Annotated in this window: 53 protein-coding genes and 1 pseudogene (2 of these 54 cut by a window edge); 11 read left to right on the forward strand and 43 right to left on the reverse strand. The window is 74.9% G+C overall.

Features of this window, described 5'->3' with window-relative positions; genetic code table 11:
• The 27 genes and pseudogenes from dnaE to LN037_RS23405 all read right to left on the reverse strand — a co-directional run.
• On the reverse strand, positions 1-3,435 hold the 5' portion of the coding sequence (gene dnaE / locus LN037_RS23275; protein WP_230757665.1) for a DNA polymerase III subunit alpha. It extends 111 nt beyond the left edge of the window; only the first 3,435 of its 3,546 coding nucleotides appear in the window; its start codon is at positions 3,433-3,435; the stop codon falls past the left edge of the window.
• A gap of 72 nt (positions 3,436-3,507) precedes the next feature.
• Positions 3,508-3,744 (reverse strand): hypothetical protein, encoded by a 237-nt coding sequence (locus LN037_RS23280; RefSeq protein WP_230757669.1) that lies wholly within the window; start codon positions 3,742-3,744, stop codon positions 3,508-3,510.
• A gap of 551 nt (positions 3,745-4,295) precedes the next feature.
• Complete coding sequence (dapA, locus tag LN037_RS23285) at positions 4,296-5,138, reverse strand: 4-hydroxy-tetrahydrodipicolinate synthase (RefSeq protein WP_230757672.1); 843 nt, start codon at positions 5,136-5,138, stop codon at positions 4,296-4,298.
• Positions 5,139-5,190: 52 nt separating this feature from the next.
• Positions 5,191-6,168 carry a malate dehydrogenase gene (locus LN037_RS23290; protein ID WP_230757673.1) on the reverse strand — a complete coding sequence of 326 codons (978 nt, stop codon included), beginning with the start codon at positions 6,166-6,168 and terminating at the stop codon, positions 5,191-5,193.
• Positions 6,169-6,271: 103 nt separating this feature from the next.
• Positions 6,272-7,546, reverse strand: a complete 1,275-nt coding sequence (locus LN037_RS23295) for an NAD(P)/FAD-dependent oxidoreductase (RefSeq protein ID WP_230757674.1) — start codon at positions 7,544-7,546, stop codon at positions 6,272-6,274.
• Positions 7,547-7,715: 169 nt separating this feature from the next.
• Entirely contained in the window at positions 7,716-8,405 is a 690-nt protein-coding gene (locus tag LN037_RS23300; RefSeq protein ID WP_230757676.1) for a hypothetical protein, read from the reverse strand.
• Positions 8,406-8,479: 74 nt separating this feature from the next.
• A complete protein-coding gene (locus LN037_RS23305) occupies positions 8,480-9,415 on the reverse strand; it encodes an RluA family pseudouridine synthase (protein WP_230757682.1) in 936 nt (311 codons plus the stop codon).
• Positions 9,412-10,029, reverse strand: coding sequence for a signal peptidase II (gene lspA / locus LN037_RS23310; protein ID WP_230757692.1), 618 nt, complete (start codon positions 10,027-10,029; stop codon positions 9,412-9,414). The genes LN037_RS23305 and lspA overlap by 4 nt, the downstream gene beginning before the upstream one ends.
• A 56-nt stretch (positions 10,030-10,085) precedes the next feature.
• Positions 10,086-11,573: a potassium/proton antiporter gene (locus LN037_RS23315; protein WP_230757694.1), complete on the reverse strand. Its 1,488-nt coding sequence runs from the start codon at positions 11,571-11,573 to the stop codon at positions 10,086-10,088.
• An 89-nt stretch (positions 11,574-11,662) separates the two neighbouring features.
• The gene (locus LN037_RS23320) at positions 11,663-12,472 is read right to left on the reverse strand and encodes a class I SAM-dependent methyltransferase (RefSeq protein ID WP_230757697.1); all 810 of its coding nucleotides are present in this window, start codon (positions 12,470-12,472) and stop codon (positions 11,663-11,665) included.
• Between the two features lie 40 nt (positions 12,473-12,512).
• A complete protein-coding gene (locus tag LN037_RS23325) occupies positions 12,513-14,513 on the reverse strand; it encodes a hypothetical protein (protein WP_230757700.1) in 2,001 nt (666 codons plus the stop codon).
• A gap of 71 nt (positions 14,514-14,584) precedes the next feature.
• Positions 14,585-15,520, reverse strand: coding sequence for a DivIVA-like cell division protein Wag31 (gene wag31 / locus LN037_RS23330; RefSeq protein ID WP_230757702.1), 936 nt, complete (start codon positions 15,518-15,520; stop codon positions 14,585-14,587).
• 385 nt (positions 15,521-15,905) lie between these two features.
• Positions 15,906-16,259, reverse strand: a pseudogene (locus LN037_RS23335) (cell division protein SepF); the annotation flags it as partial.
• Between the two features lie 703 nt (positions 16,260-16,962).
• The gene (locus LN037_RS23340) at positions 16,963-17,703 is read right to left on the reverse strand and encodes a YggS family pyridoxal phosphate-dependent enzyme (protein WP_230757704.1); all 741 of its coding nucleotides are present in this window, start codon (positions 17,701-17,703) and stop codon (positions 16,963-16,965) included.
• Positions 17,700-18,410 carry a peptidoglycan editing factor PgeF gene (pgeF, locus tag LN037_RS23345; protein WP_230757713.1) on the reverse strand — a complete coding sequence of 237 codons (711 nt, stop codon included), beginning with the start codon at positions 18,408-18,410 and terminating at the stop codon, positions 17,700-17,702. Before pgeF ends, LN037_RS23340 begins: the two co-directional genes overlap by 4 nt.
• Before the next feature lie 28 nt (positions 18,411-18,438).
• Entirely contained in the window at positions 18,439-19,698 is a 1,260-nt protein-coding gene (gene ftsZ, locus LN037_RS23350) for a cell division protein FtsZ (protein WP_230757721.1), read from the reverse strand.
• A 255-nt stretch (positions 19,699-19,953) separates the two neighbouring features.
• Complete coding sequence (locus tag LN037_RS33825) at positions 19,954-21,459, reverse strand: polysaccharide lyase family 20 protein (protein WP_230757726.1); 1,506 nt, start codon at positions 21,457-21,459, stop codon at positions 19,954-19,956.
• Positions 21,443-22,801, reverse strand: a complete 1,359-nt coding sequence (locus LN037_RS23360) for a DUF8814 domain-containing protein (RefSeq protein WP_230757729.1) — start codon at positions 22,799-22,801, stop codon at positions 21,443-21,445. The genes LN037_RS33825 and LN037_RS23360 overlap by 17 nt, the downstream gene beginning before the upstream one ends.
• Positions 22,802-23,114: 313 nt before the next feature.
• Entirely contained in the window at positions 23,115-23,759 is a 645-nt protein-coding gene (locus tag LN037_RS23365) for a cell division protein FtsQ/DivIB (RefSeq protein WP_230757732.1), read from the reverse strand.
• A 233-nt stretch (positions 23,760-23,992) separates the two neighbouring features.
• Positions 23,993-25,459 (reverse strand): UDP-N-acetylmuramate--L-alanine ligase, encoded by a 1,467-nt coding sequence (gene murC / locus LN037_RS23370; protein ID WP_230757924.1) that lies wholly within the window; start codon positions 25,457-25,459, stop codon positions 23,993-23,995.
• Between the two features lie 11 nt (positions 25,460-25,470).
• Positions 25,471-26,589, reverse strand: coding sequence for an undecaprenyldiphospho-muramoylpentapeptide beta-N-acetylglucosaminyltransferase (murG, locus tag LN037_RS23375; RefSeq protein WP_230757734.1), 1,119 nt, complete (start codon positions 26,587-26,589; stop codon positions 25,471-25,473).
• A 13-nt stretch (positions 26,590-26,602) separates the two neighbouring features.
• A complete protein-coding gene (gene ftsW, locus LN037_RS23380; protein ID WP_230757746.1) occupies positions 26,603-27,883 on the reverse strand; it encodes a putative lipid II flippase FtsW in 1,281 nt (426 codons plus the stop codon).
• Positions 27,880-29,406 carry a UDP-N-acetylmuramoyl-L-alanine--D-glutamate ligase gene (gene murD, locus LN037_RS23385; protein WP_230757761.1) on the reverse strand — a complete coding sequence of 509 codons (1,527 nt, stop codon included), beginning with the start codon at positions 29,404-29,406 and terminating at the stop codon, positions 27,880-27,882. The genes ftsW and murD overlap by 4 nt, the downstream gene beginning before the upstream one ends.
• Positions 29,399-30,466 (reverse strand): phospho-N-acetylmuramoyl-pentapeptide-transferase, encoded by a 1,068-nt coding sequence (mraY, locus tag LN037_RS23390; protein ID WP_230757764.1) that lies wholly within the window; start codon positions 30,464-30,466, stop codon positions 29,399-29,401. The genes murD and mraY overlap by 8 nt, the downstream gene beginning before the upstream one ends.
• On the reverse strand, positions 30,463-31,896 hold the full coding sequence (locus tag LN037_RS23395; RefSeq protein WP_230757765.1) for a UDP-N-acetylmuramoyl-tripeptide--D-alanyl-D-alanine ligase: 1,434 nt from the start codon (positions 31,894-31,896) through the stop codon (positions 30,463-30,465). The genes mraY and LN037_RS23395 overlap by 4 nt, the downstream gene beginning before the upstream one ends.
• Complete coding sequence (locus LN037_RS23400; RefSeq protein WP_230757772.1) at positions 31,893-33,536, reverse strand: UDP-N-acetylmuramoyl-L-alanyl-D-glutamate--2,6-diaminopimelate ligase; 1,644 nt, start codon at positions 33,534-33,536, stop codon at positions 31,893-31,895. The genes LN037_RS23395 and LN037_RS23400 overlap by 4 nt, the downstream gene beginning before the upstream one ends.
• A gap of 84 nt (positions 33,537-33,620) precedes the next feature.
• Positions 33,621-34,262: a TetR family transcriptional regulator gene (locus LN037_RS23405; RefSeq protein ID WP_230757774.1), complete on the reverse strand. Its 642-nt coding sequence runs from the start codon at positions 34,260-34,262 to the stop codon at positions 33,621-33,623.
• A gap of 46 nt (positions 34,263-34,308) precedes the next feature.
• Between LN037_RS23405 and LN037_RS23410 the strand changes: the two genes are divergently transcribed.
• Positions 34,309-34,788 (forward strand): GNAT family N-acetyltransferase, encoded by a 480-nt coding sequence (locus LN037_RS23410; protein ID WP_308286179.1) that lies wholly within the window; start codon positions 34,309-34,311, stop codon positions 34,786-34,788.
• Here the strand turns inward: LN037_RS23410 and LN037_RS23415 are convergent.
• From LN037_RS23415 to LN037_RS23440, 6 genes are all read right to left on the reverse strand, one after another.
• Positions 34,778-36,685, reverse strand: a complete 1,908-nt coding sequence (locus LN037_RS23415) for a peptidoglycan D,D-transpeptidase FtsI family protein (protein WP_230757778.1) — start codon at positions 36,683-36,685, stop codon at positions 34,778-34,780. The genes LN037_RS23410 and LN037_RS23415 overlap by 11 nt on opposite strands.
• Positions 36,685-37,491 (reverse strand): cell division protein FtsL, encoded by an 807-nt coding sequence (ftsL, locus tag LN037_RS23420; RefSeq protein WP_230757781.1) that lies wholly within the window; start codon positions 37,489-37,491, stop codon positions 36,685-36,687. The genes LN037_RS23415 and ftsL overlap by 1 nt, the downstream gene beginning before the upstream one ends.
• On the reverse strand, positions 37,488-38,447 hold the full coding sequence (gene rsmH, locus LN037_RS23425; protein ID WP_230757927.1) for a 16S rRNA (cytosine(1402)-N(4))-methyltransferase RsmH: 960 nt from the start codon (positions 38,445-38,447) through the stop codon (positions 37,488-37,490). The genes ftsL and rsmH overlap by 4 nt, the downstream gene beginning before the upstream one ends.
• 262 nt (positions 38,448-38,709) lie before the next feature.
• Complete coding sequence (gene mraZ, locus LN037_RS23430) at positions 38,710-39,141, reverse strand: division/cell wall cluster transcriptional repressor MraZ (protein WP_230757785.1); 432 nt, start codon at positions 39,139-39,141, stop codon at positions 38,710-38,712.
• Positions 39,142-39,752: 611 nt separating this feature from the next.
• Positions 39,753-40,121: an SCO2097 family morphological protein gene (locus LN037_RS23435; RefSeq protein ID WP_230757788.1), complete on the reverse strand. Its 369-nt coding sequence runs from the start codon at positions 40,119-40,121 to the stop codon at positions 39,753-39,755.
• Between the two features lie 245 nt (positions 40,122-40,366).
• Entirely contained in the window at positions 40,367-41,146 is a 780-nt protein-coding gene (locus LN037_RS23440; protein ID WP_230757791.1) for a methyltransferase domain-containing protein, read from the reverse strand.
• Positions 41,147-41,204: 58 nt separating this feature from the next.
• On the opposite strand from LN037_RS23440, the gene LN037_RS23445 reads away from it, so the two are divergent.
• Complete coding sequence (locus LN037_RS23445; RefSeq protein ID WP_230757794.1) at positions 41,205-42,071, forward strand: ParA family protein; 867 nt, start codon at positions 41,205-41,207, stop codon at positions 42,069-42,071.
• Between the two features lie 10 nt (positions 42,072-42,081).
• Here LN037_RS23445 and LN037_RS23450 read toward each other — a convergent pair whose 3' ends face one another.
• Positions 42,082-42,630, reverse strand: a complete 549-nt coding sequence (locus LN037_RS23450) for an SAV_6107 family HEPN domain-containing protein (protein WP_230757796.1) — start codon at positions 42,628-42,630, stop codon at positions 42,082-42,084.
• Positions 42,631-42,688: 58 nt separating this feature from the next.
• Positions 42,689-42,979: a hypothetical protein gene (locus LN037_RS23455; protein ID WP_230757798.1), complete on the reverse strand. Its 291-nt coding sequence runs from the start codon at positions 42,977-42,979 to the stop codon at positions 42,689-42,691.
• 291 nt (positions 42,980-43,270) lie between these two features.
• Here LN037_RS23455 and LN037_RS23460 point away from each other — a divergent pair, with 291 nt between their 5' ends.
• Both LN037_RS23460 and LN037_RS23465 read left to right on the forward strand, forming a co-directional pair.
• A complete protein-coding gene (locus LN037_RS23460) occupies positions 43,271-43,960 on the forward strand; it encodes a GNAT family N-acetyltransferase (protein ID WP_230757805.1) in 690 nt (229 codons plus the stop codon).
• Between the two features lie 65 nt (positions 43,961-44,025).
• Positions 44,026-44,700, forward strand: coding sequence for an LppM family (lipo)protein (locus LN037_RS23465; protein ID WP_230757809.1), 675 nt, complete (start codon positions 44,026-44,028; stop codon positions 44,698-44,700).
• 39 nt (positions 44,701-44,739) lie between these two features.
• Here LN037_RS23465 and metF read toward each other — a convergent pair whose 3' ends face one another.
• Complete coding sequence (gene metF, locus LN037_RS23470; RefSeq protein ID WP_230757822.1) at positions 44,740-45,627, reverse strand: methylenetetrahydrofolate reductase [NAD(P)H]; 888 nt, start codon at positions 45,625-45,627, stop codon at positions 44,740-44,742.
• A gap of 132 nt (positions 45,628-45,759) precedes the next feature.
• Here metF and LN037_RS23475 point away from each other — a divergent pair, with 132 nt between their 5' ends.
• The 4 genes from LN037_RS23475 to LN037_RS23490 are packed head-to-tail and all read left to right on the forward strand — an operon-like array spanning position 45,760 to position 49,707.
• Positions 45,760-46,887, forward strand: a complete 1,128-nt coding sequence (locus LN037_RS23475; protein WP_230757824.1) for a polyprenyl synthetase family protein — start codon at positions 45,760-45,762, stop codon at positions 46,885-46,887.
• Complete coding sequence (crtI, locus tag LN037_RS23480; protein ID WP_230757828.1) at positions 46,887-48,368, forward strand: phytoene desaturase family protein; 1,482 nt, start codon at positions 46,887-46,889, stop codon at positions 48,366-48,368. Before LN037_RS23475 ends, crtI begins: the two co-directional genes overlap by 1 nt.
• Positions 48,365-49,363: a phytoene/squalene synthase family protein gene (locus tag LN037_RS23485; RefSeq protein WP_230757830.1), complete on the forward strand. Its 999-nt coding sequence runs from the start codon at positions 48,365-48,367 to the stop codon at positions 49,361-49,363. Before crtI ends, LN037_RS23485 begins: the two co-directional genes overlap by 4 nt.
• Positions 49,364-49,368: 5 nt before the next feature.
• Positions 49,369-49,707 (forward strand): hypothetical protein, encoded by a 339-nt coding sequence (locus LN037_RS23490; RefSeq protein WP_230757832.1) that lies wholly within the window; start codon positions 49,369-49,371, stop codon positions 49,705-49,707.
• Here LN037_RS23490 and LN037_RS23495 read toward each other — a convergent pair.
• Positions 49,676-50,035 (reverse strand): Rv2175c family DNA-binding protein, encoded by a 360-nt coding sequence (locus LN037_RS23495; RefSeq protein ID WP_230757834.1) that lies wholly within the window; start codon positions 50,033-50,035, stop codon positions 49,676-49,678. The two genes, LN037_RS23490 and LN037_RS23495, sit on opposite strands and share 32 nt — an antisense overlap.
• 109 nt (positions 50,036-50,144) lie before the next feature.
• On the opposite strand from LN037_RS23495, the gene LN037_RS23500 reads away from it, so the two are divergent.
• Positions 50,145-51,353 carry a protein kinase domain-containing protein gene (locus tag LN037_RS23500; RefSeq protein ID WP_308286181.1) on the forward strand — a complete coding sequence of 403 codons (1,209 nt, stop codon included), beginning with the start codon at positions 50,145-50,147 and terminating at the stop codon, positions 51,351-51,353.
• Between the two features lie 4 nt (positions 51,354-51,357).
• On the opposite strand, the gene LN037_RS23505 is transcribed toward LN037_RS23500, so the two are convergent.
• From LN037_RS23505 to LN037_RS23525, 5 genes are all read right to left on the reverse strand, one after another.
• On the reverse strand, positions 51,358-52,686 hold the full coding sequence (locus tag LN037_RS23505; protein WP_255694810.1) for a class II 3-deoxy-7-phosphoheptulonate synthase: 1,329 nt from the start codon (positions 52,684-52,686) through the stop codon (positions 51,358-51,360).
• Positions 52,687-52,763: 77 nt separating this feature from the next.
• Positions 52,764-53,717: an NAD(P)-dependent oxidoreductase gene (locus LN037_RS23510; protein ID WP_230757839.1), complete on the reverse strand. Its 954-nt coding sequence runs from the start codon at positions 53,715-53,717 to the stop codon at positions 52,764-52,766.
• Between the two features lie 67 nt (positions 53,718-53,784).
• Positions 53,785-54,213, reverse strand: a complete 429-nt coding sequence (locus LN037_RS23515) for a nitroreductase family deazaflavin-dependent oxidoreductase (protein ID WP_230757841.1) — start codon at positions 54,211-54,213, stop codon at positions 53,785-53,787.
• 28 nt (positions 54,214-54,241) lie between these two features.
• Positions 54,242-54,763: a polyadenylate-specific 3'-exoribonuclease AS gene (locus LN037_RS23520; protein ID WP_230757846.1), complete on the reverse strand. Its 522-nt coding sequence runs from the start codon at positions 54,761-54,763 to the stop codon at positions 54,242-54,244.
• A gap of 14 nt (positions 54,764-54,777) precedes the next feature.
• The gene (locus LN037_RS23525; protein WP_230757849.1) at positions 54,778-55,470 is read right to left on the reverse strand and encodes a lysophospholipid acyltransferase family protein; all 693 of its coding nucleotides are present in this window, start codon (positions 55,468-55,470) and stop codon (positions 54,778-54,780) included.
• Between the two features lie 206 nt (positions 55,471-55,676).
• Between LN037_RS23525 and LN037_RS23530 the strand changes: the two genes are divergently transcribed.
• On the forward strand, positions 55,677-56,456 hold the full coding sequence (locus LN037_RS23530) for an alpha/beta hydrolase (protein ID WP_230757933.1): 780 nt from the start codon (positions 55,677-55,679) through the stop codon (positions 56,454-56,456).
• The gene (locus LN037_RS23535; RefSeq protein WP_230757853.1) at positions 56,453-57,031 is read left to right on the forward strand and encodes a hypothetical protein; all 579 of its coding nucleotides are present in this window, start codon (positions 56,453-56,455) and stop codon (positions 57,029-57,031) included. Before LN037_RS23530 ends, LN037_RS23535 begins: the two co-directional genes overlap by 4 nt.
• Here the strand turns inward: LN037_RS23535 and LN037_RS23540 are convergent.
• Positions 57,028-57,671, reverse strand: partial view of an ROK family protein gene (locus tag LN037_RS23540; protein ID WP_230757857.1) — the 3' portion only. It continues 310 nt past the right edge of the window; 644 of the gene's 954 nt are visible here — the last part of the coding sequence; its start codon lies off the right edge, out of view; the stop codon is at positions 57,028-57,030. The two genes, LN037_RS23535 and LN037_RS23540, sit on opposite strands and share 4 nt — an antisense overlap.

The following is a 57,671-nucleotide window of genomic DNA, read 5'->3' on the forward strand; positions in this document are numbered from 1 at the left end:
GGCGAGCAGCGTCAGGTGGACCTCGCTCGGCCCGGGGTGGGCGACGAGGACCTCCTTGAACTTGCCGACCCGCTCCGGCGTGCACCGGGCGCTCTCGATCGTGACGCGCACGGGCGGAGCGGCCTGCGCGCCGGTGGACAGGTCGGGCACCGCGAGGTCCTCCACGAACAGGCTCACGCGGTCGTCCCGCTTGTTGACCTTCGCCTTGAGCAGCACGATCGCGTCCTCGGAGACGTCGATCGACACGGCCGCGTAGGTCCGCGGGAAGAACAGCACCTCGATGCCGCCGGCGAGGTCCTCGATCTGGGCCGACGCCCAGGGCTCGCCCTTCTTGTTCACCCGTCGGGTGACGCTGGCGAGGATGCCGCCCACCGTGACCTGCGCACCCTCCGCGACGTCACCCTCGAGGATCTTGGTGATCGGGGTGTCGGCGCGGCTGGCGAGCACGTGCTCGATCCCGTTGAGCGGGTGCCCGGACACGTAGAGGCCGAGCATCTCCCGCTCCAGGGCGAGCCGGTGCTTGGGCTCCCACTCGCCGTCGGGGACCTTCACGTCGAACATGCCCGTCGTGTCCACGGCCTCGGCGCCGTCGTCGGGTTCGTCGAAGCTCCCGAAGAGGTCGAACTGACCGTCGGCCTCGGCCCGCTTGGTGGTCATCACCGCGTCGATGGCCTCGGCGTGCACCAGCGCGAGTCCCTTGCGCGGGTGTCCGAGCGAGTCGAACGCACCGGCCTTGATGAGCGACTCGACCGTCTTCTTGTTGCAGACCTGCTGCTCGACCTTGCGCAGGAAGTCCGAGAAGTCGGTGAAGTTGCCCTTCTCGCGGCGGCTGCCGACGATCGACTCGACGACGTTCGCGCCCACGTTGCGGATCGCGCCGAGACCGAAGCGGATGTCGGACCCGACCGGGGCGAAGTCGCGCACCGAGTCGTTCACGTCCGGCGGCAGCACCGTGATGCCCATGCGGCGGCACTCGGCGAGGTAGATCGCCGCCTTGTCCTTGTCGTCCCGGACGCTGGTGAGCACCGCGGCCATGTACTCGGCGGGGTAGTTCGCCTTGAGGTACGCGGTCCAGTACGACACCACGCCGTAGGCCGCCGAGTGCGCGCGGTTGAACGCGTAGTCGGAGAACGGCAGGAGGATGTCCCACAGCGTCTTGATCGCGGCCGCGGAGTAGCCGTTGTCCTTCATGCCCTGGGCGAAACCCTCGTACTCCTTGTCGAGGATTTCCTTCTTCTTCTTGCCCATGGCGCGGCGGAGCAGGTCGGCCTTGCCCAGCGAGTAGCCCGCGAGCTTCTGGGCGATCGCCATGACCTGTTCCTGGTAGACGATCAGGCCGTAGGTCTCGCCGAGGACGTCCTTGAGGGGCTCCGCCAGCTCCGGGTGGATCGGCGTGACCTCTTGGCGCTTGTTCTTGCGGTCCGCGTAGTCGTTGTGCGCGTTTGCGCCCATCGGGCCCGGCCGGTACAGCGCGCCGACGGCGGAGATGTCGTCGAACTCGGTCGGCGCCATCCGGCGGAGCAGGTCGCGCATCGGCCCGCCGTCGAGCTGGAAGACCCCGAGGGTGTCGCCGCGCGAGAGCAGCTCGTAGGTGGCCTTGTCGTCGAGCCCGAGGTTGTCGAGGTCGAGCGGCTCCTTGCCGTTCAGCGTGATGTTCTTCAGCGCGTCGTCGATGATCGTCAGGTTGCGCAGGCCGAGGAAGTCCATCTTGAGCAGCCCGAGGGTCTCGCAGACCCCCATGTCGAACTGCGTGATGATCGCGCCGTCGGCCTCGCGACGCTGGATCGGGATCACGTCGATGAGGTTCTCCCTCGACATGATCACGCCGGCCGCGTGCACGCCCCACTGACGCTTGAGGCCCTCGAGGTCACGCGCGGTGTCGACGATCTCCTTGACCTGCGGGTCCGACTCGTAGAGCGCCCGCATCTCGGCGGCCTCGGAGTAGCGCTTGTGGCTCGGGTCGAACACCCCGGACAGCGGGATGTCCTTGCCCATGACGGCGGGCGGCATCGACTTGGTGATGCGGTCGGCCACCGCGTAGCCGGGCTGGCCGTAGAGCACGCGCGCGGAGTCCTTGATCGCGGCCTTCGCCTTGATCGTGGAGTAGGTGATGATCTGGGCGATCTTCTCCTCGCCGTACTTCTCGGTGACGTAGCGGATCATCTCGCCGCGCCGGCGCTCGTCGAAGTCCATGTCGATGTCGGGCATGGAGACGCGCTCGGGGTTGAGGAACCGCTCGAAGATCAGCTTGTGGTGGATCGGGTCGAGGTCGGTGATGCCCAGGACGTACGCCACGAGGCTGCCGGCGGCGCTGCCTCGGCCCGGCCCGACGCGCAGGTTGACCGAGCGCGCGTAGTTCAGCAGGTCGGCCGTCACCAGGAAGTAGCCCGGGTAGCCCATCTGCATGATGACCGAGACCTCGTACTCGGCCTGCTTGCGGTAGTTGTCCGGGACGCCGTTCGGGAACCGCCAGTGCAGGCCCCGCTCGACCTCCTTGACCAGCCAGCTGCCCTCGGTCTCGCCCTCGGGGACCGGCGCCACCGGCTGCAGGTCGCGGCCCTCGGTGAACGTGATGTCGACGCGCTCGGCGATGGCCAGCGTGTTGTCGCACGCCTCCGGGAACACCGGGTCCCACTGCGCGCGCATCTCGGCGGCCGACTTCAGGTAGAAGTCCTGCGCGTCGAACCGGAACCGGTTCGGGTCGTTCATCGTCTTGCCGGTCTGCACGCAGAGCAGCACCTCGTGCGGCTTCGCGTCCTTCGCGTACGTGTAGTGCAGGTCGTTCGTCGCGAGGCCCGGCAGGTCGAGCTTCTTCTTGAGGTCGTAGAGGTCGTCGCGGACCCGGCGTTCGATCTCGATGCCGTGGTCCATCAGCTCGCAGAAGAAGTTGTCGCGGCCGAAGATGTCGCGGTAGTCGCTGGCGGCCTGCATGGCGCCGTCGCGGTCGCCGTACTGGAGCAGGCGCGCGACCTCGCCCGACGGGCAGCCCGTCGTCGCGATGATCCCCTTGCCGTAGGTCTCCAGGAGCTCCCGGTCCATACGCGGCTTGTAGTAGTACCCCTCGAGGCTCGCGAGGCTGGAGAGCCGGAAGAGGTTGTGCATCCCCTCCGTGTTCTCCGCCAGGAGCGTCATGTGGGTGTACATCTCGCCCGGGTTGTCCTGGTCGGCCTTGACGCCGTTCAGGGTCGCCCGCTTGCGCTCGTGCCGGGACCCGGGGGCGATGTAGCCCTCCATGCCGATGATCGGCTTGACCCCGTGCGCCTTCGACTTCTTCCAGAACTCGTAGGCGCCGTAGGTGTTGCCGTGGTCGGTCATCGCGAGGGCCGGCATGCCCATGCGGGCGGCCTCGGTGAACAGGTCGTCCAACCGCGCCGCGCCGTCGAGCATCGAGAACTCGGTATGGGTGTGGAGGTGGACGAACGAGTCGTCGGACACGCCAGGAACCTCCCCGCGGGCTGCCGGTCAGGACGGGGCCACGCTACCCGTCGGGTCCGACAGTCTCGGCGCTCACTCGGGGGGCGGACCGTCGATGCTGCTCACCGACCCGGGGCGGCGTGTCGGCGCCCGGGAGGCGTTCCGCGCGTCGCACGAGCCGCACGGACAGCACACCGAGCCGTCGCACGGGATCGGCCCGTAGGCCTCGTCGTCGTCCTCGTCGTCCCGGTCGAACGTGTCCTCCCAGGACGGGTCGTCGCCGGTCGACCACAGTCGCCCCAGCTCGGCCAGGTCCACGATTCGTCGCATGGCATCCCCCTCGTGTCGATCGGACACGCGGAGGGTGACGCAGGGGTCCGACAGCCTCGGCCGTTGATGCGAGGCGATCCGAGGCCACGTGGAGTGGACGGGCGCCTCGTGGGGCGCCTCGTCTCGGGCTGCGGCCGTCCTCGGCTCGCCTTGTCGCGGGCTACGGCCGACCTCGGCTCGCCTTGTCGCGGGGATTCACAACGACAAGGCACGGCGGGGGCGGGCACGGACCACGACAAGGCACTCGCGGGCAGGGCGACGTCCGGCCGCCGGTCTCCGTCGGCACCCTGTCGTGGGCTCCGGCCGACCTCGGGTCGCCCTGTCGTTGTGAATCCCCGCGACAAGGCACCCGCGGGGCGGCGGCAGGCCACGACAAGGCACCCGCGGGGCGGCGGCAGACCACGACAAGGCACCCGTGAGGCGGCGGCAGGCCACGACAAGGCACCCGTGGAGCGGCGGCAAGCCGCGACAAGGCACCCGCGGGGCCGCAGCAAGCCGCGAAGGCGCCCGCGGGGCGGGCCGGACCGGCCGACCCGCCGTCGGGAAGGGCCCTAGAGGAGCCCCGCACCCTCCAGGGCGGCGCGCACCACCGCGGCCTCCTCGTCGGAGGCCTCGACGAGCGGGAGACGCAGACCCGGGCCGCACAGCCCGAGCATCGCCAGGGCGGCCTTGACCGGGATCGGGTTCACCGTGACCGACAGCGCGTCGAGGATCGGCTTGAACGCCGCCTCGAGTTCCGCGCGGTGCTCCGGCTCGCGGGCCATCCGGGCCATGAGGTCGCCGCAGACGTGCGAGGCGACGGAGATGACGCCGCACTCCCCCAGGTCCAGCACGGGGGCGTACAGCTCGTCGTTGCCGGCGTAGATGCCGAGGCCGTCGACCTTCGCGAGGTTCGCGTTCGCGGCCTGCTTGACGTAGTCGACGTGCTCGATCTGGGCCAGCTCGGCGAGCTCGTCGTTCGGCACGTCGCGGGAGACGCGCGACGGGATGTTGTAGAGCACGATCGGCTTGTCGGTGGCCTTCGCGACCTCGCGGTAGTGCGCGGCGAGACCCCGGCGGTTGGGCCGGTTGTAGTACGGGGTGACCGAGAGGATCGCGTCGACGCCCGCGGCGGTCGCGCGCTCGGTCATCTCGACGGCGTGGCGGGTGTCGTTCGAGCCGGCCGACCCGACGATCGTCACGCCGGCGGGGCGCTCCGCGCAGGCCAGCTCGACGAGGCGCATGTGCTCCTCGATCGACAGGGTGGGCGACTCACCGGTGGTCCCGCACACGACGATCCCGTCGGAACCGTGGGCGGCCAGGTGGTGCATCAGGTCGACGAAGGTCTTCTCGTCGACGGCCCCCTGCTCGTCGAAGGGCGTGACGATGGCGGTGAGGACGGTTCCGAGCGACACCCGGACAGGTTGCCCTGTCGGGGTGCCGCCCGTCGACACCGGGTGGGCCGTCCTAGACGAGGCCGAGCTTCTTCACGGCCTCGCGCTCCTCGGCGAGCTCGTTGTTCGAGGCGTCGATCCGCTCCCGGGAGAAGTCCGAGATGTCGAGGCCCTGCACGATCTCCCACTTCCCGTCCTTGGCGGTGACGGGGAAGGACGACACGAGGCCCTCGGGGGTGCCGTACGAGCCGTCGGAGACGATCGCGGCGGAGGTCCAGTCGCCCTCGCGGGTGCCGTTGACCCAGGTGTGGACGTGGTCGATGGCCGCCGCGGCCGCGGAGGCCGCCGACGACGCGCCGCGCACCTCGATGATCTCGGCGCCGCGCTTGGCGACGCGCGGGATGAACTCGTCGGTCAGCCAGCTCTGGTCGATCTGGTCCGCGACCGGCTTGCCGTCGATGAGGACGTTCGAGACGTCGGGGTACTGCGAGGCGGAGTGGTTCCCCCAGATCGTGAACTTCGAGATCTGGTCGACGCCCACGCCGAACTTGTTGGCCAGCTGCGCGAGGCCGCGGTTGTGGTCCAGCCGCGTCATGGCCGTGAAGCGGTCCTTCGGCACGTCGGAGTTCGACGCCGCGATGAGCGCGTTGGTGTTGGCCGGGTTGCCGACCACGAGCACCTTCACGTCGTCGGCCGCGCCGTTGAGCGCCTCGCCCTGGGGCTTGAAGATGCCGCCGTTGGCCTCGAGGAGGTCGGCGCGCTCCATGCCCTTCGTGCGCGGGCGGGCACCGACGAGCAGCCCGACGTTGGCGCCCTCGAAGGCCTTCGTCGCGTCGTCGTAGACGTCGACGCCGTCGAGCAGCTCGAACGCGCCGTCCTCCAGCTCGAGCGCGGTGCCCTCGGCGGCCTTCACGGCCTGCGGGATCTCCAGGAGCTTGAGCCGGACCTTGCGGCCCTCCCCGAGCAGCTGACCGGAGGCGATGCGGAAGAGCAGCGCGTAACCGATCTGACCGGCGGCACCGGTGACGACGACGTTGACGGGCGAGGCCATGCTCTCTCTCCAGACTGAGGTCCCTGATCTTTCGGGCCGCCAGCCTCCCACGTCCGGCCGGGTGCGACGCGGCGAGGCTGGTCACCTCACCGCGCCCACCGGGTCAGTCGCCGACGACGAGCTGCGAGCGCCGCTGACCGATGTAGCGGAACGTCAGCGCCAGCGACACCATGATCCGGTTCCGGTTGCCGAGCAGCGCGAAGATGTGGACGAACATCCACGCGAGCCAGGCGATGGTGCCGGTCAGCTTCGGGCCGTGGGCGATCTCGGCCACCGCGGCGCGGCGTCCGATGGTGGCCATCGTGCCCTTGTCGAAGTACTTGAACGGCGACAGCGGCCGGCCCTCGAGCAGCGCGACCAGGTTCTTCGCGGCGTGAGAGCCGGTCTGGATCGCGGGCTGGGCGAGCTGCGGCAGCGGGTTGTCGTCGATGACACCGATGTCGCCCGCGACGAACACCTCGGGGTGCTCGGGCACGCGCAGCTGCGAGTCGACGACGATGCGGCCGCCGCGGCCCTGGGTGAGGCCCCACTTCTTCACCGTGTCGTGCGCGGCGACCCCGGTGGCCCAGATGGTCATCTGCGCCGGGATCTCCTCGCCGCTCTTGAGCACCACGCGGTCGCCGCGCACCTCGGACACGGCGGTGCCCAGGCGGAGCTCGACGCCGCGCTCGCGCAGCTGGTTCGCGGCGTACTGGCGCAGCTTCGCGTCGAACGGCCCGAGGACCTTGTCGGTCATCTCGAGCAGGATGACCTTGACGTGGTCCGGGTCCAGCTCGGGGAACCGGGTCGGCAGCATCGAGTTGCGCAGCTCGGCCAGGGTCCCGGCCATCTCGACGCCGGTCGCGCCGCCGCCGACCACGACCACCGACGCGCCGTCGGTCTCGCCGGTCGCCGCGATGTGGTCCAGGTAGCCCATCATCCGGTCGCGCACCGCGAGCGCCTCGGCGCGGGTGTAGATCGGGTAGGCGTTCTCGCGGGCCCCGGGCACGCCGAAGTAGTTCGTCGTGACCCCGTTGGCCAGGATCAGGTAGTCGTAGGAGAGGGCCGGCCCGACGTCGAGGGTCAGCACCTTCGCCTCGGGGTCGATCTCGGTGACCACGCCCTTGCGGAAGGTCACCCACGTCGAGCTCTTGCGCTCCACGCCGGAGACGAACGAGCGCGCGCCGTAGGTGATGTCGCCGGGGTTCAGCGCGCCCGTGGCGACCTGGTAGAGCAGCGGCTGGAAGGTCGAGTAGCTGTGCCGGTCGATCAGCGTGACCCGCACCGGCGCCTTGCGGAGCGAGCGCACCGCGGAGATCCCGGCGAAGCCCGCTCCCACCACGACGACGTGGGGACGCGTGTCCGTCCCGGCCGCTCCCGACGACTGCGCGGCACTCATCAGCCCTGCACCTCTCTCCCCTCCGCGCTGGCCGGTTCGATTCAGACCAGCTCATGCGGTACCTCTGACGTACCCTCCATCGTCCTCCGTCACGCGGCGTCGTCCAGCGCGCACCCGTACCGTGCACGTCACGTCGTGTCTCCGCTCACGCGGACCACACCGACGGGGGTCACCCGGTCGGCGGCACCGGCCCGTCGTCGGGAACGGGCCCGACGACGGGTCCGTCCGCGCGGCCCGGTCCCTGCTCGGGCAGCAGCGGCGACACGGCGAGGCGGGTCCGGGTCGCGTCCGGCAGGGCGACCTGGACCGCCCGGACGCCGGGCCGCGCCCGCAGGGCGGGCACGTCGGCCGGGGCCACTCGGACGACGACCGCGACGAGGCAGGCGCAGTCGGGGCGCCCCAGCGCGGCGGCCTCGGCGGCGGCGACCGCCGCCCGCCTGGTCCCCGGCGCCGCGACGGTCGCGTCCTGCGTGGCCTGCCCGGCCGCCGTGGTCAGCGCCGCCCGCAGGGCCGCCTCGGGCGGCGCGGGCTGCAGGTCGATCTCCCGCAGCGCGGTCTGCACGCGGGGGAACGGCACGCGCACCACGGCCCGCAGCGGGGTCACGTTCCCGACGGCGGCTGCGGCGGACCCCGGCGCGAGGCTCGCGTCGAACTGCACGAGCGCGAGCCGCGGCGCGGGGTCACCGGGCTCGGGCACCGCGGCGACGCGGGCCAGGTAGGCGGTGACGTCCTCCCCCGGCCCGGGCCCGAGGCGGACCGCGTCGGTCCCGCCCGCCGGGCCGCCGGTCGGATCGGGGCCGCTGCGCTGGGTACCCGCCGCCCAGGCCGTGACCAGGACGACGACGAGCAGCACGGCCACCGCGATCACATAGCGCGGCCAGCGCGGCAGGTCCTCGTCCTCCTCCTCGTCGTCGACGGGGTCGGGCCCCTCGCTCAGTTCGAGGCCCGCAGGACGTCGAGGGCGTGCGCGAGGTCCGCGGGCGGTTCGCTGACGAACTCCACCCACCGGCCGTCGGCGGGGTGGTGCAGGCCGAGGCGGTGGGCGTGCAGCCACTGGCGGGTCAGCCCGAGGCGCTTGGAGAGCGTCGGGTCGGCGCCGTAGCCGGAGTCGCCCACGCAGGGGTGGCGCAACGCGGAGAAGTGCACGCGGATCTGGTGCGTGCGCCCCGTCTCGAGCTCGACCTCGAGCAGCGAGGCCGCCGGGAACGCCTCGAGCGTGCGGTAGTGGGTCACCGACGGCTTGCCGTCGGTCATCACGGCGAAGCGCCAGTCGTGCTTCGGGTGCCGGTCGATGGGGGCGTCGATGGTGCCGTCGCTCGGGTCCGGGTGGCCCTGGACGACCGCGAGGTAGATCTTGGCGACGGTCCGCTCGCGGAAGGCGGTCTTGAGCACCGAGTAGGCGCGCTCGGACTTGGCGACGACCATCACCCCGGTGGTGCCGGCGTCGAGCCGGTGCACGATGCCCTGCCGCTCGGCCGCGCCGGACGTCGCGATCGAGACGCCGAGGGCGGCGAGGCCGGCCACGACGGTCGGCCCGGTCCAGCCCGGGCTCGGGTGCACCGCCACGCCCACCGGCTTGTCGACGACCACGATCTCGTCGTCCTCGTGCAGGACGACCAGGCCCTCGACGGCCCGCGCCGTGACCACGCGCTCGGCCGGGTCGCGCTCCGGGTCGGGCAGGTCGACCTCCAGCCAGCTGCCCGCGACGAGCCGGTCGGACTTGCCGGCCGCGGCGCCGTCGAGGCGCACGGCGCCCTCCTCGGCGAGCGCGGCGACGACGGTGCGGGACAGCCCGAGCATGCGGGAGAGCCCGGCGTCGAGCCGCATCCCGTCGAGGCCGTCGGGGACCGGCAGGGTGCGCAGGCTCATCGACCCGACCCCGTGGTCGAGCTGCGCTGCGCTGCGTCTCCGGCCCCCACCGGCTCGCGCCCGGACCGCGTGCCGTCGATCTCGATGCCCCACAGCGCGAGCCCCACCAGGAGCGCGCCGCCCAGGCAGATCGCGGAGTCGGCGGCGTTGAACACCGGCCACCAGCCCACCGAGACGAAGTCGACCACGTGGCCCTGCAGCGGCCCGGGGCTGCGGAAGAAGCGGTCGACCAGGTTGCCCAGGGCCCCGCCGAGGACCAGGCCCAGCGCGATCGCCCAGCCCCGCGAGCGCATGCGCCGCGCGTAGCGGGCGATCCCGACGACCACGGCGACCGCCACCAGGGTCAGCAACCACGTCATGCCGGTGGCCAGCGAGAACGCCGCGCCCGGGTTGCGCACCAGCACGAGGCTGACGGTGCCGTCGAACAGCAGCGGGATGCGCTCGCCGTCGACCATGGCGGCGACGATCGCGATCTTCGTGGCGAGGTCGACGACGAGGACGACCACCGCGACGGCCACCAGGAGCGGCAGCCGACGGGAGCCCGGAGCGGCCTGCCCCGGCACGGTCGCGTCGGTGGCGGCGCTCGCGGCGGTGCCGTCGCTGGCGTCGGTCATGTCCCCATCCTCCCCCGCCGCGCCGCGAGCTCGCCGTGAACCCCCGCACGCCCCGCTCAGGGGGACGTCGGGGTGCCGGAGTCCCCGCGCCAGCGGGCGAGCCGGCCGGAGCGGTCGACCGCCCGCAGCCGACGTTCCGCGGCCTCGCGCGCGGTGGCGGTGGCGACGACGAGCAGCTGGTCGCCCTCCTGGATCCGGGTGTCGGCCTGCGGGGTGAAGCTCGCCCCGCGGCGCACCACGAGCGACAGGCCCGTGCCCTCGGGCAGACGCAGCTCCCGCACGTAGACCCCGTGCATCCGCGACCCCTGCGGGACGGTCATCTGCAGCAGGTCCGCGCGCAACGCCTCCAGCGGCGCCGCGTCGACCTCGATCTCCTGCACCGGGGGCTTCGCCAGGCCGAGGGCCTTCGCGACGGCGGGGAGGGTCGTCCCCTGCACGACGGTCAGCACGACGACGAGCACGAACACGGCGTCGACCAGTTCGCGCGCCCCGGGCAGCCCCCCGGTGAGCGGGACCAGCGCGAGCACGATGGGCACCGCTCCGCGCAGCCCCGCCCACGACAGGAACGCCTGTTCCTGCCACGGCACGCGGAACCAGACCGCCGCCGCCACGACCGACAGCGGCCGGGCGACCAGGAGCAGGACCGCGGCCGCGATCACGGCGGGGACGACGGCCGGGAGCAGCCGGTCCGGGGAGACGTAGAGGCCGAGCAGCACGAACAGACCGATCTGGGCGAGCCAGCCGACGCCCTCGGCGAACGACCGGGTGCCCTCCCGGTGCGGCAGCGCGGCGTTGCCGAGCACCAGGGCGGCGACGTAGCAGGCGAGGAGCCCGGAGGCGTGCAGGCTCTGGCCGAGGGCGTACGCGCCGACGCACACCGCGAGGGTCGCGAGGGGGTAGAGGCCGGTCGCCGGGAGCGCGGAGCGCCGCAGGCCCGTGGCGCCGAGCCGTCCGATGACCACGCCCAGCACCCCGCCCAGGACGAGCTCGTAGACGACGAGCAGCGGGTCGGTCCAGGAGACGGCGGTGCCGGCGGAGAGCAGCAGGACCGCGATGAAGGCGGGCGCGTCGTTGAGACCGGACTCGAGCTCGAGGGCACCGACCAGCCGGCCGCCGAGCCCGAGCCCGCGCAGCACGCTGAACACGGCCGCGGCGTCGGTCGACGCCAGCACCGCGCCCCAGAGGAAGGCGACGCGCAGGTCGAGGCCCAGGAGCCAGTGCAGCGCGTAGCCGGTGACCGTGATGCTGACGGCGACCGAGATCGTCGAGAGCGCGATGCCCAGGCCGAGCGCCGGACGGACCGTCGACCAGCGGGTGGAGAGCCCGCCGTCGGCCAGGATCAGGACGAGCGCGGCGACCCCGAGGGCCTGGGTGAGCGCGGCGTCGTCGAAGCGGATGCCGAGACCGGCCTCGCCGATGAGCACCCCGATGCCGAGGTAGAGCAGCAGCGAGGGCAGACCGAGCCGGGTGGAGAAGCGGACGGCCACGACCGCGAGCAGCACGACGGCCGAGCCGATCCCCAGCAGCAGCGGCAGCCGGTCCACGCGCCGCGGCCCTCCCTGTCGTCACCCATCCCGACCCGAGGGGCGATCGTAGCGCCGCGACCCCGGCCGACCCGGCGTCGTCGTCCGACTCAGGTCCGCCAGCTGAACGTCACACGCTCGGCGGGCGGGGTGGTGGGGCCGTCGTGCGTCGCGAGCACCTCCGCGACCTCGCCCGCTCGGTCGGGCGGGAGGCAGAGCCGGCGGGTCACCCGGGCCGCGCGGGCGTCCGGGTCCTCCACCGGCCGCGGGTCCGCCGTCCACCGCCGGACCTCCGGCTCGACGCCGAGCTCGGTCAGCACCGCGAGGGCGTCGTCCGCCGTCGGCGGCGCCGGGCGGCGCACGCCGTGGAAGCGGTCCCAGAACGGGTCGAGCCAGGCCTGCGGGTGCGTCGCGTGGATCTCCATGACGACCCCGACGCGCGCCGCGGCGGTCAGCCCGGAGGCGAAGGCGGCGAGGTCGCCGGTGTCGTACCCGACGTGGTGGCAGAGCACGAGGTCGGCGGTGCCGGTGTCGGGCAGCGCCTCCGGCCACGAGCCGAGCACGCCCTGGTAGGGCATGTCCCACTCCAGGCAGGCGCGGACGAAGGCGGCCAGCATGTCCGACGCCGGGTCCACCCCGACGACGTGGCGCGCCTCCCCCACCAGCGCGAGCGACGCCGCGCCGGCGCCGCACCCGACGTCGAGCACGGTCCGGTCGGGCGAGGCGGCGAGCACGGCCACCGCCGCGCGGCGCGACGGCGTGTCGGCCGGCTCCGCGGCGGGCAGGAACCGCTCCGGGTCCTGGCGGTAGGGGCTGGCCGGGGCGTGGGCGAGGATCTCGTCCGGGACCGCCCGGGCCGCCATGAGGGCGGCCCAGCGAGCGGCGGCGGTGCGGGTCGGGGTGCCGGTCGGGGTCTCCACGGTGACCATCTGATCACGGGCGGCCCCGACCCGCTCCACCTCAGCGGCGGCTGTCGGCCCCGTGCTGCTCGGCGAGCGACCGGACCGGGGTGCACCAGGAGCACCCGGTGAACCCGAGTTCGATCGCCTCGGACACGGGGAGCGGGATGACCTCGCGGCCGAAGAGGTAGCCGCACCGGCCGAGGTGGAAGCGCGGCTCCTCGTCGATCACCAGCACCTCGTCCACGCGGGCGACGACGACGTCGAGGCTGGCGCGGTCGGGCTGCTCGTCGTCCGGCTCGGGCGCGCGGGCCGGCGGCGGCGTCATCGGCGGCGGCGTCATCGGCGGCGGCGTCTGCCGACCGTGCCCGTTCGTCCCCGTGTGCTCCGTGTCCGCACCCTGCCCCGCGCCATCCCGACCGGGGGTCTGGGCCGGAGGAGTCTGGGCCGGAGGAGTCTGGGCCGGCGGGGTCTGGGCCGCAGCGGACGGCGCCCCGCCGTCGGCGTCGGCCGGCTGGTGCGGCGGCGGACCGTCGCCGAGCCGGGTCTGCGCCGGCTGCGACGGGGCCTGTCGGGGCACCTGGCCCTGCTGGCCCCGCGGCTGCTGACCCTGCGGCTGCTGACCCTGCGGCTGCTGACCCTGCGGCTGCTGACCCTGCGGCTGCTGGCCCTGCGGCTGCTGGCCCTGCGGCTGCTGGCCCTGCGGCTGCTGGCCCTGCGGCTGCTGGCCCTGCGGCTGCTGGCCCTGCGGCTGCTGGCCCTGCGGCTGCTGGCCCTGGGGGCGACCCCGTGGCGCCTCGCTGCCGTAGCCCTGCGGCGCGGCCTGGGAGTAGCGCTCCTGCGGCGCCTGACCCTGCGGCGCCTGGCCCGCGGCCGACGCCGGGGGTCCCGACGCGCGGTCCCGGCCGCCCGAGGTGGCGGCAGCAGCGGCGGCACCGGCGGCGACGCCGGCCGCACCGAACGCGGCGGCGGCACCGGGACCACGTCCCTCCGACGCGCCGGGGCGGCCCTCGGCGGCGGCCTGGGCGGAGTCGCCCGGACGCCCGGACACGGCCGTCGTGTCCGACTCCGGGCCGTCGACCCGCGAGTCCTGACGCTCCGGACGCTCCGGGCGCTCCTGCGGCGCACCGGCCGGCGCCTCGCGGCGGGCCCGCTCGAGGGCGTCCGCCGGCATGCGGTTGGTGGCGTCCTGCTCGTCCTCCGGGCCGTGGTTCGACACCGACGACGGGGTGGCGGCGGACGCGACGGGGCCACCGACGGTCGCGGTCGCGGCGGCCGGTCCCCGGCCGTCGGCCTGCGTGACGTCGGACGCGCCGGAGGCGACCGCGCTGCTGCGGTCCCGGGTCGGCGCCTCGGTCACCGCGTCGGGGCCGTCGCCGACGCGCGGGGCGGACGACTGACCCGCGGGGGCCTGCGGGGCACCGGGACGACCCGGGCCCTGCGGTGCGCGGGGCGGCCCGGGCGGACCCTGCGGCGGCATCCCGCCCGGCCGGGCACCCGGTCCGGCCGCGGGGGTGTTGGGGAGGGGCACGAGCCCCAGGAAGCGCGAGCCCTCGGGGGCGTTGGGCACGCGCGACGGGTCGTGCCCGAGACGGCCCGAGGCGGAGGCCCGCAGGCCCCGCGGGATCCCACGCGGACGCGCCGGGGGCGGCGGCATGGGGGCCCGACCGCCCGGCCCGCCGTGCGGCCCCTGCTGACCCTGCCCGTGCTGTCCCTGCTGGCCCTGACCCGGCTGACCCGGGCCGGACTGGCCGGTCGGCGGACCCACGGGACGGTCCTGCGGGCCGGGACCCGAGGCGCCCACGGGCTGCGACGAGGGCTGCTGCGCCCACGCCTCCTGCCCCGGCGCACCGGGGCCGGCGGGAGCGCCGACGGCGGCCGGAGCGGCCTCCGGCGTGGTGGCGCGGGCCTTGCGCCGCCGCATCACGTCGGCGATCAACAGGCCGGCGGCCACCGCGCTGGCGGCCACCGAACCCCAGGCCCAGGCCGCCGTGGCGGTGACCACGGCGACCACGAGCAGGGCGAACGCCGCCAAGACGCAGAGCAGGACGAGCAGAAGCACGATCGACCCCTCACCTACCGGGTCGGGTCACCGGTCGCAGGCCTTCCCCTGCCCCGACCGGATCGCCCGACTCAGCTGCCGGCTTCGGCCCGGGAGCCGTATCCGCTGGTCGCGTATCCCCCGGACCCGTTGCGGCTCGACCCGTCGGCCGGAGCCGCCGAGCCACGTCCCTCGAGGTCGCGGAGCTGCGACTCCAGGTAGGTCTTGAGCCGGGTGCGGTACTCGCGCTCGAACGTGCGCAGCTCGTCGATCTTCTTCTCGAGGCCGCTCTTCTGCTGCTCGATGAGGGTGATCGTCTCGTTGTGCTTGCGCTGCGCGTCGCGCTCGAGCGTCGAGGCCTTGTCACGGGCCTGCCGCTCCAGGGTCTCCGCCCGGGTGCGCGCGTCGTTGAGCATCGTCTCGGCGCGGCTGCGCGCCTCGTTGACCATGCTGTCCGACTTGGTGCGCGCCTCGGAGAGGAGCTGCTCGGACTTGGTCCGGGCGTCCGACAGCATGCCGTCCGCCTCGGACTTGGCCTCGGCGGTCAGCCGGTCGGCCATCTCCTGCGCGAGGCCGAGGACCTTCGCGGCCTGGACGTGGTGGTCACCCCCGCCCACGGGCGAGGGGTCGGCGCCGAAGGGCGGCGGCACGACCGACTGCTGCGGGGCGGGCTGGGCCACCGGCATCGGCTGCTGCACCGTGCGCGGCGCGTCCTCGACGGGACGCTGCTGCTGCTGCGGCTGCACCATCGTGGTGGCCGGAGCGGGCGGCTGCGACGGGCTGCTCGGCTGTGACGGGGCCTGCGCGGCCTTGCTACGGGCGTCGTCCAGATCGGCGTGGGCACTCGAGAGCTGCTGCTCGAGCTGCTCGACCTGCTCGCGGAGATCGTTGTTCTCCTCGATCAGACGCCCGAGCTCGGCCTCGACGAGGTCGAGGAACGCATCGACCTCGTCCTCGTTGTAGCCCCGCTTGCCGATCGGCGGCTTGCTGAACGCGACGTTGTGGACGTCGGCAGGGGTCAGCGGCATCGGATCTCCTCAAGCACTCCTCGGCTGCGGAACCCCAGGTACCTCGGGCTCTTCGAGCTCCGCGACACGCAGAGTATGACCTCTGCGAGCAGGTGAACCATAGTGGACAGGTCCAGGGATGCGCTGCGAACGACGCCCGATCGGTGACGGAGCGCCACGGATCATGCTCAGGCCACTCACACGCGTACCTCGCGACACGCCAGAGAGCGATCGGCCGGACGGTGCGGAACCGCTCACCGACGTCGACCGGCCGTAGCGGCCGGACATCCCCTGCTCCACGCGGCACGGCTGGGCCGGTCGGACGCTCACCGCCCTCGTCCGACCACCCACCGCAATCGCCTGGCGAGGTCTTGCCCGCTCTCAGATTCGGCTCAGGAAGAGCCGCTCACGACGTCTCGGCGAACTTCCGTCGCTCGGTCGCCGAGACCTCGACGTTGGGCGGTGAGAGAAGGAACACGCGGTTCGTGACCTTCTCGATCGAGCCGCGCAGGGCGAAGGCGAGCCCCGCCGCGAAGTCGACGAGCCGCTTGGCGGCGGCGTCGTCCATCTCGGTGAGGTTCATGATCACCGGAATGCCGTCGCGGTAGCGCTCGCCGATCACGCGGGCCTCGTTGTAGCTGGTGGGGCGCAGCGTGGTGATCTCGGGGACGGCAGGGGTGTCGGTGCTCTTCGCCGGGGTCGCCTCGACGGCGCGGACCGGGCGGACGGGCTCCTCGGACAGCGCGAGGGCGGCGGCGCCCGACGCGCGCAGCGCCTCGGTGCCCGAGCCGCCGGCGGACGCGAGCGAGCCCGACAGCGAGCTCGCGGACGACGAGGAGGAGGACGACGACGACCCCACGGCCGCGAGGGCACCCCCGCGCGAGCGCGAGGTGTGGTTCGGCCCGGTGTTCTGCTCCCAGCTACGACCCCGGGTGGTGGAGCGGACGGACACGTCGGCCTCCTCGTCACGGTCACCGGACGTCGTCCGGTCGTCGTCGGCGAGCCGCGGGAGCTCGCGCTCGGCGCGGCCCTCGGACTCGGGGTCCCGGGGGCGCGGGGTGCGGACCCGGTCGTCGGTCAGCGGCCGGTCGCGCTCGGGCGCGCCCCGCCGCTCGTAGCGGTCGTCGTACCGGTCGGACTCGTAGCGGTCCCCGTAGGAGTCGTACCGCTCCTCGAAGCGGTCGGACTCGAAGCGCTCGGACTCGTACCGGTCGGCGTCGGGACGCCGCCGGCCGTACCGGTCCGCGGCGTAGCCGTCGTAGCGGTCACCGGCGCGGGAGGGGCGGTCGCCGTACGGGTCGTCGCTGTACCCGTCGTAGGCGTCCAACTCGTCCGCGGGCACCATGCCGAAGTACGCCTTCACCCGGTGCAGAGCGGTCATGGCAGCCCTCTCCCCTTCACCGCCGACCGACCCGCGAGACAGCCGACTTACATCCGTGTCATTCACTCACACGGAACGCTAGCTACCGGGTGCCGAGGAGCGCCGTTCCGACACGCACACACGTCGAACCGTGCTCGATCGCGGCCTCGAGATCGCCGGACATGCCTGCTGAGACGGTCCTCGCGTGGGGAAACGCCGTGCGCACCCGCTCGGCGACGGCCGCAAACGTGCCGAAGGCCTCTCCGGGGTCGGCGTCGCGCGGAGCCACCGTCATCACGCCGTCGAGGGACAGGTGGGCACTGCGTCCGACACGCTCGGCCAGCACCTCGACCTCGTCGACCACCACCCCGCCGCGGCCCTCGGCGCCGTCGAGGCTCACCTGCACCAGGACGTGCAGCGGTTCGGACCGCTCCCCCGCGTCGAGCGCGGCGCCCGCCGCGCGGTCGAGGGCGTCGACGAGCCTGGGCGAGTCGACCGAGTCCACCGCGTGCGCCCACCGCGCGAGCGAGCGCGCCTTGTTGCGCTGCAGCCGGCCCACGATCCGCCACCGTGCCGCCGCGTCGGGACGCAGGGCGGCGAGCTCGTCGGCCTTGGCCGCGCCCTCCTGCTCCTTGTTCTCCCCGAACTCGGCGAGGCCGAGGTCGACCAGGAGGGCGACGTCGGAGGCGGGCCAGGTCTTCGTGACGGCGAGCAGGCCCACCTCGGCCGGGTCGCGCCCGGCCGCGCGCGCCGCCGCGTCGATCCGACCGCGCACGTCGGCCAGCGCCCTCCGGAGCGTCTCGCGGCGCGCGTCCTCGGCCGGCTCGGTGTCGGGTCGGCTCACCGGCGGTCGTACTCCCACCAGACGACCCCGGCGAGGCGGCCGGTCGGCCGGGTGCGGCGGTGGCTGAAGAGCTGGTCGTCCTCGAGCGTGCACCGCGAGTCGGCGTCCACCGCCGTCACCCCGTGCTCGCGCAGCTGGCGCACCAGCCCCGCGCGCAGATCCAGCGACGGCGTGCCGATCCGCGTGGTGCCCGCGCTGCCCGGCAGCGCGGCGTCCACCTCGTCGCGCATCGCGGCGGGGACCTCGTAGCACTGCCCGCACACCGACGGCCCCAGCAGGACGTCGACGCGCTCCCGCTCGGCGCCGAGCTTCTCCATCGTCGCGAGCGTGGCGGGCAGCACGCCCGCGGCAGCGCCCGTCCGGCCCGCGTGGGCCGCGGCCACCACGCCCGCCTCGGCGTCCGCGAGCAGCACCGGCACGCAGTCCGCGACGACGACGGCGAGCGCGAGCCGGGGCTCCTCGGTCACCAGCGCGTCCGCGGTGGGGATCTCCTGCTGCGGGCCCTCGACGACCGCCACGTCGGTGCCGTGGACCTGGTTCATCCACGCGACCCGGGACGGGTCGAGCCCGATGCCGCGGGCGAGCCGCTCGCGGTTCGCGGCGACCGCCGCCGGGTCGTCCCCGACGTGGTCACCGAGATTGAAGGAGTCGTACGGGGGCCGCGACCGGCCGCCCGCACGCGTGGTCAGGACACGACGTACCCGCACGCCGCCCATCGTCTCAAGCCCGCTGGTGTCAGCGCATGAACGAGGGGACGTCCACGTCGTCGTCCTCGGCCTTCTTCGCCGGCTTCTCCGCCGCGGCGGGCTCCTTCTCCTCCGGGGTGCTCCCCTGCCGGGCCGCCTCGAGCTCCTCCGGCTTCGGCACCGGCGTCGCCGGCGTCGTCGGCGCCTGCGCGACGGCGGGCGGGATCACCGGCTGGGGCTGGCTCGGCGGCTGCGAGTGCCGCGGCCCCGAGTCGCCACCGGCGATCGGCCCGCGCCCGGGGCCGCTGCGCGCCGGCGGCTGCCCCAGGGCGCTCCCCGGCACGGACTTCGAGTGCGTCGGGGCGCCGGAGTCGAAGCCGGCGGCGATCACGGTCACCCGGACCTCGTCGCCGAGCGAGTCGTCGATCACCGTCCCGAAGATGATGTTGGCGTCGGGGTGGGCGGCCTCCTGGACGAGCGAGGCGGCCTCGTTGATCTCGAACAGGCCGAGGTCCGAGCCGCCGGCGATGGAGAGCAGCACGCCGTAGGCGCCGTCCATCGACGCCTCGAGCAGGGGCGAGTTGATCGCCTTGCCCGCGGCCTCGACGCTGCGGCCGTCACCGCGGGCCGACCCGATGCCCATGAGGGCGCTGCCGGCGCCGGACATGACGCTCTTGACGTCGGCGAAGTCGAGGTTGATCAGACCCGGCGTCGTGATGAGGTCGGTGATGCCCTGGACACCGGAGAGGAGCACCTCGTCGGCGGACCGGAAGGCGTCCATGAGGGAGAGCGACACGTCGCCGAGCTGGAGCAGCCGGTCGTTCGGGATGACGATGAGCGTGTCGCACTCGTTGCGCAGCTCCTGGATCCCGTTCTCGGCCTGCGTGGCGCGGCGCTTGCCCTCGAACGAGAACGGGCGCGTCACGACACCGATGGTCAGGGCGCCGAGCTTGCGGGCGATGCCCGCGACGACGGGGGCGCCGCCGGTGCCCGTGCCGCCGCCCTCACCCGCCGTCACGAAGACCATGTCGGCCCCCTTGAGGACCTCCTCGATCTCCTCGGCGTGGTCCTCGGCCGCGCGGCGCCCCACGTCGGGGGCCGCGCCGGCGCCGAGCCCCCGGGTGAGCTCGCGCCCGACGTCGAGCTTGACGTCGGCGTCGGACATCAGCAGGGCCTGGGCGTCGGTGTTCACCGCGATGAACTCGACGCCCTTGAGGCCGACCTCGATCATGCGGTTGACGGCGTTGACGCCGCCGCCACCGATGCCGACGACCTTGATCACGGCCAGGTAGTTGTGCGGGGGCGTCATGGGACCGCCTTTCACTGCGGAGCTCGGCGACACCGGCCGACACGCGGGGCGACCCTCGACCCTCGACCTCGAGTGGAGGTCTATGGTCGAGGGCTCCCCGTTCCGGTGTCCGCGCGACCGTAGGCAGCCGACACCGCGTGATGCACGCAGGCGCGCCGGGTGTGTCCCGCCTCGATGTCACCCGTCTGCCCCAACCGGTGCGAACTCTGGATGACGGGTCGAGACTTCCCGGCGCCGCGTCCCGGGTGAGCGGCCTCAGCCGGTCACGGACGCGTAGGACGACCCCAGCCTGGCGTCCGACAGCTCGTAGGTGCCGGTCTGGCCGATGCCGGTGTCGCGGTAGAGGCCGAGCTTCCAGTAGCTGTACATGCCGGGGTAGAGCGTGCCGCCCGGGGGCTTGAAGCCGGCGACGCGCTGCTGGCCGTCCAGCCACGCGTCGACGAACCCCTTCGACGGGTCGGACGAGAACTTCACGTGCAGCACCACGGTGACGACCTTGCCGGTGACGGCCGGGCCGATCGTCTTGTCGAAGCTGCGCGACCCGCCGGGCCGGCCGAAGCCGCCGGAGAGGACGAAGTTGCCGTTGCCGATGCGCAGCTCGAGCGGCGGGCTGCCGGTCCCCTCGTTCTTGAACTGCGTGATGAGCTGCCAGGAGTTCGTCTGGACCGGGAAGCCGTCGGCGAGGCGCACCGAGAGCCGGATGTAGCGGTCCTGGCCCTCGGTGAAGTTGTCGACGTTCGGCTCGATCTCGGAGCGCTTGCCGCCGCCGGGCATGGTGAAGCGCAGCGCCTTGCGGCCGGGGAGGTCGGTCGCCGCGACGACGGTGGGCGTCTTCGCGCCGACCATGTTCCAGGGCGTGTCCTTGAACATGCCCAGGCCCTGCGCGGTGATGTTCGCGTCCCAGATCGCCTTCGGGGCCGGCGCGGGCGCCGGGGTGGTGCCCGACGCCGGGGTCGGCCGGATCGGGATGACGGTGGTGCTGGGCGGGGCGGTCGTCGTCGCGGGTGCCGAGGTCGTGGCCGGCGCCGAGGTCGTGGCCGGTGCCGACGTCGCGGCGGGCGCCGACGTCGTGGCCGGTGCCGACGTCGCGGCGGGCGCCGAGGTCGCCGGCACGGCCGCCGTGGTGCTCGGTGCCGCCGGGGCCGTGCCCGAGGCGGGCGCCGCGGCCGTGGTGGAGGTGGTGAGCCAGAGCCGTTCGACGGCGGGGCTGACCGCCCCGCTGCCCCCGAGCATGACGATGCGCGCCTGGACCTGCGTGGTCAGGGCGGGCAGGACCGTGCGGGCGCCGTCCTTCGTCGGGAGCCACCGGCTCCACGTGCCGTCGGGCAGGACGCCGCGGACGTCCACGCGGGCGGTGGTGCCGGGCGGCAGGTCGGCGGTGAGGGTCGGGGTGATCGCGTTCGTCGCGGCGGCGGGCCGGCGCGGCGGCAGGACCATGACGCCCTCGGAGCGCGCCTTGGCGGTGGAGGGCGTGACGAGCCGGATCGCGCCGTCGACGAGGCGCACGTTCACGTCGTCGCCGCCGGAGACGGCGAGCTCGGTGCCCCAGCTCTCGCCGGTGGGCACGGCGGTGGCGGAGGCGGCGAGTCCGACGACGGCGGCGAGCAGTGCCCCCGCACCCGCCGTCAGGAAGGCCCGGCGGCGGCGCCAGCCGCGGCGCTCGCGCTCCGCGGCGGCGGTCGAGGGCCGGGCGCCCGCCCCGGCGTGCGGGGAGAGCGGGCGGTCGGCGAGGGGATCGAGGAGCTCAGCAGGACGCGACACGGGGGGCCTCCACGGCGGCGGCGGGGACGTACTGCTGGGGACCGACCTGCAGCCACTGGCTGCTCGCGCCCTGCGAGCCGACGCGCGGCTGGCCCTGGGCGACGCAGGTGACGGCCATCCGGGCCCCGGCGGCGACGGCGCCGACGGAGGAGGAGGCGTCGGTCGGGGCGGAGCGCACGACGAGCGTCGGGGCGCCGGTGGGACGGGCGAGGGCGGAGGGACCGGTGCCGGTCCAGAGGTAGGTGACGGTGACCCAGCTGTTGTCCCGGAGCTGGAGGTCGTCGTAGTAGGTGCCGTCGGCGAGGTCGATGCCGGCGGGGTTGGCCACGCGGCGGCCGAAGCCGTCCTTGCCGCCGTTGTAGCCGCGCTGGAACGCGGCCTGGGCCTGCGGGAGCCCGAGCGTCAGGTCGCCCCACTGCTGGCGCCCGACGTTCCAGTAGTCGTCGCGGATGTTCCACGGACCGACGTCCCAGACCGGGGACCAGGCGCAGCGCCCGTTGGGGGCGCAGACCTTGACGGTGTAGTCGCCCTTGTCGCGGGGCGAGAGGCCGCGCCGCGAGGGCAGGGCGACGAAGTGGTCGCGCGGGACGATCACGTGGCCGTTGGCGGTGGTGTTCCCGACGAGGCCGATGCGGGTGGCGAACACGCGGCTGGTGACGGGGGCGACCTTCGCCGGGGTGGGGGCGGCGGTCGGCACCGTGGGCGCCGTGGGCGCCGTGGTGGGCGCCGTCGTCGGCGCGGTGGTGGGCGCGGGCGCGGTGGTGGTCGGGGCGGGCGCCGGGGTGGTCCCGACCCGGTCGCCGGCGAGCCAGAGCCGCTGCAGCGCGGGGCTCGCGCCGAAGTCGCCCGCGACGAGCGTGACGCGCACCTGCAGGTCGTTCATGGCCTCGGACAGCCGTGCGGGGCCGCCGGGGCTCGCGGTGCTCCACTGGCTCCACGTGCCGTCGGCGCGGACCCCGCGCACGTCGACGAGGACCTCGCCGCCGGGCGGGACGTCCGCGGTCACCGTGGCGGTGACGCGGTCGACCGGCGCCGACAGCCGGCGCGGCGAGAGCAGCAGCTCGCCCTCGTTGCGGGTGGAGCGGGCGCTCTGGGCCCGCACCACGCCGTCGGCGAGGCGGATCGCGCCCGCGGTCGCCACGACGTTGGTGTCGTCGGCGTTCTCGACGGCGAGCTCCGGCACCCAGGTCTCCCCGGGCTCCGAGGCCCGAGCCACGGGGGCGTGCCCGAGGGTGGCCCCCAGGATCGAGGCGGCCAGGAACGACACCGCCGCGGCGACCAGCACCCGGCGCACCCGTGGTGGCGCCGCACCCCCGGTGTCCCGGCCCGTCCTCATGCCCATCGCGCTCGCACCTCTCCCACCGTCGTGACGACGGGTGGGAGTTGACGCTGCGTGACACATCTGGGTCAAGCGAAACGCGTGGTGTGCACGTGAGTGATAACCAGAGTGGTGAAACCCGTTCGCGCAGGTCACACACCCTTCACGGGTCCCCCGGAGGGGTCACGGCCGCCACGGACGAGGGAGGCGGAGCCCCGGCCGCACACGCTCGGTGCCCGTCGGCCACCGGAGACACGGTGACCGCGCGTGACACTTCGAGTGGTGATCGAGGGTTCGTCCGTCGCGGTCCGGAGGCGGCGCCGCCCGGGGCACCGTGTCAGCTGACGACGGGCAGGTCGGGCGTGGAGACGTCGTAGACGGAGCCCGGGCGCGTCAGCAACGGCCCGAGCACCGCGGCCTTCCGCTCGTCCTCGGCGTCGGCCCCCCAGCGCACCGTGCGGCCGTCGAGGGTGAACGACACGTCGTAGGCGCTCGCCGCGCGCAGCTCCGTGACCTTGCTGCGCAGCGCGGCCGGCAGCGCCTCCAGCACCCGCACGGCGGCCACCGTGGCCGGGTCCTGCGGCGAGGGCGCCACGCCGGGCGGGAGCACGAGCCGCGGCACCCCGGCGGGCGGGGCGGGCATCGTGCGGTAGACGAAGCCGGTGGCGTCGAGCAGCCCGACGCCGCCCGGCGCGGGCACCGCGGCGACCGGCTCCCGCTCGGAGACCGCGACCGTGACGGTGCCCGGCAGGGACCGCCGGACGTCGACCGACGCGACCCGGGGGATGGCCGCGACCCGCGCGTCGACGTCGCCGGTGGACAGCCAGAGCAGCGACGTGTCCGGCGGCACCGTCGCGGCCTGCTGGACCGTCGGGAGGGTCTCCGGGGACGCGCCCGTGACCTCCACGGCCTGCACGTCGAACACCGGGGAGAACCCGAGCAGCCAGACCAGCCCGCCGAGGACGGCGAGCGTCCCGATCACCACGGTCCACCGCCGGCGCAGGGCGCGACGGCGGGCGGCGCGGGCGTCGAGGGCGGGGTGGTCACGGGGGCCGCGGTCCCGCGGGGGCCGCGACGACGGGCGGCGGGACCGCCCGTCCCGGCCGGCGTCGGCCCGGCCGCGGCCGCCCTCGCCGCGCGCGCGCCCGCCCGGGCGACCCGACCTGCCGTCGGGAACGCCGGACCGGGAGCGGCGGGTGGGGGGCGCCAGCGGACTCAGCCCCCGACGGGAGCGGGCGTGTCGCGCCCCTCGATCTCGGTGAGGACCTCGGGGCCGAGGACGGTCACGTCGCCCGCGCCCATCGTGATGACGAGGTCGCCCGGCCGCGCGAGGTCCGCGAGCAGGGCCGGGACGGCCGCCCAGGACGGCTCGTAGTGCACGTGCTCGGCGGGCAGCGTGACGTGGCGGGCGACGGTCGCGCCGTTGACGCCCGGCTCGGGCTGCTCGCGCGCGCCGTAGACGTCGAGCAGCACCACCTCGTCGGCGAGCGACAGGGCCTCGCCGAACTGCTCGGCGAAGTCCCGGGTCCGCGAGTACAGGTGGGGCTGGAACGCCACGATCAGCCGGCCCCGCTCCCCCAGCACCGGGCGCGCCGCGCGCAGCTGGGCGGCCACCTTGGTGGGCGCGTGGGCGTAGTCGTCGTACACGCGCACCCCGTGGGCCTCGCCCCGGAGCTCGAAGCGGCGTCGCACCCCGGTGAAGGACGCGAGCCCGTCCAGGAGCCGGTCGAGGGGGGCACCGAGGTCGAGCCCGGCGAGCAGCGCGGCGCAGGCGTTGAGCGCCTGGTGCTCCCCCGCCACGCCGAGGCGCACGGTGTACTCGGCACCGTCCACGCGGATCGTCAGGACCCCGGTCGAGGCCTCGGCGCGGTAGTCGAGCACCGTGACGTCGTCGGGCCCGGTCGCGGCCCGGCCGTAGCGGCGCACGCGCACGCCGGTGGCGGCCACGCGGTCGCCGAGGGCGGCGGCGCCGGCGTCGTCGGCGCACACCACGAGCGCGCCACCGGGCTCGATGCGGGCGGCGAACGCGTCGAACACCGCGACGTAGGCCTCGACGGTCCCGTGGTGGTCGAGGTGGTCCGGCTCCACGTTGGTGACGATCGCGACGGCGGGCGAGTAGGCCAGGAACGAGCCGTCGGACTCGTCGGCCTCGGCCACGAAGACGTCGCCGTGCCCGTGGTGGGCGCTCGAGCCGGACGTCAGCAGGTCGCCGCCGATCATGAACGACGGGTCCGTGCCACACGCCTGCAGCGCCACGACGAGCATCGACGTGGTCGACGTCTTGCCGGCGCTGCCGGACACGCAGGCCGCGCGGTGGTCGGCCATCAGCTCGGCGAGCACCGCCGAGCGGTGCAGCACCGGGATGCCGCGCGCGGCCGCCTCGAGCAGCTCCGGGTTGTCCGGGTCGGCCTGGTGCACGGCCTTGGTGGTGACGAGGGCGGTCGGCCCGCCCGGCAGGAGGTCGAGGTTCGCGGCGTCGTGGCCGACCGAGACCTCGGCGCCCAGGGTGCGCAGCGCGAGGACCGCGCGGGAGTCCTTCGCGTCGGACCCGGACACCATCGCGCCGCGGGCGAGCAGGATCCGGGCGATCCCGCTCATCGCCGCGCCGCCCGCGCCGATGAAGTGCACGCGCGAGAGCAGTCGCGGCAGCTCCGGGACGACCGCCTGCTCGCCGGGCTGCATGATCTCCTCGGTCACCGCTGGGTCCCCTCTGTGCCCTCTGCCGCGTCCAGCACCATCCGGGCCAGTGTCTCGTCCGCGTCCGCGTGCCCCGTACGCCGGGCTCCCACGCTCATCGCGGAGAGCCGTTCGCCGCTGGTCAGCAGCGGGACGACGAGCTCGAGCACCCTCTCCGGGGTCAGGTCGGCGTCCTCGACGAGGATGCCGCCGCCGTGCTCCACCACGGGGAGCGCGTTGAGCCGCTGCTCGCCGTTGCCGTGCGGCAGCGGCACGTAGATCGCGGGCAGCCCCACCGCCGAGACCTCCGCGACCGTCATGGCACCGGACCGGCAGATCGCGAGGTCCGCCGCGGCGTAGGCCAGGTCCATCCGCTCCAGGTAGGGCACCGCGACGTAGGGCGGCCGGCTCGCGGTCACGTCCACGCTGTTCTTCGGCCCGTGCGCGTGCAGCACGCCGATGCCGGCCTCCGCGAGCCCGGCGGCCGCTCCGGACACGGCCTCGTTCAGCGAGCGCGCCCCCTGCGAGCCGCCGAAGACGAGCAGGGTGGGGGCGTCCGGGTCGAGCCCGAAGTGGGCCCGGGCCTTCGCGCGCAGGGCCTCGCGGTCGAGGGTGGTGATGGCGCGGCGCAACGGCATCCCGATCACCGGCCCGGAAAGGCCCGACCCCGGGACCGCCGCCGCGACGGCGGCCGCGTGCCGGGCGCCGACCTTGTTCGCGAGGCCGGCACTCGCGTTGGCCTCGTGGATCACCACCGGCACCCGGGTGCCGGGCAGCCGGGACGCCAGGTAGGCGGGCAGCGCGACGTACCCGCCGAACCCGACGACGACGTCGGCGTCGACCGCCTTCAGCACCTGCCGCGTCCGGCGCACCGACGCCACGACCCGCCACGGCAGCGCCGCCAGGTCCTTCGACGGCTTGCGCGGCAGCGGGACCGGCGGCACCAGCTCGAGGGGGTAGCCCCGCTTCGGCACGAGCGTCGTCTCCAGCCCGCGGGCCGTGCCCAGGGCGGTGATCCGGGCGTCCGGGCGCAGCCGCCGCACCGCGTCGGCCAGGGCGAGCGCCGGCTCGATGTGGCCGGCGGTGCCGCCGCCGGCGACGACGACGGAGAGCGGACGGCGGGGACGGTCGGACACCAGGTGGACTCCTCTAGGTCGTGCGGGCGCGCCCCGGCTCGGGCGGCGGCAGGCCGAGCATCCGCGCGAGGCGGCCTTGGCCGTGGGTGCGCAGCGCGGCGGCGGCGTCGGTCTCGTGGCGGGCGAAGTTGGCGAGCAGGCCGCCCGCGAACAGCGCGAGGGCGAGGGACGTGCCGCCGGAGGACACCAGCGGCAGCGGGATCCCGGTGACCGGGAGCAGGCCGACGACGTAGCCGATGTTGATGGCCGCCTGGACCACCAGCCACACCGTCAGCGTCGCGGCCACCACCCGGATCCACGGGTCCACCGAGCGCGCGGCGATGCGCAGCCCGGTGTAGGCGAGGGTGGCGAACAGCGCGATCACCGCGGACGCGCCGAGGAAGCCGAGTTCCTCGCCGATGATCGCGAAGATGAAGTCGTTGTCGGCGTTGGGGAGGTAGCTCCACTTCGCCCGGCCCTGCCCGAGGCCCTGGCCGAACAGCCCGCCGTCGGCGAGCGAGAACAGCGCCTGCCGGGCCTGGTAGGCCGGGCCGAGCGGGTCGGCGTTCATCGGGTCGAGGAACGCGGTCAGCCGGCTCTGCCGGTAGCTCGCGGCCACCCCGAGGACGACCACCCCGACGACGCCGAGCGTGCCGAACAGGGCCAGCAGCCCGAGCGGCGCCCCGGCGAACCAGAGCAGGCCCACGACGATGACGCCCAGCGAGATCGTCGTGCCGAGGTCGGGCTGCAGCATCACCAGCGCGAAGATCAGCACGGCGACCGGCACCATCGGCAGCAGCGCCTGCCGCCACCGGCGCGGGGCCGGGCGGTGCCGCACGAGCACGTGCGCGCCCCACAGGGCGAGCGCGATCTTGGTGATCTCGCTGGGCTGCAGCGACAGGCCCGCGATCCGGAACCACGACCGCGAGCCGTTGACCTGCGCCCCGAGCCCCGGCACGAGGACCAGTGCGAGCAGCACCAGGCAGGCGGCGAGCAGCCACGGGCTCGCCGCGCGCCACCGCCGCGGCGGGACGCGCAGGCCGAGCCAGAACAGGCCCGCGCCCAGCACCGCGAAGGCGAGCTGGCGGAAGAACACCCCGTAGGACGAGCCGCCCGCGGCGTAGGCGTTCACCGAGGACGCGGACAGGACCATGACCAGGCCGAGCGCGGTCAGCAGGCCGAACACCGCGAGCACCAGGTGCAGCGAGGTCAGCGGGCGCCCGAGCCACTGCGAGAGCGCGCCGCCGAGGGCGCGCACGTTCGGCGGGGCCTGCCGCGTACGGCGCGGTGTCCGCCCCGTCGTGCGGGTGGTCACGACGACGGGTCCGCGGCCGGCTCCGCCACCGCGCCCGGTTCGGGCTCGGCGTCGGCCGCCGGGTCGGGCTCGGCGCTCGCCCCGCTCGCGCCCGCGACGCGCTGGGCGGCCGCGGCGAACGCGTCCCCGCGCTCCGCGTAGTCGCGGAACATGTCCATCGAGGCCGCCGCGGGGGCGAGCAGCACGACGTCGCCGGGCCGGGCCATCGTCGCGGCCGACCGGGCCGCCGCCAGCATCGGGTCCATCGGACCATCGTCACCCCCGCCGACGTCGTCGACCGGCACCTCGGGGGCGTGTCGGGCGAGAGCCTCCAGGAAGCGGGCCCGGTCGGCGCCCAGCAGCACCGCGCCGGCGAGGCGGCCGGCGTTGGCGAGGACGAGGTCGTCGACCGCGGCGCCCTTGAGCAGGCCGCCCGCCACCCACACGACGCGGCCGTGCGCGGCGAGCGAGGCGGCGGCCGCGTGCGGGTTGGTGGCCTTGGAGTCGTCGACCCAGCGCACCCCGCCCGACTCGGCGACCACGGCACCTCGGTGCGCGCCGGGGGCGTACGCCCGCAGCCCGGCCGCGACCGCCTCCGCGGTGACGCCGTACGACCGGGCCAGCGCGGCGGCGGCGAGCGCGTTCGCCTCGCCGGGCGGGCCCGCCGGGACGATGTCGGCCACCTCGGCCAGCACCACCCCGCGGCGGTCCTCGCCCCCGGCGTCGTCGAAGGCCCGGTCGACGAGTCGCCGCACGCCGCGCGTCGTCTCGACCCCCAGCTCCCCCGGGCCGGGCTCGCCCCGGGTGAAGCCGACCCGCCGTCCGGTGGCCGCGCGCAGCAGGCCCGCGGCCCGCTCGTCGTCCAGTCCGCCCACGGCGACCCGCCCGCGCAGGACGCGCGCCTTCGCGCCGGCGTAGGCGGCCATCGAGCCGTGCCCGTCGAGGTGGTCGTCGGCGACGTTGAGCACCGCGCCCGCGAACGGGGCCACCGACGGCGACCACTCCAGCTGGAAGCTCGAGAGCTCCACCGCGAGCACCCGGTGGCCGGCCCGCAGGGCGTCGACGATCGGCAGCCCGATGTTCCCGCAGGCCACGGCGTCGAGCCCGGCCGCGAGCAGGATCGCCTCGAGCATGCCGGTGGTGGTCGTCTTGCCGTTGGTGCCGGTGACCGCGAGCCACGCGGGCGGGCCCTCCGGGCACACCGCGGGGTCCTGCCCCAGCCGCCACGCCAGCTCCGGCTCGCCGATCATCTCGACGCCCGCGTCGCGGGCGGCGAGCGCCAGCGGGGAGTCCGGCCGGAAGCCGGGACTGGTGACGACGAGGTCGCAGCCCGCCGGCAGCGCGGTGAGGTCGGTGGTGGACCCGGCGTCGCGGTCGGACAGCGTCGCGAGCTGGGCGGGGTCCGCGTCCGCGACCGTCACCCGGGCGCCGAGCTCCAGCAGGACGTCGACCACCGAGGCACCGGTGCGCCGGGCCCCGGCGACCAGCACGTGCCGGCCGTCCCATCCCCCGCCGCTGCGCTCGCCCCGGCTCCGGTCAGCCACCGGACGCAGCCAGCCACTCGCTGTAGAACAGCCCCAGGCCCAGCGCACAGCAGATCGCGGCGAGCAGCCAGAACCGGATGATCACGGTCGTCTCGGCCCACCCGGCCAGCTCGAAGTGGTGGTGGAACGGGGCCATCCGGAAGAGGCGCCGTCGCGTCGTCCGGAAGACCGCCACCTGCAGCACCACCGAGAGCGCCTCGACGACGAACACGCCGCCGAGCACCACGAGCAGCAGCTCGGTGCGCGTGACCATCGCGAGGCCGGCAAACAGGCCGCCGAGCGCCAGCGAGCCGGTGTCGCCCATGAAGATGCGGGCCGGGGCGGCGTTCCACCACAGGAACCCGATGCACGCCCCCATGCCGGCGGCCGCGACGAGCGTGATGTCCAGCGGGTCGCGGACCTGGTAGCAGCCGGCCTCGATCGCGGTGCCGCAGTCGTTGCGGAACTGCCAGAACGAGACGATGAGGTAGGTCGCGAGCACCATCGCCGAGATGCCCGCGGCGAGCCCGTCGAGGCCGTCGGTGAGGTTCACGGCGTTCGAGGCCGCCGTGACGATGAGGTAGCAGAACAGGACGAACCCGACGCTGCCGAAGCCGACCACGGCGATGTCCCGCACGAAGGACAGGTTCGTCGAGGCGGGTGTGAGGCCCTGTTCGTCGACGAACTGCAGCGCGAGCACCGCGAAGATCACGGCGGTGACGAACTGGCCGACGAGCTTCGCGGTCTTGTTCAGCCCGAGGTTGCGCTGCCGGCGGATCTTGATGAAGTCGTCGAGGAAGCCGACCACCCCGAGCGAGGTCATCAGCATCAGGACCAGCAGCCCGGACGCCGAGATCGACACGTCGGCGGCGAGGTGGGAGGCGAGGTAGCCGACCCAGATCGCGATGAGGATCGCGACGCCGCCCATGGTGGGGGTGCCGCGCTTGCCCTGGTGGCTCTGCGGGCCCTCCTCGCGGATCTCCTGCCCGAAGCCCTGCTTGATGAACAGCCGGATCACGTACGGCGTCAGCAGGATCGACACCGCGAGGGCCAGCCCCGCGGCGACCAGCACGCCCTTCATCGCTGCGCCCCCGCCTCGAGCAGTGCCCGGGCGACCGTCTCCAGCCCCGCCGAGCGACTCGCCTTCACGAGCACGACGTCGCCGGGCTCGGGGTGCACGGCCTCGACCGCGCTCGCGGCGTCCGGCACGAGGTCGGAGTCCAGGCCGGCCGCGCGGGCCGCCTCGTGGACCTCGCGCGCGGCCTCGCCCACGACGACGAGGCGGTGCAGGCCGCTGCTCGCGGCCAGCCGGCCCAGCTCGGCGTGCGCGGCGTCCGCGTCGGCGCCGAGCTCGGCCATCGCGCCCAGCACGGCCGTGTGCCGGCCACCCATGGCGGCCAGCGTGGCGAGGGCGGCGCGCATCGACTCCGGGTTCGCGTTGTAGGCGTCGTTGAGCACCCGGACCCCGTCCGGCCGCTCCCCCACCTCCATGCGCCAGCGGCTGCGCGGGACGGCCGCGCCGAGCACCTCGGCCACGGTCCCGACGTCGAGGCCGGTCGTCTCCAGCGCGATCGCCGCGGCCACGAGGGCGTTGTCGACCTGGTGCGCGCCGCGCAGGCCCAGGGCGACCTCGGCCTCGCCGGCCGGGGTCACCAGCCGGAACCGCGGCCGGCCCTCGTCGTCGATCACCTCGTCGACCGCGCGGACGTCGGCCTCCGGCGCGCGGCCGGCGTGCACGACGCGGGCGGCCGTGCGGGAGCGCATCGCGGCGACCACCGGGTCGTCGGCGCCGAGCACCGCGACCCCGCCGTCGGCGGCGGCGGGGAGCGCCTCGACGAGCTCGCCCTTGGCCTGCGCGATCGCCTCGCGCGACCCGAACTCGCCCAGGTGCGCGGACCCGACGTTGAGCACCGCACCGACGCGCGGCGGGGCGACCCGGCACAGCGCCGCGATGTGGCCGCGGCCGCGGGCGGAGAGCTCGAGGACCAGGTGCCGCGTCGACGCGTCGGCGCGCAGCACGGTCCACGGGTGCCCGAGCTCGTTGTTGAAGCTCCCGGGCGGCGCGACCGTGGGGCCGTCGTGCTCGAGCAGGCCCGCGATGAGGTCCTTCGTGGAGGTCTTGCCCGAGGAGCCCGTGAGGCCGACCACGTCGAGGTCGGGCAGCGAGTCCACCGCGTGGCGCGCGAGGGTCTGCAGCGCGACGAGCACCGCCGCGCCGCCCGCGTCGAGGGCGGCGTCGGGGACGGGTGCGTCCGCGGGCAGCGGGTCGACCAGCACGGCGGGCGCGTCGACCTCGCGGGCGGCCAGGACCCCGGCCGCCCCGGCGGCCACGGCCGTCGTCGCGAAGGCGTGCCCGTCGACGCGCTCGCCGGGGAGCGCGACGAACAGCCCGCCCGGGGTGACCGCGCGGCTGTCGAACTCGACCGTGCCCGTGACGCGCTCGTCCCCGGTCGCCCGGTGCAGTCGTCCGCCGACGAGGCGGGCGAGCTCCGCGAGGGTCAGCTCGATCACGCAGGATCCTCCTGGATGGCGGTCGTGAGTTCGTCGACGTCGGAGAAGGGCCGGGTCTCGGCGCCGACCTTCTGGCCGAGTTCGTGGCCCTTGCCGGCGACGACGACGACGTCGCCCGGTCGCGCGGCGGCCACGGCCGCCCGGATCGCGGCGCGGCGGTCGCCCTCCTCGGCCACCTTCGCACGCGCCCCGTCCGCGGCCCGCGCCCCGTCCAGCATCGCGGCGCGGATCGCCGCCGGGTCCTCGGTGCGGGGGTTGTCGTCGGTGATCCAGACGAGGTCGGAGAGCTGCGCGGCGAGGGCGCCCATCACGGGGCGCTTCTCGCGGTCGCGGTCGCCGCCGCAGCCGAGCACCGTCAGGACCCGTCCGCGGTCCTTCCCGTCGCTGCGCTCGCCCCGGTCGATCTGCGAGCGCAGCGTCCGCAGCAGCGCCTCGACCGCGGCCGGCTTGTGCGCGTAGTCGACGACGGCGAGGTAGGGCTGGCCGACGTCGACCCGCTGCATCCGCCCCGGGACGGTCACCGTGGCGAGACCGGCCGCGAGCCGCTCGGGGTCCAGCCCGACCGCGTGCCCGCAGGCCAGGGCGACGAGCGCGTTCGCGACGTTGAACGACCCCGGCAGCCGCAGCTCGACCGGCAGCGCGAGCCCGTCGGGCCCGTCGGCGCGGAAGGACTGCGAGCCGTCGGGGTGCACCACGACGTCGGCGGCGCTCCAGTCGGCGGGCCCGCCCGTGCTCACCGTCGTCGCCTCGACCGTGGCGGCGAGGCGGCGGCCCCAGTCGTCGTCGACGCAGACCACGTGCCGCTGCGCGCGCCCGTCGAACAGGCGGGCCTTGGCGGCGAAGTAGTCCTCCATCGTCGGGTGGAAGTCGAGGTGCTCGGCGGAGAGGTTGGTGAAGGCGCCGACGGCGTAGTGCGTGCCGCCGACCCGGCCCTGCGCCAGCGCGTGGCTGGAGACCTCCATCGCCGTGTGGGTCACGCCGCGCTCGACCATCGCCGCGAGCAGCGCCTGCAGGTCCGGCGCCTCCGGCGTGGTGAACGCGCTCGGGACCCGCCGTCCGTGCATCCGGGTCTCGACCGTGCCGATCAGCCCGGTCGTGGTCCCCGCGGCCGCGAGGGCCGCCTCGAGCAGGTACACCGTGGTCGTCTTGCCGCTGGTCCCGGTGACCCCGAGCAGCGCCAGGTGCGACGACGGGTCGCCGTACAGCCGCGCGGACGCGGGCCCGAGGGCCTCGCGCGGCTGCGGGTGCACGAGGGTCGGCCCGTTCCCGACGGCGGGTCGGGTCGCGCCGTCGGGGTCGGTCAGGACCGCGACGGCGCCCCGGGCGAGGGCCTGGTCGGCGTAATCGGCGCCGTGGGCGCGCGCGCCGGGCAGGGCGGCGAAGAGGTCCCCGGGCCGCGCCTCGTGCGCACGGAGGGTGGCACCCGTCGTCGTAACGTCGGGGCCGCGCAGCTCGGGGGCCGTCCCGGTGGCCTCGGCGATGCGGTCCGCGAGGCTCGCGAGGGTGGTCGGGACCACGGTGTCGGGCCGGATCACGCCCTCCTGCGCGGTCGCGTCGTCGCCACCCGGAGCGGCGCTCGACGAGGGCCCCGTACGGCCCCCGGGGGGCTCCACGGCGGTCCGGCTGGGCGCGGGCGGCACGGGCGGAAGGCTACTCACCGTCCCGATCGGGCCCGCCCGCGCCCTCCCGCCCGCGGGTCGAGCGCCGGTGGCCCGATCGCGGTCTCAGCCGTCGTCGTCGGGCGTGTCGCGCGCCCCGTCGTCGAGGCCGTGCAGGTGGGCCGTGACGGCGGCCGTGGTGCGCTCGGCGTCGCCGGTGGCGAGCAGGTCGAGCAGGGCCCCGCGGAGGACGGCGAGCAGCAGTGCGCGCTCGGCGGTGCCCTCCGGGGTGGAGACGCGCTCGGAGGGCTGGTGGGCGGCGAGCAGGAGGTCCCAGTCGGTGACCGTGTCGCGGGCGAACCCGGCCCACGGGCTGTCCCGACCCCCCTCCGCGTCGGGCTCGTCGCCCAGCGACCGGCTGTAGGCCTCGAGCCAGAGCCGGAGCAGCCCGCGGTGCTCGGGCGCGGCGAGCCAGGCCCAGAGGTCGTGCCCGACCCGGGCGAGCCCGGCGTCGTCGGGCAGGGCGTCGAGGACCCGCAGCTGGTCGGCGCGCGAGCGCCCGAGTAGCGCGCGGACCAGCCCGTCCTTGCTGCCGAACAGGTAGAGCAGCACGCGCGGGCTGGACCCGACGGCCTCGGCGAGCGGGCGCAGCGACATGCCGGCCCAGCCGTGCTCGAGGACCCAGCCGTACGTCGCGTCGAGCAGTTCACGTCGGCGCGCCGACCCGGTCCCGTCGGTCGCCGCACTCGCCTCGTCGGTCGCCGTCACGAGGGACAGTGTGCTTCACTGAAACACTCGTTTCAGTCAGGAGGGTGTGAGCATGGGTGAGGTCACCGTCCGGGCGGCCGACCGTCCCGGCGACCTGGGCTGGGTGGTGATGGCGCACGGCGAGCTCTATGCCGCGGAGTACGGGTGGGCCGTCGAGCAGGTCACGGCGGGGATCGTGGCGGCCTACACGCCGGGCCCCGACGCCGCCTGGATCGCCGAGCTGGACGACCGCCGGGTCGGCTGCGTGTTCTGCGTACGGGAGGACGCGGGCACCGCGCGGCTGCGGCTGCTCCTGCTCGACCCGGCCGCCCGGGGGCTCGGCGTCGGGCGCACCCTCGTGCGCCGGTGCGTCGCGCACGCGCGGGACGCCGGGTTCTCCCGCCTCGTGCTGTGGACCAACGCGCCGCTGGCCGCCGCCCGCGGGATCTACCTCGACGAGGGGTTCGTGCTCACGGCCGAGGAGCAGCACGACGAGTTCGGCGTGCCGCTCCTCGGCCAGGACTACGAGCTGGACCTCACGGCGTGAGCTGCAGCGGCACCTGACGCGGCGGCGCCGTCGACACCGGCACGTCGCCGTGCGCGGCGAGGTAGGAGCCGATGTCGTGGAACAGCGGCGCCGCCGAGTCGCCCCCGGGCGGCGCGTCGAGCATGAGCGCGACGACGTAGCGCGGGTGGTCGGCCGGGAACATGCCGGCGAAGGTGATCCAGTACGTCGACTTCGCGTAGCAGCCGCACGACGGGTCGACCTGCTGCGCCGTCCCGGTCTTGCCCGCCACCGGGTAGCCGTCCATCGCGGCCTTGGCCCCGGTGCCCTCGTTCGGGCTCTTCCCGGCCTGGGTCACCGACTGCAGCATCTGGCGCATCGTCTGCGCGGTCTGCGGGGACATCGCCCGGATGCCCTCGGGTGCGGGCGTCGGGGTCCGCACCCCGTCCGGGGCGACCGTCGCGGAGATGACCCGCGGCGGGACGCGCACCCCGTCGTTGGCGATGGCCTGGTACATGCTCGCCATCTGCAGCGTGGTCATCGACAGGCCCTGGCCGATCGGCAGGTTGCCGAACGTGGAGCCCGACCACTTGTCGCGGGCCGGCACCGAGCCGCCGCTCTCGCCGGGCAGCTCGACGCCGGTCTTCGACCCGATGCCGAGCTTGGCGAGCATGTCGGCGAAGCGGTCGGGGCCGACGCGCTGCGCGGTCATCAGCGTCCCGACGTTCGAGGACTTCCCGAGGATGCCGTTCATCGTCATCGGCACCGGGCCGTGCGACCAGGCGTCGTTGATGGTGCGGTCGGCGACCTTGATGCTGCCCGGCACGGTCAGGACGTCCTCGGGACGGATCAACCCGGCCTCGAGCGCCGCCGAGAACGTCACGGCCTTGTTCACCGAGCCGGGCTCGAAGGGCGTGGTGACCGCGGGGTCCCCGGAGACCGGGCCACCGCCGGCGCCGGCGTTGGCCAGCGAGAGGAGCTGCCCGGTCCGCGCGTCGAGCACCACGGCGCTGCCGCCCTTCGCGCCGGTGCGCGCGACGTAGGCGGAGAGCTTCTGCTGCACGGTGTACTGCAGGTCGGCGTCGAGCGTGAGGACGATGTCCGTGCCCGCCTGCGCGGGCTGCTCGGCGCGGGTGGAGCCCGGGATCACGGCGTCGCTGCCCTCGGCGGTGTCGACGACGCGGAACCCGTCCTGCCCGGCGAGCACCGTGTCCTCGGCGCTCTCCAGCCCGACGTTGCCGTTGATCCGGCCCTTGTCCATCGACCAGGACGCGCTGCCGACGACGGAGCCGCCGACGTCCCCGGCCGGGTACTGCCGCGACTCCCGGTCCTCCTGCGCGATCTCCGGGAACTGCTCGCGGATGGTGCGCGCGGCGGTGGGATCGACCAGCGGCGCCAGCACGACGTAGCTGCGGTCGCTCATGAGGGCCGCGTAGAAGGGCGCGGGGTCGGTGCGCAGGATCGCGCCCATCCCCTGGGCGATCGCGGCCTTGCGCTGCTCGGGCGTCGGGGCGCCCGGGGTGTTGCGGATCTCGGGGGTCGACCAGTCGGCGGTGATCCGGCGCGGGTTCCCGACGAGCGCCTTGGCCTCCACCGAGAACGCCAGCGGCGTGCCGTCGCGGTCGAGGATCGCGCCGCGCTCGGCGGGTACGACGAGGCGGGTCATCCGCTGCTTCGCGGCGTCGGCGGCGAGGTCGCCCGCGCTGATCGCCTGGACCTCCACGAGCTTGCCCGCCGCGATCACGAGGAGCACGACGAGCAGCAGGCGTCCGATGCGCAGGCGGCGGCGCGGGTCCGGCGGGCGTGGGGGCCGCGGCCGGCGGGGCGGGCCGCTGCGGGGCGGCGGCGCGGGACGGCGCGGCGGCGTGCGCTCGTCGCGGCCGCGCGGGGCGGGGAACCGGGACGGCGGCCGGGTCAGGGTCGCGGGCGGGCGCGCCATCAGCGGCCGCCGCCCGTGGCGCCGGCGCCGGCGGGGGCGGGCGCGGGCGAGCCGCCCGCGGAGGACTGGACACCGGTGGCGGGGTCGGCGGTGAGGGCCTCGGGGTCGGCCTGCGAGCGGGCGTCCTGGGAGGTGGTGCTCCGGGGCTCAGCCGCAACGCCTCCTGCCGCCGGGGCGGCCGGGTCCGCCGGGGCGGCCGGGTCCGCCGGGGCGGCCGGGTCCGCCGGCGCGGGTGGGGCCGGGGCGGGCGGCGGGGCCGCGGCCCGCGCCTTCTGCGGCGTGCCGACGACCTGGCTGCTGCCGTCGGGGCGGACGAGGATCACGGCGGGCGTGCCGGCGGGCACCATGCCGATCCGCTGCGCGGCGGCGGCGAGCGCGGGCGCGGCCTGCATCGCGGCGACGTCGCGGTGGAGACGCTCGACCTCCTCGGAGCGGTCGCGCGTGGCCTGGCGCGCGTCGTCGAGGCGGTACGAGTCGGCCGCGGCGGCGGTCGAGAGCCACAGCGTCGCCACCAGCCCCGACGTCAACAGCACCATGATCAGGAGCACGAACGGCGCGGTGCCGCCCGCGATCTCGGCGGCCGCGGCGGTGCTCGCACCGCGGGTGCGCTTCGTGCCCGGCGCCGGGGCACGACGGGACGTGGCGCGCGCCCGGGCGCCCGCCTTCGTGGTGCCCGTCGTCGGCCCGTCGGCCGTCGTGGTCCTCGCCGTCGCCGTGGACGTCGAGGCCCGGGGGTCCTTCGTCGTCCTCGCCGGACCCGCGGCGCGACCCGTCGTCGTGCGCTGGGTCAGGGTTCCCGAGCTCATGCCGCCTCCCGGACGCGTTCCGCGGCTCGCAGCCGCACCGAGGCCGCCCGGGGATTCGCGGCGACCTCGGCCTCGTCGGCCTTCTCCGCGCCGCGGGTGAGCAGCGCGAGTTCGGGGTGGTCCTCGTCGCGCAGCACCGGCATGTCCGGCGGCGCGGTGACCTGGGACCGCTGGGTCAGGACGCGCTTGACGATGCGGTCCTCCAGCGACTGGTAGCTCATGACGACGATGCGGCCGTGCAGCGCGAGCGCGTCGACGGCGGCGGGCACCGCGCCGGCGATGGCGTCGAGCTCACCGTTGACTTCGATGCGCAGCGCCTGGAACGTCCGCTTCGCGGGATGGCCGCCGGTGCGGCGGCTCGCGGCGGGGATGGCCTGCTCGAGGATGGCGACGAGCTCCGCGCTGGTCCGCAGCGGAGCCCGTCGCCGGGCACGGACGACGGCCTCGACGATGCGCCGGGCCGCACGTTCCTCCCCGTAGTCGCGGAGCACCCGGACGAGCTCGCCGGGCGCGTAGGTGTTGAGGACGTCCGCCGCGCTCGGACCCGTCGTCGGGTCCATGCGCATGTCGAGCGGTGCCTCGCGGGAGTAGGAGAAGCCGCGCTCGTCCTCGTCGAGCTGGAGCGAGGAGACGCCGAGGTCGAACAGGACGCCGTGGACCGGGCCGAGGTCGAGCCGGTCGAGGACGTCGGCGATCTCGTCGAAGACGGCGTGCACGAGGTGGGTGCGTCCGGCGTGCGGTGCGAGCCGCTCCCCGGCGAGCCGCAGGGCCTCGGGATCGCGGTCGAGCCCGACGAGCGTGAGGCCGGGGTGGCGGGCGAGGAGCGCCTCGGCGTGTCCGCCCATCCCCAGGGTGCCGTCGACGACGACGGCGTCGGGCCGGTCGAGCGCGGGCGCGAGGAGGTCGAGGCAGCGCTCGAGCAGCACGGGGACGTGGCGCTCACCCGTGGTGCGCATGTGGGTGAACGGCGGGACGTCGTCGCCCGAGGGCCCGGTCGGGTCCATCGTCCGCCTCCACCGTGTCCGCTCGGGCGCTCGTCTGGTGCGTGCGGACCGGCGGGGACGCCGATCCGCGCCCGGCGGGGCACGGATGCCGTCACGTCCCGGCCCGCAGGGCGGGCGGACCTGGCACCGGGGAAGGTGTGCCAGGGCCGTCACCCTGCGGGTCGGGGCCTCACGGCACCCGAACCCCCGCGCCTGGGCGGGTCGTTCGGTGAGGTCAGAAGACCCCGGGGAGAACCTCCTGCTGGGCCTGCGCGTAGCTGTCCTCGTGCTCGTCCTGGTAGGCCTGCCACCGGGTCGAGTCCCAGATCTCGAGGCGGCTGACCGCCCCGATCACGGTGCACTCCCGGTCGAGCCCGGCGAACCGCCGCAGCTCGGCGTTGATCGGGATGCGCCCCTGCGAGTCCGGACGCTGCTCGTCGGTGCCGGCGAACAGGTAGCGCTGGTACGCGCGCACCCGCTCGTCGGTGAACGGCGCCTCGGCGACCTTCCGGGCCATCTGCTCGAACTCGTCGCGAGGGAACACGTACAGGCAGTGGTCCTGCCCCTTCGTGATCATCAGCCCCCCTGCGAGCTCGTCCCGGAACTTGGCGGGCAGGGTCAACCTGCCCTTGTCGTCCAACCGCGGGGTGTGGGTGCCGAGGAACACGGCCCCACCTCCCCGATGAGGCCCCTATCGCCCCACTGCTCACCACAATACCCCACCTCGCTCCACCTTCAACCTCGCCGGGGCGGCGTGTGCGCCCCGATCGGTGGAGTTCGCCCAGGTCAGTGCCGGTGGGGGGAGGTGGGGGATGCGGGGAGTCGGCCTGTCGACGATCCCTGATCCACCTGGTCGGAGCAGGCAATGACACGCGATCAGACGCCTGCCGAGGGCGCTCCGGGCCTGCTCGGGGGCGCGGTGGGGCGAGGTGGGGCGGCCCGTGGAGCGAGGTGGGGCGACCCGTGGGGCGGAGTGGGGCGACCCGTGGGGCGGAGTGGGGCGGCCCGTGGGGCGAGGTGGGGCGGCCCGTGGGGCGAGGTGGGGCGACCCGTGGGGCGGAGTGGGGCGACCCGTGGGGCGGAGTGGGGCGCCCGGGGCGTGAGAGTGACACCAGGCAGCCCGCGAGGCGCCTGGACCTGCCTCACGTCACCCTCGCGGACGGCGGCGGGTCGACCCCGGACACACGAACGCGCCGCCGACCCGGAGGGGTCGACGGCGCGTCGGGTTCGTGGGGCGAGCTACTCCTGCTCGAACCGCTTGCGGAAGCGCTCCTCCATCTAGGTGGTGAAGCGGCTCTTGTCCTTCTCGCCGGCCGGGGCGGCCTTGCCGTCTCCCTCACCAGCGGCCGCCTCACCCTTCTTGCCACCGGTCGCCGTGATCGCGAGGACCGCACCGGCGAACATCATGAGGAAGCCGATCACGCTCACGACCGGGAACCCGCCCGGCGAGAGCGCCTGGATGAACACGAGGCCCATCACCAGGGCGACGACTCCGACGACGAAGAGCACCACGCCTTGGATCCGCCGGCGCCGGGACGGCCGCCGGAGGCGACCTCCGCGAACGGTCGACGCGAACTTCGGATCCTCGGCATAGAGAGCGCGCTCGATCTGGTCGAGCAGGCGCTGCTCGTGCTCGGAGAGCGGCATGATTCTCCTCCGGCACCGGAACGAGAGCGTGGATCGGCCCCGGGGGAAGGGACGATCGGCACATCGACGTGATGGCTGTCCCTCATCGTACGAGCCCTCCGGCAGTCCGACTACCCGGACCGGTGTTCTGCCCCGACGATCATGCTTTCGGCCGGTGAGACGCTGGCCACGGGCCACTCCACGCGATCACCCGACCGCGTCCGGTGATCTCCGGCCGCAGATCCACGAGCGGCGTCACACGGACCTCACGCGACCGGGGAATCGGCCCCTCGCCGGGCGAGGACATGGATCCGCGAGGCGAGGTCACGGAGGGGCGGCGTGGTCGACGCGAGCTCCTCGAGCGCGACGAGGTCGCCCGGCGAACCGGCGTCCGGCGCGTGCTCGGGCACGAGGTCGGCGAGGACGCGGTGGCCCTGGACTCGCTCGAGCGTGAGCGCCGACTCCTGCTCGACGAGGGCGGTCACCTCCGCGGTGTCCATCCGCCGCAGGAGCTGGTCGGCGGCACCCCACCGGCCCGCCGGGTCGGCGAGCATGCGCCGCGCCTCCCCCACGCGCCCGCTCACCACGCGGGCCAGCACCGCGGCGTAGCGGTTGGCCACGAGCAGCGAGACGAGGCCTCCGGGAGCCGTCGCGCCCGCGAGGGAGCGCACTGCGGCCGCCGGGTCGTCGACGTACTCGAGCAGCCCGTGGCCGAGGACGAGGTCGGCGTGCAGCCCGTCGGTGACCTCGGCGAGCGCGTCCACGTCGGCCTGGAGGGCGCGCACCCGCTCCCCGACGCCCGCGTCGCGGGCCCGGCTGCGGAGCACCGCCAGGGCGTTGGCGCTCGAGTCGACGACGGTGACGTCGCACCCGTCCGCGGCGAGCGGGACCGCCCACGCACCGCTCCCACCGCCGACGTCGAGGACGCGCACCGGTCCCACGGCGGAGCCGCGCCGCGCGCGGGCGGCGTCCAGTTCGGCACGCAGGCTGTCGGCCACGACGTCGACGGCCGGGGGCACGGGCGATCGGGCCGGGCGAGCGGTCACGGCCACACCGTAGTGCTCACCCATCGGGGATCCCCGCGCGAGCCGGTACGTTGCCTTCGTGTACGTGACCGGTGTGCTCAGCCTCAAGGGCGGGGTCGGCAAGACCACCGTCACCCTCGGGCTGGCGGGAGCCGCCGCGAAGCAGGGGCTGCGCACGCTCGTCGTCGACCTCGACCCCCAGGGCAACGCGACCACCGCCCTGGAGCCCGGCGAGAGCGAGACCACCGTCGCGGACGCCCTCGAGCACCCCTCCCCTGCCGTGCTCGCCACGTCGATCGCCCCGAGCTCGTGGGACGACACGATCGACGTCCTGGTCGGCTCGGAGGACATCGAGCGCCACAACCACCCCGATCCGGGCTCCCAGCGGCTCGGCCGGCTGTCCCGCCTGCTCGCCGCCCTGCCGCGCAGCACGGTGGTCGACGCCGACGAGACGGCACCGCCGCGCCGGGGCGCCACGGCGGGCGCGTCGCTGCCGCACTACGAGCTGGTCCTGATCGACTGCCCGCCCTCGCTCGGGCAGCTCACCCGCTCCGCCCTCGTCGCCGTCGACCGCGCCGTGCTCGTCACCGAGCCGACGATCTTCGCGGTGTCCGGGGTCCAGCGCGCCTTCGAGGCCGTGCAGGCCGAGCGCGCCCACAACCCGCGCCTGCAGCCGCTCGGCGTACTGATCAACAAGTACCGCACGCGGTCGGCCGAGCACGAGTTCCGGGTGAACGAGCTCCGCGAGCTGTTCGGGCCGCTGGTGCTCTCCGGTGTGCTGCCGGACCGCACCGCCGTGCAGCAGGCCCAGGGGGCCGGCGTGCCGATCCAGCGGTGGGACACCCCGGGCGCCCGGGAGATCTCCCAGCAGTTCGACGTGCTCCTCGGCCGGATCGTGCGCGCGGGCCACAGCGCCCGTGAGCGCCGCGGTCGCCGGACCGGCTGAGCCGACCGGCTCAGGGCGTCCGCAGTCCGGCCACCGTCCGGGTGACGAGGGCGAGGAAGAGGTCGGCCTGGCGCACCATGTCGTCGGCGTCCCGCTGACCCACCAGCCGCGTCGCCCCGGCCTCGACGGCCGAGCGGGTCGAGGAGTGGGCCGCGAAGAACGCCGCCCACTCGCCGTACTCGGGGGCGACCGAGCCGAGCAGCGTCCATGCGTCGGTGGGCCGCGACGAGCGTCGCGCGACCGCGCGGACCGCGAGGACGGCGGCCGCCGACCGCAGCGCGGACAGGTGCGCGAGGCGGAACCGCTCGGCCGGGGTGGCCGCGCCCTGGGCCTCCCGGAGCCCCTCGCGGGCGGCACCGAGCAGGGTGACGACCGAGCGCGACGGCGGCGGCGCCGGCGGGCGCGGTGCGGCCGACGACCGACGACGGGCCTCACCGCGGTGCCCGGCCACGGGCGCACGTCCGGCCGGTCGCGGGCGGCCGCCGCCGCGCGGGGCGGGCGCCGAGGCGCCTCCGGTGTCGAACAGGTCGCCGGTGCTGCAGGTGGTGGGGGTGCTCACGGGGGACTCCTCGCGGGTCGGACGGGTCAGGCGGACGGGGCGGAACGGGGCGGTCAGGTCAGGTCAGCCACCGGAGGTCCCAGACCCCCGGGCCGGAGCGCATGCGCAGGACGAACTCGGCGGCCGGCAGGTGAGGCTCGTCGGAGCGGCGGGCGAGCACCCGCCAGCACCGGCAGCGGTCTCCCCCGATGGGCATGGCCGAGCGGAACGGCCACCGCGACTCCTCGATCCACCGCTCCTGGACCTCGGTGACCAGGTAGTGGCTGTCCCTGCGGTTCGGCCGACGGTGGAACTCGACGGGGTCCCCGTCGACGCACCGGACCTGGACCGGCGAGGGATTGCGAACCATGCGTCCTCCACGGCGGCGCGTTCCTCCCCACCCCGCCTCGTGCGGGAGCGGGCTGTGCCTGCCACCGTGGGGAAGCCGGCGGCCGGCCCGGCCGACGGAGCGCTTCCCCACGCCCCGCCGACCCGGTCGATCGAACACGTGTTCGATACCCCTGAGTGAACCCTGCACCGGCCCGGACGTCAAGTCGTCCGGGAGTGGGCGTGATCCGCGCCGCCCGGCGTGATGAGATGGCCCGATGGACCGGGAGGCGACGGCGTCGGCGACCCCCGCCCGCGCGTCGCGGGCCGCCCGATGACGGCCGCACCGGAGGACGTGCACCTGGTCGACCTCGAGCCCGCGGACCTCGGCCGCCGTCTCGACGAGGCCCTCGAGCTCTACGTCCGGGCGATGGGCTACCCGGCGGGCACCGCCCGGCAGCGGGCCCCGATGTGGCTCGAGCACTCCCGCCGCGTCGGGTGGCGCGCGGTCGCGGCCGTGGACGACGACGACACCCTCCGCGGGATCGCGTACGGCTACCCGGGAGCCCCCGGGCAGTGGTGGTACGAGGAGGTCCGGCGCGGGCTGCGGCGGGCGAACCGGCCGACGCGCTCGGTCGGCGGCGCGCTGTTCGGCAGCGGGCTCGGGCGGCTGCTCGGGGACGGCGGGTCGCACACGGACACGCCCGACCTCGACCCGTGGCCCCTCGACGACGACCCGGACCGCTACCTCGGCGACTACTTCGAGCTGACCGAGCTCCACGTGCGCACCGACGTCCAGGGCCGCGGCCTCGGGGAGGCGCTGCTCCGGCGCCTGCTCGACCGGGCCGACGCGGGCCACGTGCTGCTCTCCACGCCCGAGGCGCCGGTCCCCACCCGCGCCTGGCTGCTGTACCGGCGGTGCGGCTTCCGCGACCTGCTGCGCCACCACCGGTTCTCGAGCGACCCGCGCCCCTTCGCGGTGCTCGGCCGGCCGCTCCCCCTCGAGTCCCGCGACGAGGCCTGACCGCACCGGGCCGCGTCGGGCCGCGTCAGGCCGTGGCTGTCGGACCCGCCTGGCACGATGTCGACGTGCCCACCCGCCGTCGCCGACGCTCCCTGGTCCTGCTGGCCGTCGTCCTGGCGCTGGTGGCGCTGCTCGGCACGGGCTGCGTCCGCGTCCGCGCCGGCCTCGCGGTGTCCCCGGAGGACACCGTGTCGGGCACGATCGACATCGGGACGCCGGACGGCACGCCCGCGGGCAACGGCCCGCCGCTGCAGGTCCCGTCGGATCTGTCCGGCGACGTGACGATCACCCGCTACGAGCAGGACGGCTACATCGGCTCGCGGGTCGAGTTCGAGGACCTGTCGTTCGACGACGTGTCCCGCCTGCTCCCCCAGATCAGCCCCACCACCTCGTCGGCCGTGCGGCTGCAGCTGCGCCGGGCGGGCGACCGGGTGCTGCTCTCGGGCCAGGTCGACCTGACGCGCGTGGCGCCGGAGAGCGCCGACGTGCAACTGAAGATCGCGTTCCCGGGCACGGTGCGTCAGACCGACGGCACCGTCTCCCAGGGTGTGGTGAGCTGGACCTTCACCCCCGGTGCGGTCGGCGAGGTCAACGCCGTCGCGGAGTACCCCGACCCCGACGCCCCGTCGTGGGTCAGCTGGGCACTGCTGCTCACCGCGGTCGTCCTCGTCGCAGCCGGCGTGGTGTTCGCCCTGGCGGCGGCGACGCGCCCGCGGGTCGACCGTCGGGCGCGCCGCTGAACGGCGCGACCCGGCGGGTCGCGCCGCGCGGCACGGGCGTCAGGCGGTCGGGTCCGCCGCGATGCCGAGCCGCTGCACCACGTCCACGACGGCGGGGTGGCGGTTCATGCTGATGTAGTGGATGTTGCCGACGCCCTCGTCGAACATCCGCTGGGAGAGCTCGACGCACAGGTCGATGCCCGCCTCCCGGAACCCGGCGGCGTCGTCGACCAGGGGCTCGAGCCGCTCGGCCATGGCCCCCGGCAGGGCGGCCCCCGAGAAGTCGGCGCCGCGCTCCATCGCCTTCGGCGTCGTGATCGGCATGAGCCCGGGCATGATCGGGATCTCGCAGCCGGCGGCGGCGATCCGGTCCCGCATCCGCAGGAACTGGTCGGCGTCGTAGAACATCTGCGTGATCGCGAACTCCGCGCCCGCCTTCACCTTCTGCACGAAGAACCGCGTGTCGGTGTCCTCGTCCGCCGAACGCGGGTGCAGGTAGGGGAACGCGGCGACGCCGACGCAGAAGGTGCCGAGGCGCCGGACCATGTGGACCAGTTCCTCGGTGTAGGAGAACCCGGCGGGGTGCGGCACCCACTCGGCGTCCTTGTCGTTCGGGGGGTCGCCCCGGATCGCGAGGACGTTCGAGATGCCCGCCTCGGCGTACGAGCCGATGACGTGGCGCAGGTCGTCCATCGAGGCGTCGACCGCGGTGAGGTGCGCCATCGCCGTCAGGGTGGTGTCGGTGGCGATGCGTCCGGTGGTGCGCACGGTGCGATCGCGGCTCGACCCCCCGGCGCCGTAGGTCACCGAGACGAACGCCGGGTCCAGCGGCTCGATCGAGCGCACCGTGTTCCAGAGCGTGCGCTCCGCCTCGTCGGTCTTCGGGGGGAAGAACTCCACCGAGAAGGTCGGCGTCCCACGCTGGATCCGCTCCATGACAGTGGCCATCCGGTGACCATACGTGGCCGGGCGGCGCGTGTGGGGCTTTCGTGTGACGGTCGACGCGAGGGCTTGCGCCCGACCAGCCGGTCCGGCGTGGGTTCCCTACCCTGGTGATCGCCGACGGCGGGAGGAGATCGGATGACCTTGGGCCGGACGCTGTCCGCGCAGGACACGGGCCCCGCCGGGGCGCTCGACGGGATCGCGGCGATCGAGGCGGACCTGCCCGCGGCGGTCACCGCGGAGCTCGGCCGCTACCTCGACGGTCGACGGGAGACGTGCGCGGACCTCGCGCCCGAGTTCGTCGACGCCGTGGACGATCTCGCGACGATGGCCCTCGGCGGCGGCAAGCGCCTGCGCCCCACCTTCGCCTGGTGGGGCTGGCGCGGTGCGCGCGGGTCGTCGCCGTCGCCCGAGGTGGTGCTCCGGGCCGTGTCGGCGCTCGAGCTCGTCCAGGTCTGCGCCCTCGTGCACGACGACCTCATCGACGACTCCGACCTGCGCCGTGGGCTCCCGACGGTGCACGCGCGCTGGACCGCCCGACACGCGGAGCGTGACTGGATCGGTTCCTCCGAGCGGCTCGGCGCGGCGGTCGCGATCCTCGTCGGCGACCTCGCCCTCGCCTGGTCCGACGACATGCTCCGGGCCGCCGGGCTCGACGCGGCCACCCTCGGGCGCGTCGCCGCGGTGTGGGACGCGATGCGGACCGAGATGCTGACCGGCCAGTTCCTCGACGTCGTCGGCCACGCGACCGACCAGGCCACGCCCGAGGGCGTCCTGCGCATCAGCCGCTACAAGACCGCGGCCTACACGATCGAACGCCCGTTGCACCTCGGCGCCGCGCTGGCCGGCGCGGACGACGACCTCGTCGCGGCGTACCGACGCTTCGGCACCGACCTCGGCATCGCCTTCCAACTGCGCGACGACCTGCTCGGCGTCTTCGGCGACCCCGCCGTCACCGGCAAGCCCGCGGGCGACGACCTGCGCGAGGGCAAGCGCACGCTGCTCGTCGCGCTCGCCCGCCGGCACCCCGACCAGGACGCCGCGGCGCCCGTCGAGCACGCGCTCGGGCGCGACGACCTGACCCCCGCTGACCTCGACGCCGCGCGCACCGCGCTGCAGGAGCTCGGCGTCGTGGACGAGGTGGAGGACCGCATCACCACGCTGACCACGTCGGCGCTCGACGCGCTGACCGCCGCCGACGTCGAGCCGGCGGCGCGGGAGTGCCTCGTCGCGCTCGCCGCCAAGGCGACCCGGAGGACCTTCTGATGGCCGGCGGGAACCACGTCGTCGTCGTGGGTGCGGGCCTCGGCGGCCTCACCGCGGCGCTGCACCTGCGCGGAGCGGGCCGCGAGGTCACCGTCGTCGAGCGGGAGCCGTTCGCCGGTGGCCGCGCCGGGCGGATCGACCTGCCCGACGGCCGGGGCGGGGCCTTCCGGCTCGACACCGGCCCCTCGGTGATCACGATGCCCGACCTGCTCGAGGAACCGCTGGCCGCGGTCGGCGAGAAGCTGGGCGACCGCCTCGACCTCGTGCGCCTCGACCCGGCCTACCACGCGCAGTTCGCCGACGGCAGCGAGATCCGGGTCCACACCGACGGCGACGCCATGGAGCAGGAGATCCGGGAGAAGATCTCCCCCCGTGACGCCGAGGGCTACCGCCGGCTGCGCGCCTGGCTGACCGAGCTGTACGGCGTCCAGATGGCGACCTTCATCGACGCCAACTTCGACTCGCCGCTCGACGTCCTCTCCCCCGATCTCGTCCGCCTGGGCCTGCTCGGCGGCTTCGGCCGGCTCGGACCGCGGATCGCGAAGTTCATCGACGACGAGCGCCTGCGCCGGATCTTCTCCTTCCAGGCCCTCTACGCCGGGGTGCCGCCGGCCAAGGCGTTGGCGGCGTACGCGGTGATCGCCTACATGGACACGATCGCCGGGGTCTACTTCCCGAAGGGCGGGGTGCGCGCCCTGCCCCAGGCCTACGCCGACGCGGCGGCCGCGGCGGGCGTGGAGTTCCGCTACGGCACCACCGTCACCGGGCTGACCCGCAGCGGGTCGCGGATCACCGCGGTCGAGACCGACGACGGGGCCGTTCCGACCGACGCCGTCGTGCTCACCCCCGACCTGCCGGTGGTGCACCGCATGCTCGGGCGGACGCCCCGGCGCGCGGTGCCCCTGCGCTGGTCGCCCTCGGCGTACGTCGTGCACCTCGGCCTCGACCGGCCGATGGCCGACCTCGGCCACCACACGATCTCCTTCGGGAACGCCTGGGCATCGACCTTCGACGAGATCATCGCCGACGGCCGCCTGATGTCCGACCCCTCGCTGCTGATCACGCGGCCGACCGCGACCGATCCGTCGCTCGCCCCCGCGGGCGGTGACTACGTGTCGGTGCTGGCGCCCTGCCCGAACCAGGACACGGCGCCCGACCTCGACTGGGAGCGGGTGGGACCGCGCTACCGCGACGAGCTGCTGGACGTGCTCGCGGGGCGCGGGATCGACCTGGGCGACCACGTCGTCGCGGAGCACCGCATCTCCCCCGCCGACTGGGCCGGGATGGGCATGGCCGCCGGCACCCCGTTCTCCGCGGCGCACACGTTCGCGCAGACCGGGCCGTTCCGGTCGAGCAACCGCGTCCGCGGGGTGGACAACGCCTTCCTCGCGGGCTGCGGCACCACCCCGGGCGTCGGGGTGCCCACGGTGGTGGTCTCCGGGAAGCTCGCGGCCGCGCGGATCGCCGGGATGCGTCCGTGACGACGGGTGTGGCCGCTCCCGCCGTCCCGCCGCGCAGGGCGGCGGCGGAGCTGGACGCGGCGGGCATCACGGCACCGGCCCTGCGCGGCGCCTACGCGCGGTGCCGCGCCCTGAACGCCGAGCACGGTCGCACCTACTTCCTCGCGACCCGCCTGCTCACGCCCGCCCAGCGCCCGGCGATCCACGCCCTCTACGGGTTCGCGCGGATGGCCGACGACGTGGTGGACGCCCCCGGCGCGGCCACGGTCGCCGAGGTCGTGGCACGGATCGAGGAGATCCGCGCCCGGATGCGGGTCGCGCTGTCGGGGACGCGCGACGTGCTCACCGAGGAACCCGTGGTCGCCGCCCTGGCCCACACCGTCGACCGCTACGGCATCGACCACCGCCACCTCGAGGACTTCATGGACTCGATGGCGATGGACCTGACCGTCACCGACTACCCGACGTTCGACGACCTCGCGGTCTACGTGCACGGCTCGGCGGCGGTGATCGGGCTGCAGGTGCTGCCGGTCCTCGGCACCGTCGTGCCGCGGGAGGAGGCCGAGCCCGCGGCGGCGGCCCTCGGCGTCGCCTTCCAGATCACCAACTTCCTGCGCGACGTCGGCGAGGACCTCGACCGCGGGCGCATCTACCTCCCCGCGGACGAGCTGGCCGCGTTCGGGGTCGACCGCGAGCTCCTGACGTGGTGCCGGGAGCAGGGCCGCACCGACCCGCGGGTGCGCCGGGCGATCGCGCACCTCGTCGCCCGCACGCGGGCGATCTATCGGCGCGCCGACGCCGGGATCGCGCTGCTCGACCCCGTCTCGCGGCCCTGCGTGCGCACGGCGTCGGTGCTCTACGGCGGCATCCTCGACGAGATCGTGGCGGCGGACTACGACGTGCTCGCCCACCGCGTCGTCGTGAGCAACGCCCGCCGCGCCGCCGTCGCCGGTCCCGGCCTGCTGCGCGCCGTCGCGGCCCGCCACCGGCCCGGAGCACGCCGCCGCGCCCGGTGACGGCCGTGCCCGACGAGCTCGTCCTCGCGTTCGACGCGGACTGCCACCGCTGCCGGACGGTGGCCCGCGAGGTCCGGCGGCGGGTGCCGGAGCTCGAGGTGCTGCCCCTGCGCGACTACCGCGTGCGGGCCTGGCGCGCCGGGGCCTACGGCGCGGACCCGCCGCACGCCCCGACGCTGCTCGCCGTGACCGTCACCGCGGACGGCCGGGACCGGGTGCGGGCCTGGCACGGACCCGCCGTCGTGGGCGGACTGCTGCGGACGCTGGGGCCGCGGCGCACCGCGGCCCTCGCACCCGTCGTCGTCGCCCTGGTCAGAAGGCCATCGCCTGGGCGCGCCGCTTGACCTCGCCGCCGCGGTCCGAGCGCAGCGCCTCGATCGGCGCGCCGGGCAGCGTCGGGTCCTCCTGGAAGAGCCAGCGCAGGATCTCCGCGTCGGTGTAGCCCCCGTCGCGCAGGAGCGTGATCAGCCCGGGGAGGCCCTTGACCACGCCGGTGTCGACGAGGAAGGCGGCGGGGACGATCCACTGGTCGCCCTCGCGGACGCCCAGGAGCTGGCCCTGTTTGATCATCTGGCCGACCCGGGTGCGGGGCACGCCGAGTCGCTCGCCGGCCTGGGCGAGGGTGAGGGCGTCGATCTCGCGGCCGACGAGAGCGGTCAGTGCGGCGGTCATCGGAGCAGACTGTGCCAGAGCGACGGCCCGCACAACATCAGCCCCACGGGAGACACGGTGCCGCGCGTCGTCCACGCCGCGCCGCGCCTGCCGCGCCTAGCATCCAGCCATGCCGCGCGACACCGCTCCGGGGACCGCCCGCACGGTGCTCGACGGCCGCTACCGCGTCGGCGAGGTGATCGCCCGCGGTGGGATGTCCACCGTGCACCGCGGCACCGACCTGCGCCTGGACCGTCCGGTGGCGGTCAAGATCATGGACCCGTCGTTGGCGCAGGACCCGGCGTTCGTCCGCCGCTTCGAGCGCGAGGCGCGGGCGGCGGCGCGTCTGTCCCACCCCGGGATCGTCGCGGTGCACGACCAGGGACGCCACGCCGACGGGACGATCTTCCTCGTCCTGGAGCTGGTCGAGGGCGGCACGCTGCGCGACGTCCTGCGCGAACAGGTCCGCCTCGCCCCCGCGAGCGCGCTGACGGTGGTGGAGCAGGTGCTCGCGGCGCTGTCGGTGGCGCACCGCGGCGGCATGGTGCACCGCGACGTCAAGCCGGAGAACGTGCTGGTCTCGAGCACCGGGCAGCTCAAGGTCGCCGACTTCGGACTGGTCGCCGCGGCCTGGGACGGCGCCGCCGACGGGTCGCTCGACACCGGCGGCTCGACCTCCGACGACCTCATCCTCGGCACCGCCGCCTACCTCGCCCCGGAACAGGTCCAGCACGGCCGCACCGACGAGCGCAGCGACGTCTACCAGGCCGGGGTGGTGCTGTTCGAGCTGCTCACCGGCGTCCCGCCGCACGGCGGCGACACCGCGCTCGCCGTCGCGTACCGGCACGTCAACGTCGACGTCCCGGCGCCCTCCACGCGGGCGCCGGGCATCCCGAGGGCCCTCGACCGGCTCGTCGTCGCCGCCACCCGCCGCGACCCGGACGACCGGCTGGCCGGCGCGACGGCGTTCCTCGAGGCCGCCCGGCGCGCGCGGCAGGAGGAGTCGCTGCCGTTCGCCCCGGTCGCGGCCCCGCAGCGGCGACGCACCGCCGCCGCCCCTCCCCCGCACACCGGCACCCGGGTGTTCACCGGCCCGACGCCCCGCGCGCCGGTCGACGACCCGCCCCCGCCGTTCCGCGCGCCGGACCCGGAGCCCGAGGACGAGCCGGACCCGCCGTCGCGCGCGGACCGCAACGCGGACGTGGTGGACCGCGTGGAGCGCCACGCCCGGCGTCGCGACCGCATCCGGTCGCGCCGGATCTTCACCATGTGGGTGCTCGCGGTGATCGCCGCGAGCGTCGCCTCGGGCGTCGTCGGCTGGGGTCTGGGGACCCCCTAGACGCCTAGTTGCGGAGCATCTCCGCGATGAGGAACGCCAGCTCCAGCGACTGCTGCGTGTTCAGCCGCGGGTCGCAGGCGGTCTCGTAGCGCCCGGCGAGGTCGGTGTCGGAGATCTCCTGGGCGCCGCCGAGGCACTCGGTGACGTCCTCGCCGGTGAGCTCCACGTGGATGCCGCCGGGGTGGGTGCCGAGCCGGTGGTGGACCTCGAAGAAGCCCTGGACCTCGTCGACCACCTGGTCGAAGTGGCGGGTCTTGAAGCCGGTCGTGGCCTCGTAGGTGTTGCCGTGCATCGGGTCGCACTGCCAGATGACCTGGTGGCCCGAGGCGGTGACCTTCTCGACGATGCCCGGGAGCACGTCGCGCACCTTGCCCGCGCCCATGCGGCTGATCAGCGTGAGGCGGCCGGCCTCGTGGTTCGGGTCGAGCCGTTCCACGTACTCGACGGCCTGCTCGGGCGTGGTGCCCGGTCCGATCTTGAGCCCGATCGGGTTCGCGAGCAGCTCGGCGAAGGCGATGTGGGCACCGTCGAGGGCACGGGTGCGCTCGCCGATCCACAGGAAGTGGGCGCCGAGGGAGAACAGGCGGGGGTCGTCCCGGCGGGCCGAGTCCAGGCGCAGCAGGGCGCGCTCGTAGTCCAGGACGAGGGCCTCGTGGCTGGCGTAGATCTCGGTGGAGTGCAGCGAGTGGTCGGTGACGCCGCACGCCGACATGAAGCGCAGCGCGCGATCGATCTCGGCGGCCACGGCCTCGTAGCGCTCGCCCGCCGCGGAGTTCGCGACGAACTCCCGGTTCCAGTCGTGCACCTCGTGCAGGTCGGCCATGCCGCCGCTGGTCAGCGCACGGGTCAGGTTCATCGCCGCCGAGGCGTTCGCGTAGGCGCGGATCATCCGGCCCGGGTCGGGCACCCGCAGCTCGGCGTTCGCGGCCAGCGAGTTGACCATGTCGCCGCGGTAGGACGGGAGGCCGAAGGCGTCGACGTCCGACGACCGCGGCTTCGCGTACTGCCCGGCGATCCGCCCGATCTTGACGACGGGCGTGGAGGCGCCGTAGGTCAGCACCACCGCCATCTGCAGCAGCGTGCGGATGTTGCCGCGCAGGTGGGGCTCGGTGTTGTCCGCGAAGGTCTCGGCGCAGTCCCCGCCCTGGAGCAGGAACGCCTCGCCGCGGGCCACGGCCGCGAGCTGGCCGCGGAGGCGGTCGATCTCGGCCGGCACGGTGATCGGCGGGACGTGCTCGAGGACCGTCCGGGCGTCGCTCACCGCCGCCGCGTCCGGCCACGCGGGCTGCTGCGCCGCCGGCCGGGAGAGGGCGGCATCGAGCCGCTCCCGCATCTCCGCGGGCAGGGGCGGCAGGCCGGGCAGGGCATCCACGGGCAGGTCGACGGACCACACGAGGCATCAGCCTACTGTCACGCCACCCGGTGCTGGATCGGTTCCCCTCGGACGAAGCGGCCGACGTTCGTCACGAACTCCCGCGCCATGCCGGCGTAGGACTGCTCGGTGATGCCCCCGACGTGCGGCGTGACGAGCACGTGGTGCTCCAGCAGCTCGTCGTGGGGGTCGATGGGCTCCACCCAGGTGACGTCGAGTCCGGCGCCCGCGAGGCCTCCCCCGGCCAGCGCCGCCAGCAGCGCGTCGCGGTCCACCACGGGGCCGCGCGCCACGTTGACGAGGTGCCCGCCCGGGTTCAGGGCCGCGAGCGCGGTGTCGGACACGATGCCGCGGGTCGCCTCGGTCAGCGGGCAGGCGACGACGAGGTCGTCGCACCCGGCGAGGGCCTGCGCGAGGTCGCCGTGGCGGTACTCGTCGACGACGGCGGCGGCCGCCGGGTAGTCCGACGCCTCGCGGCGCCCGATGCCGACCACGCGCACCCCGAAGGCGCGGAGCCGCACGGCGACCTCGACCCCGATGTCGCCCGTGCCGAGCACGGCCACCGTGCGCCCGCGCAGCATGACGCCCATGGGCGACCCGACCGCCTTCTCCGCGACGCCCGCCCGCGCCTCCTCGTAGCGGCGCAGCAGCGCCAGCAGCAGGAGCAGCGCGATCTCCGCGACGGCGGTGGCGTTGCCCGATCCGCCGCCGGGCACGTTCGCCACGGGCACGCCCCGGGTGCGGGCGGCCTCCAGGTCGACCCCGGAGACGCCCACGCCGAACTGCTGCACCAGACGGGCCCCGCACGCGTCGATCAGCGCGCCGTCGATCGTGCTGCCCAGGGGGGCGAGCACGTCGGCCGGCACCGGGGCCGAGTGCGGCACGTCGACCAGCTCCGCCCCGTCCAGCTCCGGGATCGCGAGGTCCGCCAGGGCCTCGGTGAGACACCGGCGGACCTCCGGGAAGCCGCCGCCGACGAGTCCGATGCGCAACGTGCCTCCGGCCTGTGAGCAGTTCTGACGGTCATACCCGTGAGAAGTACTCACGGGCCTCGGGCACCTAGACGGGCTCGGCCACGAACACCGGGATCTCGCGGTCGGTGGACTTCGCGTAGTCGGCGTACGAGGGGAAGGCCGCGACGGCCCGCTCCCACCACTGCGCGCGCTCGTCACCGGTGACGATGCGGGCGCGGTAGGTCTTCGTCTCCCGGCCGTCCTGGATGGGGAACTCCGGGTGCGCGACGATGTTGTGGTACCAGGTGGGGTGCTCGTCGGCCCCGCCCTTCGAGGCGACGATCGCGTAGTCCCCGTCGTGCTCGACGCGCATCACCGGGGTGTGCCGCAGCTTGCCGGTCTTCGCCCCGCGCAGCGTCATCAGGATGATCGGGGATCCCTTGACGGTGATGCCCTCGGTCGTCCCGGTGCGCTGGATCTGCTCGATCTGCTCGCGCACCCAGTCGGTCGGGTTGGTCTCCACCTGCTCGCTCATACGCCGGGGAACCCCGTTTCGCGGACGATCATTCCGACGGGTGCCCGTGGTCTCCGCCCATCCGGGCGCGCCAGATCTCGTCGATGACCGTCCACTTCACGAGGTTGTGGCGGGCGTCGGCGAGGGCGTCGTGGGCGTCCGGCGGCGCGGGCGGGAGCTCGGGGCGCCCGACGTCGTCCCAGCGCTGGCGCAGGTCGCGGGTGAAGCGGGGCAGCTCGCGCGGCAGGGCGGGCATGGCACCCCAGAGCTGGGCCACCACCACGTGGTCGTACGGCGCGTTCCAGGCCCACAGCTCGACCGGACCCGCACCCGCCGTCACGAACGCGAAGAAGTCCTCGCGGATCTGCAGCCGGCTGCGCCAGGCCGGGTCGGACGAGGGCGGGAGCTTGTCCAGCACGTTCTTCCGCACCCACGGGCCGGCCTTCATCGGGTCGAACGCGCGGGAGATCGCGTAGAACTCCCGCCCGTCCTCGTCGACCGCCCCGAGGGAGACGAGATCGATCGTCGTCCCGTCCTCGATGAACTCGCAGTCGTAGAAGATCCGTGCCACGACGCGCGATTGTGTCAGGCCGCCGTGGCGTCGCCCGCGCTCTCCTTGGCCTTCGAGGCGTAGACGTCCACGTACTCCTGGCCGGAGAGCTCCAGGATCGCGTCCATCACCTCGTCGGTGATCGCGCGCTCGACCTGGCGGTCGTCGGCGATGCCGGCGTAGCGGGAGAAGTCCAGCGGGCGCCCGATGGCGATCGTGATCTTCACGGGGCGCCAGAACCGGGATCCGACCGGGTTCGCGCGGTCGGTGCCGATCATCGCGACCGGCACCACGGGCACCCCGGCCTCCAGGGCCATCCGGGCGACCCCGGTGCGGCCCTTGTAGAGGCGGCCGTCGGGCGAGCGCGTGCCCTCGGGGTAGATCCCGAACAGCCGACCCTCGCGCATGACCCCGATCCCGGTGTCGAGGGCGGCACGGGCGGCGCGCCCGTTGCCGCGCTCGATCGGGACCTGGCCCATGCCGGTGAAGAACCAGCGCTGCAGGGTGCCGATCGGACCCGTCGTCGTGAAGTACTCCGCCTTGGCCGGGAAGGCCATCCGCCGCGGCACCATGAGCGGGAGGACGAACGAGTCGAGCACCGCGAGGTGGTTCGACGCGACCAGGGCCCCGCCGGTGCGCGGCAGGTTCTCCGCGCCGCGGACCTCCGGCCGGAACGCCACCCGCATGAGCGGACCCATGAAGACCCACTTCATCAACCAGTAGAGCACCGCTCCCCTTCCCCGCCGACCCTCGGATGTCGCAGCCTAGGCAGCGGCGTGTCGGGCGACAACGACAGCGCGTCGCCGACGGTCCACCGACCGGCCACCGACGACACCACCGGATCGGGCACCTGCACGTACCGCACCGGTGTGGGACGTGACACGATGACGCCCAGGGCGTCCCCGCGCCCGCCATCCCCGTCGTGGAGGCACGTGTGCCCGTGATGCCCGGGGCGGAGCCGTTCTCCGCCGACCCCGAGGGCGCCGAGATCGGCGTGGTGCTCGCGCACGGGTTCACGGGCTGCCCGCAGAGCATGCGGCCGTGGGGGGAGCACCTCGCGGCCGAGGGCATCGCGGTCCGCGGCCCGCGGCTGCCCGGGCACGGCACCCGCTGGCAGGACATGCAGGCCACCCGCTGGCCCGACTGGTACGGCGAGATCGCCCGCGCCGTCGACGACCTGCTCGGCCGCTACCGGTCGGTGTTCGTCTTCGGGCTCTCCATGGGCGGCACGCTGACGCTGCGGGCGGCCGAGGAGTACGGCGACCGGATCACCGGCATCTGCCTGGTCAACCCGTCGGTGACGACGCTGCGCCGCGATGCCGCCTTCGCCCGCTACCTGGCGCGGCTGTGGCCGTGGGCGCCGGGCGTGGCGAACGACGTCGCGAAGCCGGGCGTCACCGAGCTCGGGTACGACCGGGTGCCGCTCAAGGCGTTCGTGTCGCTGACCGAGCTGTGGTCGGTGGTCCAGACCGATCTCCCCCGCGTGACGAGCCCGGTGCTGCTGTACCGCTCGACCGCCGACCACGTCGTGGAACCGGTGAACGCGAGCCTCGTCCTCGACGGGGTGTCCGCCACCGACGTCACCGAGGTCGTCCTGCAGGACAGCTACCACGTCGCGACCCTCGACCACGACGCCCCCAGGATCTTCGCCGGCAGCACCGAGTTCGCCCGCCGGCTGCACGCCGCACGCGCAGAGGCAGGACATCCCGCATGAGCACGCCCGACCCGGAGGACCCCGCCCGCCGCGACGAGGCCGGCTCCGGCCAGTCCGCCGACGCGCGCCGCTTCGAGCTGCCCGACGACGTCGACGCCGCGTTCGCGGCGATCGTCGCCGACTGGGCCGCCGCGGACGCGCCGCGCTGGCCGGTCGTGCCCGACGAGGACGGGCCGTCGTCCGGCGTCGGGCTCGCCACGCCCCCGCAGGGCCAGCCGTCGGCGCACCCCGAACGGTCCGCCGACGAGCTGTTCACCCCGGCCCCGGAGCCGACGCAGCCCACCCCGCCGCCGTCGCCGCCCGCGGCCCACCGGCCGCACGCACCTCGGCGTCCCGAGGACGAGCACTTCGTCCCGCCGGAGCCGCCCCCGCTGCCCCGGATCGGGCTGTCCAGCCTGTTCGGGCTCCTGCTGCTCGTGGCCGGCGTGGTCCTGCTCGCCCTGCCCGCGCTCGTCGGCGGGGTCGCCGGGCTCGGCATCGTCCCGGGCCTGCTGGCCATGGCGGCCGGCCTCGGCTGGCTCGTCGTCGGGATGCGGCGCCCGTCGGAGTCCGAGGACCCCGAGGGCACCGTCTAGAGCCCGCGCTCCCCGGCGTCGAGCGCGGCGCCGATCATCCCGGCGTCCCCGCCGAGCACCGCTGCGCGCACGTCGGCCAGCCGCCGGTGGCCGCGCCCGGTGACCTCGTCGGCGTACACCGCCCGGGCGTCGTCGAGGTAGAGCTCCGACGACGCCGAGACCTCGCCGCCGATGACGACGACGTCCGGGTCGAACGTGTCCGCCACCATCGCGAGGCCCCGCCCGAGCCAGGCGGCGAAGTCGGCGACGACCCGCAGGGCGAGGTGGTCCCCGCCGGCGGCGGCGTGCGCGACGTCGCGCCCGGACAGCGGCAGCCCGCGCTCCCACGCCACCCGCAGGGTGGAGAAGTCCTCGCTCGCCGACACCAGCTCGTCGGCGCTCGCGCCCAGCGCGGTGCCGCTGCAGTAGCGCTCGAGGCAGCCGCGCTTGCCGCAGGGGCAGGGGCGTCCGTCGGGCACGACCACCACGTGGTCGAGCTCGGGTGCGACCCCGAAGGCCCCGCGGAAGACGTGCCCGTCGATCACGAGCGCGGCCCCGATCCCGGTGCCGAGCGCCACCAGGACCGCCACCCGCGCGCCGGCCGCCGCACCGACCCGGTGCTCGGCGAGCCCGGCGGCGTTCGCGTCGTGCTCGAGGGTGA

The organism is Actinomycetospora soli, assembly GCF_021026295.1.
Classification (GTDB): Bacteria; Actinomycetota; Actinomycetes; order Mycobacteriales; family Pseudonocardiaceae; genus Actinomycetospora; species Actinomycetospora soli.

Coding starts and splice junctions, on each gene's coding strand:
- LN037_RS23280 (WP_230757669.1), bottom strand. CDS start 3,744: ATGCGACGAATCGTGGACCTGGCCGAGCTGGGGCGACTGTGGTCGACC.
- LN037_RS23290 (WP_230757673.1), bottom strand. CDS start 6,168: ATGGCCTCGCCCGTCAACGTCGTCGTCACCGGTGCCGCCGGTCAGATC.
- LN037_RS23295 (WP_230757674.1), bottom strand. CDS start 7,546: ATGAGTGCCGCGCAGTCGTCGGGAGCGGCCGGGACGGACACGCGTCCC.
- LN037_RS23305 (WP_230757682.1), bottom strand. CDS start 9,415: ATGAGCCTGCGCACCCTGCCGGTCCCCGACGGCCTCGACGGGATGCGG.
- lspA (WP_230757692.1), bottom strand. CDS start 10,029: ATGACCGACGCCAGCGACGGCACCGCCGCGAGCGCCGCCACCGACGCG.
- wag31 (WP_230757702.1), bottom strand. CDS start 15,520: ATGCCGCTGACCCCTGCCGACGTCCACAACGTCGCGTTCAGCAAGCCG.
- ftsZ (WP_230757721.1), bottom strand. CDS start 19,698: ATGACGCCCCCGCACAACTACCTGGCCGTGATCAAGGTCGTCGGCATC.
- LN037_RS23360 (WP_230757729.1), bottom strand. CDS start 22,801: ATGGGCATGAGGACGGGCCGGGACACCGGGGGTGCGGCGCCACCACGG.
- murC (WP_230757924.1), bottom strand. CDS start 25,459: ATGCAGCCCGGCGAGCAGGCGGTCGTCCCGGAGCTGCCGCGACTGCTC.
- mraY (WP_230757764.1), bottom strand. CDS start 30,466: ATGAAGGGCGTGCTGGTCGCCGCGGGGCTGGCCCTCGCGGTGTCGATC.
- LN037_RS23415 (WP_230757778.1), bottom strand. CDS start 36,685: ATGGCGCGCCCGCCCGCGACCCTGACCCGGCCGCCGTCCCGGTTCCCC.
- ftsL (WP_230757781.1), bottom strand. CDS start 37,491: ATGAGCTCGGGAACCCTGACCCAGCGCACGACGACGGGTCGCGCCGCG.
- rsmH (WP_230757927.1), bottom strand. CDS start 38,447: ATGCGCACCACGGGTGAGCGCCACGTCCCCGTGCTGCTCGAGCGCTGC.
- LN037_RS23435 (WP_230757788.1), bottom strand. CDS start 40,121: ATGCCGCTCTCCGAGCACGAGCAGCGCCTGCTCGACCAGATCGAGCGC.
- LN037_RS23455 (WP_230757798.1), bottom strand. CDS start 42,979: ATGGTTCGCAATCCCTCGCCGGTCCAGGTCCGGTGCGTCGACGGGGAC.
- LN037_RS23460 (WP_230757805.1), top strand. CDS start 43,271: ATGACGGCCGCACCGGAGGACGTGCACCTGGTCGACCTCGAGCCCGCG.
- metF (WP_230757822.1), bottom strand. CDS start 45,627: ATGGCCACTGTCATGGAGCGGATCCAGCGTGGGACGCCGACCTTCTCG.
- LN037_RS23475 (WP_230757824.1), top strand. CDS start 45,760: ATGACCTTGGGCCGGACGCTGTCCGCGCAGGACACGGGCCCCGCCGGG.
- crtI (WP_230757828.1), top strand. CDS start 46,887: ATGGCCGGCGGGAACCACGTCGTCGTCGTGGGTGCGGGCCTCGGCGGC.
- LN037_RS23495 (WP_230757834.1), bottom strand. CDS start 50,035: ATGACCGCCGCACTGACCGCTCTCGTCGGCCGCGAGATCGACGCCCTC.
- LN037_RS23500 (WP_308286181.1), top strand. CDS start 50,145: ATGCCGCGCGACACCGCTCCGGGGACCGCCCGCACGGTGCTCGACGGC.
- LN037_RS23505 (WP_255694810.1), bottom strand. CDS start 52,686: ATGCGGGAGCGGCTCGATGCCGCCCTCTCCCGGCCGGCGGCGCAGCAG.
- LN037_RS23515 (WP_230757841.1), bottom strand. CDS start 54,213: ATGAGCGAGCAGGTGGAGACCAACCCGACCGACTGGGTGCGCGAGCAG.
- LN037_RS23535 (WP_230757853.1), top strand. CDS start 56,453: ATGAGCACGCCCGACCCGGAGGACCCCGCCCGCCGCGACGAGGCCGGC.